This is a genomic window from Halopseudomonas aestusnigri, assembly GCF_002197985.1.
Classification (GTDB): domain Bacteria; phylum Pseudomonadota; class Gammaproteobacteria; order Pseudomonadales; family Pseudomonadaceae; genus Halopseudomonas; species Halopseudomonas aestusnigri.
On record NZ_NBYK01000006.1, the window covers coordinates 113106 to 170776 of the forward strand.

The following is a 57671-nucleotide window of genomic DNA, read 5'->3' on the forward strand; positions in this document are numbered from 1 at the left end:
ATTTATCGGGGAGTCATAAAACTCGGGGGCTCCGCCCCCTCAGACAACCTATGACTCTTTTCCCGATAAATCTGCGCTACTCGCCCGCGTAAACGGGACTAGGGTCCGTGCGGCGGCCACCTTCGTTGATCTTGCCTTCAAACCCAAAAACCCCGCAGCACCATGCGGCGCTGCGGGGCTGCTCACCGCTCATTGCATTACTGAAAACGCTTGAGCTCCGCCTTGGCGATCGCGTTGCGGTGCACTTCATCCGGACCATCGGCGGTGCGCAGGTGCCGGGCGTAGACATACAGCTGTGCCAGCGGGAAGTCGGAGGAAAAACCACCGGCGCCGTGGGCCTGAATCGCCCAGTCGATCACCTGACAAGCCATGTTCGGCGCTGCCACCTTGATCATCGCAATCTGCTTGGCGGCGACCTTATTGCCAACGGTATCCATCAGGTACGCCGCGTTCATCACCAGGAAGCGCGCCTGGTCGATCATGATCCGCGACTCGGCTATGCGCTCACGCCACACGCCCTGCTCGGCCAGCGTCTTGCCGAACGCAACGCGCTTGCTCAGACGTTCACACATCAGCGCCAGCGCCCGTTCGGCCTGACCGATCACCCGCATGCAGTGGTGAATACGACCCGGGCCAAGGCGGCCCTGAGCAATCTCGAAGCCCCGGCCTTCGCCCAGCAGCATGTTGCTGGCCGGCACGCGCACGTTCTCGAAGATGATTTCCGGGTGACCATAGGGCGGGTCCATATAGCCGTAGCAGCCCATATCACGCAGCACGGTGACGCCAGGGGTGTTCATCGGCACCAGAATCATCGACTGCTGCTGGTGGCGGTTGGGGTTCTCCGGGTCGCTCTTGCCCATCACCACCATGATCTCGCAGCGCTCGTTGGCGGCGCCGGAGATATACCACTTGCGGCCGTTGATCACGTACTCGTCGCCGTCACGCTCGATGCGGGTTTCCACATTAGTGGCATCGGAGGACGCCACCAGTGGCTCGGTCATGGCAAAGGCAGAGCGGATTTCGCCGTTCAGCAGCGGGGTCAGCCAGCGTTCCTGCTGCTCTTTGGTGCCGTAGCGGGCCAGCACTTCCATGTTGCCGGTATCCGGCGCGCCGCAGTTGAACACCTCGGACGCCCACATGCCCGGCACCCGTCCCATCAGCTCGGCCAGCGGGGCGTACTCCATGTTGCTCAGGCCCGGGCCGTGCTCGGCTTCCGGCAGAAACAGGTTCCACAGACCTTCGGCGCGGGCCTTGGCCTTGAGCTCTTCCATCAGTTTGACGGTGGTGTAGGCATTACCGGCCTTCTCGTTGGCGCGGATTTCTTCTTCGTAACGCTGTTCGTTGGGGAAAATGTGCGCGTCCATAAAATCGGAAACGCGCTTTTGCAGATCCAGTGAGCGTTCGGTCTGGTGGTACATGGCGAACTCCTGAGGTGTCGATCATGCGGTTGCGATGGCAGCCGTCCTGGACACAAAATCTCAATACACATGTGTATTGTCAATTGTGTATGGAAATAGATATGACGCAGGCTTCGTCCGACTTATAATGCTCGTCCGAGACATTCACCGGAGTCATCACATGCCGACTGCCAGCAAACCCGGGCGCCGCGGTCGCCCAACCGGCCGCGCCGTGCTGACCCCACAGGACTGGTTCAACGCCGCCACCGAGGCCATCCTTGAGGGCGGCTTCGATCAATTGCGGGTACTGCCTCTGGCCAAGCGCCTGAAGGTGACCCGTGGCAGTTTCTACTGGCACTTCGAGGACCTGCCGCAGTTCATTCAGCTGTTTCTTGATCAGTGGCAAGCCCAGCGCATGAAGGGCCTGCGCTACTGGCAACCGGGGCTGGATCCGCAGTTGAGCCCCGAGCAGGAAGTTGAACGGGTACTGCTGTTGATGTTCGAGGGGCCGGCGGTCGAGTTCAAACGTATGAAGGTCGAGTTCGCCATCCGCGACTTTGCCCAGCGCGACCTTTACGCCCGCGATATTGTTGCCGCCGTGGACGAGGCCAGGGTCGAGCAGACCGCCCGCCTGCTTGCGCCGCTGGTGCCCGCTGGTACTGCCCGTGGCATGGCAATGATTCAGTACGCGACGATCCTCGGCAGCGTGCTGTTGTTCCGCGGCCAACTGGGCGGGGAACGCGCCCTGCAGACCATACGTCAGCAGTGGCAGGCGTTACTGCAGCCCGCTCAAGCCGCGGGCTTGCCCGCCGATAACCCGAATGCTGAGTGCTGATCCGGTGCGGGCTGGGCAGCCAGCACCGACGACGCTATGATAACCCTGTGCTGTCACACGCCGGATGCGGGATGACCGCGCGCTTCCTTGCGCCCCTGGGCGCACCAGGCCTGTAAGGAGCGAGCCGTGTTGACCCATTCCTGGTTCTATCAGGCAGATCTGCACCAAGGCCAGCTGCTGCATGGCCACCACCATTACGTTCTTTTGCTGGTTTCGGTGCTTGTCGCCATCGCTGCCTCATGGCTCGGCTTGCAGGTAGCCGGCCTCGCGCGGCGAGCAACCACCACCCCCACCCGCCAGGGCGCGCTGATCAGCGGAGCCATGGTACTGGGCGGCGGCATCTGGGCCATGCACTTTATCGGCATGTTGTCGTTTACCCTGCCGTTGCCTGTCCGATACGACCAGGCGACTACGCTGCTGTCGATGCTGCCGGCAATGGCTGCGTCGCTGCTGGCCCTGCATCTGCTCGCACGACCGAATCTCAACTGGCGAATCATGCTAAGTGGTGGTGTTCTGATTGGTGCCGGAATCGGCATGATGCATTACTACGGCATGACAGCCATGCGCATGGACGCCCTGTTACGGTTCGACCCGCTGTGGTTTTTCGCATCGCTGATCATCGCCGTGGCCATGGCGGTTCTGGCGCTCTGGGTACGCTTTGGTCTGGGTCATGAGAGCCGCACCCATCTGCTGATTGCCGCCATCGTCATGGGGCTGGCAATTTCATCCATGCATTATGCCGGTATGGCGGCAGCCCGCTTTGTCGGTACTGCCCAGCCGGATTTCGTGCCGCAGCTCAACGACCAGGAAAACAACGGACTGCTGATCGCCTTCGCCGTTGTCGTGTTCGGCGGTCTGGTTGGCGTAATCAACGCGATGGTGCGCTTCAGTCAGCTGTACCAGCGGGTCCAGGCCAATACCGAACGCATCCGCAGCATCGCCGATACCGCCATTGATGCCATCATTACCTGGGATACCAGCGGCATCATCGAGGAAGCCAACCATGCCGCAGAAAGCCTGTTTTGCTGGCCGCGCGATGAACTGGTCGGACAACATATCGATATCCTGCTGCCCAAGGATTCGGCGGCACAGACACACGCCTTCCTGCAGGATTTCAGCAATGCCGGACATCCCCCCCGCACCGGGATGAATCTGGAAACCTGGTGTCGCCGGCGCAATGGCACACTGTTTCCGGTCAGGGTTGCCCTGGGCCAGGCGACGCTCAAGGGTCGGAATCATTTCGTTGGATTTATCAGCGACATAACCGAGCGTCACCTGCTGGAGAAGTCGCTGCGTGAGCGCGAGGAGCAATACCGCAGCCTCATTGCCAACATCCCCGGGGTTACCTTTCGCTGCCTGCCCAGGGAAGACTGGCGCATGCTGTTCATCAGCGACGCTGTTGAACAGATGACCGGCTGGCCGGCCGAGCGTTTCCTCAGTGGAGAGCTGAGCTTCGCAGACCTGATTCATCCGGACGACAGCGACTTCACCGTCGAGCACGTCATGGGCGCTATCAGCCGACGCGAGAAACACACGCTCGAGTACCGTATTTTCCATCGCGACGGCCAACTGCGCTGGGTATGCGAATATGCCAGCGCGATTTTCGACGAACAGGGAAATGCCGAGTGGATCGACGGCGTGATCATCGATATCACCGATGCCAAACTGCGCAATGCCGAGTTCAAGGGTATCGTTCGGGCCATCAGTCAGGCTCAGGGCATGGCGGATATCGACCTCGACGGCCGGATCATCTTCTCCAACCGCCGCTTTATCGATCTGTCCGGTTACCCGGCAGAGCAGCTGGAGGGTCGGCATCTGCAGCAACTGCTGGTAAGCGGACAATTTGATCCGCAGCAGTGGCAGAAGGTACGCGAAGGCGAGTATCTGGCAGGCGAATACACCCTGAGTCATGCCAACGGCAGCAGCATCCACACCCAGATCTACTTCAACCCCATCATCGACGCCTATGGTCGCCCGGCCAAGGTGGTCATGCTGGTGACCGATCTCAGCGAGCGTCACCGCATGGAATTGGCGCTGCTCGCCGCCAAGGAGCGCGCGGAACTGGCCGCCGAGTCCAAGGGCGCCTTCCTTGCCAATATGAGCCACGAAATTCGCACCCCGATGAACGCCATTATCGGCTTCAGCGAAGTGCTGTTGAATGAGTCGCTGAGCAGCACCCAGCGCAAGTATCTGAAAACCGTAAACCAGTCTGCACGCTCACTGCTCGGGCTGCTTAACGACATTCTTGATACTGCCAAGCTGGAGAAGGGAGCGGTCCAGCTTGAAGAAAACGCCTTCTCGCTGCGCGACCTGTGCCGACAGCTGATCAATGTATTTTCGCTGGAAGCCGGTCAGAAGGGCCTGGCGCTTGAGTTCGACTATCACGCGCAACAGGAGCATTACCGTGGTGACCCCATGCGGGTGCGGCAGGTGTTGACCAATCTGCTGGGTAACGCCATCAAGTTTACCCGTCAGGGCAGCGTGCGCCTGCAGGTCGACGCTGACAGCGATGGAGTATGCCTGCGTATCAGCGATACCGGCATCGGCATTGAGCCCGAGCGTATTCAGCAAATCTTCGAACCGTTCGCGCAGGCAGACGCCTCAATGAGCCGGCGTTTCGGCGGCACCGGCCTGGGTACCACCATTGCGCGCCAGCTGGTTGAGCTGATGGGCGGCGAGATCCGGGTCAGCAGCGTGCCGGAACAGGGCTCCACGTTTGCGGTCAGGCTGCCACTGGAGCCGCTGGACGACCTCACCGCGCAGCTGGCAAATAAAACTGCCGGCAATATCGAACTGCCGCCGCTGCGCATTCTGGTCGCCGATGACGTCGCCGAAAACGTGCAACTGATGGAAGTGATGCTGCGTGCCGAGGGCCACCGGGTGTACAGCGCCGATAATGGCCTGAGTGCCTTCGAGCGCGTTGTCGACGACCGCTTTGACCTGATCCTGATGGATATGCAGATGCCCGAGGTGGATGGCCTGGAAGCTACCCGGATCATCCGCCGCTACGAGGCCAACATGGGCTATCCGCCCACCCCCATCATCGCCCTGACAGCCAGCGTGCTGGACCGGGACCGCGAGGCGGCCCGTGCCGCCGGCATGGAAGGGTTCGCCTCCAAGCCGGTTGATCGCGAGGCACTCAAGCGCGAGATTGCCCGGGTCTTGGGTCTGCAACTTGCTGATGAGGTGTCGTTGAAGCCCGCTACCGCCAGGGGGCCGCAGCTGGTTGACTGGTACGCTGGCGAGCAGCGCTGGGGCGATCGTCAGGCGCTGATTGAGGCGATCCAGCGCTTCCTGGCCGATCTGCCGGCGCGGCTCGCAGAGCTCGAACAGGCGCTGCAGCAACCGTCAGCCGAACAGGCCCGCAGCCTGGTTCATCGCATCAACGGGAGCGCCGGCAACCTGTCGCTGCAGCAGCTGCAGCAGGCCGCCGCCGAGCTCGAGAAACGTCTCACACAAACACCGACGCCTGCGCTGGCAGACGCCCTGCACGCCCTGCTGACCGCCGCGGAGCAGACCCGGGCCGCCATGCCAGAGCCTGGCCAACGCCGGCATCACAATAGCCACAGCAATCTGTCGAGAGAGCAGCGCCAGCACTTGGTCGATAATCTGATCACGGTTCTCAACCGCGGCGAGGTCAACGAACAGGCGCTGCAGCAACTGGCCGACACGCTGGAGCAGGACAAGCGCCAGGCTCTGGAGCAGGCGCTGGACAACTTTGATTTTGCGACTGCGATCTCGCTGCTGGAAGCCGAGCGCAGCCTTGCCGCTACCGAGACCGAGGGCTGAATCCGCCAATGCCATTCAAGGACAAACGCCCGGCGCTGCTGCTGGTCGACGACGAACCCGCGAACCTGCACGTGCTGAAACACATTCTGCAGGATGACTACCGACTGCTGTTTGCCCGTGACGGCCAGCGAGCACTGGAGCTGGCCGCCGCCGAACGGCCACAGCTGATTCTGCTGGATGTCATGATGCCAGGCATGACCGGCCATGAGGTCTGCGCGCAGCTGAAAAGTGATCCACACACCAGCGATATCCCGGTGATCTTCGTCACCGCCCTGTCCAGCGTAGAGGACGAGATACGCGGCTTTGAGCTGGGCGCGGTCGATTACATCAGCAAACCGGTCAGCGCCCCGATCGTCAAGGCACGGGTACGCACCCATCTGTCTCTGGTGCGCGCCGAAGTGCTGCGCCAGACCCGTCTGAATATCGTTCAGGCGCTGGGCATGGCGGCCGAATACAAGGATAACGAGACCGGCCTGCACGTCATCCGAATGAGCCACTTCTCGCGCATCATCGCGCTGGAGGCCGGCTTCAGCCCGGACGAAGCCGAAGAACTGCTGCACGCTGCGCCCATGCACGATGTCGGCAAGATCGGCATCCCGGACGCCATTTTGCAAAAGCCGGGCAAGCTCGACGAAAACGAATGGCTGATCATGCAGAAGCACCCGGAAATCGGCGCACAGATCATCGGCGAGCACAACGCCAGCATGCTGCAGATGGCTCGGCGTATTGCTCTCGGGCATCACGAAAAATGGGACGGCAGCGGCTATCCGGCCGGACTCGCCGGCGATGACATCCCCATTGAGGCGCGCATTGTTGCCATCGCCGACGTATTTGACGCACTCACCAGCGTACGCCCCTACAAAAAGGCCTGGACAGTCGAGGATGCCGTTGCGCTGATTCGCGAACAGAGCGGCAGACACTTCGATCCGCAACTGGTCGAGTGCTTTATACGGCGTCTGGACGAAATAAATCAGATCCGCGAGCGCTGGGCCGAGTAGCCGGCGACCAGCGACTGTGGAACACTGCGCACCAACGCCGGTCTGATACCGGTCCCGCTCCTGTAATGGAAATCCCAATGCTGCTGCGCTACGCCCTTTTGACGCTTGCTATTGCCCTGCCAGTCCATGCCGCGCAACCGTTGACGGTCGACTGGCTCGACCTGCTGCCCGCCGAGGACTACCAGGCGATGCTCGACATGCCCGATATCGAACACGGCTTCGGACCCGATGCCGATGGCAACTTCGACACCAGTCTGCGACAACGCGAGGGGCTCCCCGAGGTGATGTACTCGACCCGCGTTGTCGGCGAGTACGATGGCAAGGAGCTGCGCATCGGCGGCTATCCGGTCCCGCTGGAAACCGACGATCAGGGACGCTACACCAGCCTCTTTCTGGTGCCGTATGCCGGCGCCTGCATCCATGTGCCGCCACCACCGCCCAACCAGATCATCCTGGTCGAGTATCCGGATGGCGTGGTGATCGACGACATCTACCAACCCTACTGGGTACAGGGTACCCTGCGCGTCGAGCAGACCAGCAACGCGCTGGCGGATGCAAGCTATCAGCTGCAGGCCAGTCGGGTATGGCTCTACGACGGCGAGTAGATCAGCCCGCAATCGCCCACCCGGGTGGCATCACGCCATTATCAACTGCGCTAAGCTCGTATTTTTGAAACCCGCTTTCAGGAGAAAGCCCCATGCAACTGCTGATAGGTCTGATCGGCCTGTTCGTTCTGATCGCGTTCAGCCTGCGTCGCTGGCTGCTGCGCCGCGAGTCACCGCAGGTGCAGGCAGTCGATTTCGACGGTGAACTGTATCGAATCGGACAGGCCTGCGTGGCCCGCCGCGGCCCGCAGGATGCCGAACAGACCGTTCTGGTGATGCCCGGGTTTGTGGAGAATTTTCTCTACTTCACCGAGCACTATGAGAATCCATCCCTGCAATTGATCCTGCTCACCAGTGCCGACTACCATGTGCCGGTCAACCGGCCCCGCTTCAGCGAGGCCGACTGGATCAGCCAGCCGAAGGCCCGCGCCGGCACCATTGCCTACGACGCAGAGGTACTCAACCAGGCCCTGCAGCACCTGGCGACCGGCAAACAGATACGCGTGCATGGCCACTCACGCGGCGGCGCTGTAGTACTGGAGTCGGCGCGCCAGCGCCCCGACCTGTTCACGCGGGTTGAGGTCATACTGGAGGCGCCGGTACTGCCCCAGGGCAAGCCCTATCGCGATGTACCGCGATTCTTCCGCTGGTTTCTGCCCTTCTATCTGTTTGCCTGGCAACAGCAGCCCATCTCGGCCGCCAACCGCAGCCTGTTCGGCCCACTCGACGATCCGCGCAAGCGCGAGCTGATCATGGCGCTGCCATTCAACCCGAAACGCGGCAGCACCTTCGTCCACAACATTCTGGATCTGGCCAGCTGGATGCCGACCAATACCCCGGACATCTATCAGCACGTCTGCCGCGGGGCGATTCTGGTTCCCAGCGCGGATCGTATTCTGGAGCCCCGTGCGATGCTGCACAGCGCCCGCCAGGCAGAACGCCTGCAAATCATCGAAATCGAGGGCTGCAGCCACCTGATCACCGCCGATCGCCCGGACTGCATTCCCCCGCTGACGACCTTGACCCCATGAGCTGGCAGTTTGACCCGGTAGGTATCATCCACTCCTGCTTTGCAGAAAAGTTCGCCATTCCGCGCCAGCCCCTGCTGGCGCCCGCCGCAACCGCAAGCCTGGAGTTGTTGCCGCCCTACAACCAGCCGGAAGCACTCGAAGGGCTGGAGGGCGTCAGCCATCTGTGGCTGATCTTTGTCTTTCATGCGGCCGCCAGCGGCCCGCAGCACCTGCGCGTGCGGCCGCCCAGGCTGGGCGGCAATCAGCGTATCGGCGTATTTGCCAGCCGCGCTACCCATCGTCCCAACCCGATTGGCCAATCGGTGGTAAGGCTGGAAGGCATCGAGCAAAACCGCCTGCTGCTGTCCGGCGTGGATCTGCTGGACGGCACCCCGGTGCTGGATATAAAGCCCTACGTGCCCTACGCTGACTGCATTGAAGATGCCGTCAACCCGCTTGCACCAATACCGCCGCATGCCCTGCCCGTGAGCTGGAGCGATGCAGCACTGGCACAGGCACAGGCACATCAGACACGGCTGGGGCAGCCGCTGGTCGCGCTGATCGAGCAATGCCTGAGTCAGGACCCGAAGCCGGCCTACCAGCAACCCGGGCCGGAGCGCGAGTATGGCGTGACTCTCTGGGATGTGAATGTTCGCTGGCATTATCCGCAGCCCGACAGGATTCGGGTGCTTGAGGTCAGTCAGCCGCAGCGCCCCTAGGCCGAAGACCCTCGCTCATCAGTCGTCCGACGCGGCGATCCGCCTGGCATCCTGGCGACATGACGATATACTCAGCCAACGCATAAACAGGGGACGTTCGTTTCGCCATGACCCAGCTGTACTTTTCTCCAATCCTGCTGGGTATCCTCCTGTTGGTCGCCATCGCGCTCTGCGCAACCGCGCTGTACCGCATGGCGCCCGGGGAGCCTGGCCCGGGCTTCTGGATGGCCGGTAGCTGGACCCTGATCGGTGGTGTAGCGCTGTTCATCGGCTTTATCGTGACCCGCAGCCCGCTGCTTAATGTCCTTGGCAACGCTGCCCAGCTAGCCGGCGAAGCCCTGTTCCTGATTGGCATCTTCAGGTTCATGGGCCGACCTCTGCCCTGGTGGACACTACCGGTCAGCGTGGGCGCCATGGTTATTGCCAATACCCATTACTGGCTGGTGCACGGCAACTCCGACCTGCTGATGGGCATCTACTCCAGCATCGCCGGATTGCTGCCAGTGCAGGCCATCTGGCTGCTGTTCAGAGAGCGCAGCGACCCCGATACCCGACCTGCACGGCTACTGGTAGGGGCAAGCCTGTTGGTTTATTCGATCACTACGCTGCTGCGCGGCACACTCTCCTATCTCGATTGGTGGCACGACGCGCCCTATGTTCAACCCTATGCGTCCTTTACTTACCTGCTGTCGTACAACTTCGCCATTCCGGCGCTGGTGCTGGGCTTCGTCGGCTGCAGCCTGATGACCACGCAACGGGTACTCGCACGCAGCCGGCAGATGGCAGCCCAATTGAAGGAGCAGGCTACCCGTGATCCGCTGACCGGCACCCTGAACCGGCGAGCTTTCCATCAGGAACTCGTTGACGAGGTCGGTCGCAGCCAGCGGTATGGCCGCCCGCTCTGCCTGGCCATGTTTGATCTGGACCATTTCAAGCAACTGAACGACCAACTGGGCCACCTGGCTGGTGACCAGGCGTTGCAGAATTTCTGCCGCCTGTGCGAACAACAGGCACGCCGCACGGATATCTTCGCGCGTTTCGGTGGCGAGGAGTTTGTGCTGCTGATGCCCGAAACCGACGCAAAACAGGCACAGCTGCTGCTGGAACGCATTCGCCAGACCCTCGCCGAGCAGCAGTTCCATTATCTGGACCAACGCTACCAGCTGCAGGTCAGTATCGGTGTGGCCGATCTGGACACCAGCGGCAGCCCGGACCAGTTGCTGCGTCAGGCAGACCTGGCGCTATATCAGGCCAAGGCATCGGGTCGCAACCGGGTGCAGCTGTGGTCGCCACCCGCTTCCATGGCATACTGACCGGCACCACTGCCACTCGAGCCTGTCCACGTGTTTACCCTTGCTCACGCTACCCTGCTGATTGCCGGCACCTTTCTCGCCTGGTGGCTTTGGCAGGTGCTGGGCCAGCGCGATCACGCCCTTGCCCTGGTTCGCCGCCACTGCGAGCGCAACGCACTGCAACTACTCGATGACAGCGTCGCGCTCAGCGGCGTGCGGCTGTCCCGCCTGCATCGAGGCCGGTACGGGCTGGTCCGGCGTTACGCTTTCGAATTTACCGTTACCGGCGAGCACCGCTACAGTGGCTATATCGATCTGCATGGGACCCGTCAGTTGCACATCGAGCTGGCACCTCACCCGTTCCCGCATGGCAAGGACGATGAGCCAGTAACAGAAACCGCGCGCGAAAGCGCTAAAATACACAAAATCTATTAAATATAAGACGTTAAATAGTTTTTATATTTTGTTCCACGTGGAACCGGCCTTACCATGCTAAGCCAGATACCCACTCATCTGATCGCAGGTCCGCTGGGGGCTGGCAAGACCAGTCTTCTGCGGGCATTGCTGGCGCAACGTCCCGCTCAAGAGCGCTGGGCGATCCTGATCAATGAGTTTGGCCAGATCGGACTGGACCAGGCGCTGTTGAGCGCCAATGCTGATGACGGTGTCAGCCTGAGCGAAATACCCGGAGGCTGCCTGTGCTGCGTTAACGGCGTGCCGTTCCAGGTCGGACTGACGCGCCTGCTGCGCAAGGCCAGGCCTGACCGGTTATGGATTGAGTGTTCGGGCCTGGGACATCCCGTCAGCTTGCTGCAACAGCTCGCTGATGCACCCTGGCGGGGAGTGCTCGACCTGCAACCGCTGATCATGGTGTGTGAAGCATCCCAGCTGCTGGACCTGGATAGCCTGCCGCCAGTGCAGCGACAGGCACTGCCACTGACCGGGCTACTGATCGCCAACAAGATCGATGAGCTGGGTGCACAACAACAGCAGATACTCCGGACCCAATGGCCCGATGCCATGCCCTGCAGCCACGGCAAAATCGAACGCCAGCTGTTGCTCGGTGCCACAACGCCGGGGCAGCAGCCGGTACTGGCAGCGCTGCCGGCTGCTGCCGACGCGGGTATCAGCGGTCGACTCTGGCACGCGGATGATCCCTGGCAGTGCGAGAGCCAGCTCAACCAGGCACCGTACAGCGTTGGCTGGCGCATCGCGCCGCAGCAGCAATTCGAACAAGCCGCACTCAGGCGCTGGCTGGCCGAACAGAGGGTATTGCGCGCCAAGGGAGTTATCCATACCGACGCAGGGTGGTGCTCGTTCAATCAGCTTGGGCAACCTGATACAAACTGGCAGCCAAGCCCATGGCGTCGTGACAATCGGCTGGAACTGCTGTTTGCCCACAAACCTGACAACAGAGCACTGGAGCAGGGCTTGCGGGCCTGCCAGCGTAGCCAGTAAGGTGTTGGTTTTACCCGGAACCGTCATGCGCCGCGTCATCACACTGCTGCTTTGCCTGGTCAGCCCACCCTTGCTGGCCAGTGCCTGCCTGATCGAGTCGACAGACGACCAGTTGCCGGTGCGCATGTGCCAACAAAACGGGACCATTCCGCCGGCCCTGTTCGAGCAACAGTTCTGCCAACCCCGGATTCCCGGTCGCGAGTTCCGTATTCAGATGCAGGACAGTTGCCCCGGGGACGCCTACGGCGTCTGCCGTGGCGCACACACCGAGGGCGTGGCTTATCAACAGGATATCCACTATTACACTGCCCCCGATGACGCGCCGGTTTTAAAGGCCTACTGCGAGCAAATCAGCGGGGGACGCTGGGACCAGCCGTGATTCAGTTGAGCGGCGGTTCAGCAGGCAGCATCGACAGATCAAGGTTATCCCCAACCTTCAAGCCCAGGGTATCCACACTGCCGGCCGGCAGCTCGAGTACCCAGCGCAGCGGAGCCTCTGCCTGATAGATCGCACAGGGCAGATCGGCACAGGGCGGCACCCTCTCGAACAAATGCGCTATCCGGCCATCGGCAGCCACAAACACCAGATCCAGGCTGATCTGCATATTACGCATCCAGATCGCCGGACGCGTCCCGTCGGGAAAGTCGAACAGCATGCCGGTACCGGAGGGCAGGTTTTCTCGGCCCATCAGTCCCTGACGCCGGCTGTCCGGGTCGGCCACAACCTCCATCACGAAATCGGTCTCGGCCAGCCGCACCGTCAGGGCGGAACCGAGGGCTGCAAGGGGAGCCATCAGCAGGGTGCTGAAGGCCAGAGCGCAGGCAATGGGTTTCATAGGGTATCTTTCAACAGATTCTGGTAGACCATGTTGGTCAGATAGAGACGGTCCTGTTCACTGATATCGGTGAACTCGATACCGGTTGCAATCAGGCCGTCGAGCGACTCGTCAGTGCTGACCGCCCTTACCCGCGCATTCAGGGTCATATACACATCCAGCCCCGCAGGATTGATACGGAAGGACACCTTGACCGTCTCATCCTTGTTGGCCACTGCACGGGGCGAGACCAGGCGCGCACCGCCCACACTGATATCGGTCATGCGTGCCGAACCCTGGGCACCCTGCTCACGGTTGATGGCAGTCACCAGATCGACCGACACCCGGGCGGAACTGCGAATACGCATCGACTGCACGCTGTCAGGATAGGCCAGATGCAGATACGGGAAAGGAGACAGGTTCGACTTCAGCACCCGGGTCTTGTAAGCCACGGCATCCTTGCCGACAAAGCCGCGCACCAGAAGCTGCTGGCCTTCCTTGACGAACACCAGCTTGCCCTGACTGGTGGGCGCAGTAACCAGCAAGCTGACCGGTGCATGGAAGCCGATCATGCGAACCTGATAGCGCTCTGCGTTGGTAGCACTCATCGTCTGCAGCTGGACCAGATCACCCGGGGCGAGCTGAATCTGCTCCAGCCTGGATACCACCTTCTCCGGCGCAGGCCCGGCACTGTTGTCACTGTTCTGCTGTGCGTTACGGAACAGCCCGAGCTTGAGCAGTTGCTGAAGCAGCGGTTTGTTATCGACTACCTTCGAGTGCGGAAACAGCACCTTGCCATAGGAGTCGACAATGTTCCACGGCAGGGGCTTGCCAAGGGGTATTTCTTCTTCCGTCAATGGAATCAGCGACACGCACATACTCCGTAAACGCAAATCAAACGTGCCGAACAATGTAGCAGCCCCGACGTGTGGCCGCTATCTCTGACTGTCTCCAGCACCCCGACCCTGCAAATAAATGTCGTCACGCGTCAGCGGCAGGTGATGACCGCCACCAGGCAGCGGCTTGACCGCCAGAATCTGGTGAATGTTCATCCAGTTGCGTGAAAATCCGTAGGCACAGCCAGCCAGGTAAACACGCCAGATGCGCAACGCGCGCTCATCCACCAGCGCCGCTGCCGCGTCCCTGTTTGCCTCGAGATTCCGGCTCCAGTGCTCCAAGGTAAGCGCATAATGCATGCGCAGGCTCTCAACATCGACCACCTCAAGCCCCTGATCACTCATCGCTTTAACAGCGGTGGCAAGGTGCGGCAGTTCACCATGGGGAAACACATAGCGGGCTATAAAGGCACCCGCACCATGGCCAACCGGCCGGCCATCGGTATGCCGCGCGGTGATGCCGTGGTTCATGACCAGGCCACCCGGTTTGACCTGTTGGTGCAGTATCTGAAAGTACGCCGGCAGATTGGCATGCCCCACATGCTCGAACATGCCGACACTGACGACCTTGTCGTAGTTCTCCTTGCCCGTCAGATCGCGATAGTCGCGCAGCTCCAATTGAATACGGTCGCCCAGCCCCTGGGCTGCTACCCGCTCGCGGGCGAGTTTCAGTTGCTGCCTGCTGAGGGTAATGCCGTGTACCTGAACCCCGTATTCTTTCGCCGCGTGACGGGCCAGCCCTCCCCAACCGCAGCCAACATCCAGCAGCCGTTGGCCGCTGCGCAGGCGGAGCTTGCGACAGAGATGGTCCAGCTTCTGCACCTGAGCCTTGGCCAGGGTATCGTCCGGATGGCGAAAGTAGCCGCAGGAATAGACCATCTCGGGGTCCAGCCAGAGCGCGTAAAAGTCATTCGACAGGTCGTAGTGATAGGCGATAGCCTCGGCATCGGTCTGCCGGTCGTGGGGATCGTGCGGCGGTGGGCCCTCATCCTCATCCCGCACCAGCGCCTGGCTCAGCCTGTCAGCAACACCGATGGCATCCAGAACGCTGCCACGAATATCCATGCGCTGCTGAATGAAGGCTTCACCGAGTCGGTCCAGACTCGGTGTCTGCAACTCTTCCAGCAAGGCGGGATCGTGAATCTGCAGTTCGACCCGGGGCGAGGGCCCCAGATCCACACTGCCGCCGCCGGGCAGGGTGAGGCGCAGCGGAAGCTTGAGTGCACCCAACGATGCGGCCAGTTGCGCGAGCATACGGACATCTCCCGAGGTAAAGCAAAACTCCCTTCACTATAGAACACCGGAGGAAGCATGCTTCGCGCTGCGGATAACCGCCCGAAAGCAATTGCCAACCGCGTCTCACTGTTTTGACGGTCGCTTCCAGCCTTCGATGTTGCGCTGACGTGCACGACTGACGCCCAGACTGTCGGCCGGAACATCCGCAGTAATGGTTGACCCTGCAGCGGTGGTTGCCCGAGCGCCGACGGTGACCGGGGCAACCAGCGCCGTATTGGTACCGATAAAGGCGCCCTCTTCAATCGTGGTCAGATGCTTGTTGACGCCATCGTAATTGCAGGTGATGGTGCCAGCGCCGATGTTCACTCCAGGGCCGACCTCCGCATCGCCGATATACGACAGGTGATTGACCTTGGAGCCTGCACCGATGTTGGCTTTCTTGGTTTCCACAAAGTTGCCGATCCTGGCGCCGCGCTGCAGGTTGGTGCCGGGACGCAGCCGAGCGTACGGGCCCACATCACAGTCTGCCGCCAGCACAGCGTCTTCGATATGGCTGAACGCCTTGATATGGCTTCCTGCGCCAATCCGGCAGTTGCGCAGCACGCAGTTGGCGTCAATGATGACGTCGTCCTCAATGACAACGGTCCCTTCCAATACCACATTGACGTCGATGCTGATGTCTCGGCCAACGGTTACCTCACCCCGCACATCGATGCGCAACGGATCGGCCAGCGTTACGCCTTCTGTCATCAGTCGCTCAGCCTGGCGGCGGCGGTACTCGGCTTCCAGCACCGCCAACTGCACGCGGTTGTTGGCGCCCAGCACTTCCGGTTCATCTTCCGGTTGGGCCACTTCAACCTGCACCTGCTCTGCCACCGCCATGGCGACAACGTCAGTCAGGTAGTACTCGCCCTGTGCATTCTGGTTGGACAGGCTGTTTAGCCAGCGGGCCGCCTGGCTGCCGGGTAGCGCCATGATGCCGGTGTTGCCTTCGGTGATCAGCAACTGCTCGGCCGAGGCGTCCTTCTGCTCGACGATGGCCTGCACCTGACCCGATGCATCACGGACGATACGACCATACCCCGTTGGATCGACCATATTGACCGTCAGCATGCCCAGCGCCTGTGTACCCGCCTGTTTGCTCAGCTTCTGCAGCGTCTCGGCGCGCAGCAACGGCACATCTCCATACAGCACCAGAATCTGGTCTGCATCTACAATGGCCGGCAGCGCCTGGGCAACGGCGTGGCCGGTACCCAACTGCTCGGACTGCAGCACCCAGTTCAGGTCATCAGCATCCAGGCGTTCACGCACCAGTTCGGCACCGTGCCCGATAACAACATGAATCTTCGTCGGCTTCAGGGTTCTCGCGCAGTCAATCACATGCCCCAGCATGGGTTTTCCGGCGACCGGATGCAGCACCTTCGGCAGTTTGGAACGCATGCGGGTGCCCTGACCGGCGGCGAGAATAACGACGTGAAGATTCATCTGGGAAACATCCTGTGAAAAATGGCAGTGCGCGCATTCTAGCAAAGCCGAGCGGCGCAAGCCGCACGCTGCAAAGGGTCATCGCGCCAGCCTGCAACTAATCCCCTGATAGCCGTTGCAGCTGTCGAGACGCAAAAAAAAACCGCCCGGCTTGGCGCCGTGCGGTCTTTTCTGCAGCTTGCGGCTTGAAGCTTGCCGCCAGCCTTACCGGTTGTTGAGCGCCGGTCCGCCGTACTTCTTGCGAAGTTCCTGCACTGTCCGCAATTGGGCCGCGGCCTCGGCAAGACGGGCAGAAGCCGAACCGTAGTCGAATTCTGCGCCTTTCTCGCTGAGGGCGAGTTCTGCGGCTTTCTTTGCTTCCAGAGCGGCTGCCTCGTCGATGTCACCAGCACGGATTGCCGTGTCAGCGAGCACCTTGACCACTTTCGGCTGAACTTCCAGGAAACCACCGGAGATGTAAAACACCTCTTCTGTGCCATCCTGCTTGATCACCCGAATGGGGCCCGGCTTGAGGTCGGTCAGCAGCGGTGCGTGGCCGGGCATGATGCCCAGGTCACCCAGGTTACCGTGTGCAATGACACTCTCTACCAGGCCCGAGAACAGCTCTTCTTCCGCGCTTACGATATCGCAGTGCACTGTCATAGCCATTGTATCGCCTCGGTCTTGCGCCCCCTTTCGGGGGCACACCCATTACAGTTTCTTCGCTTTCTCGATCGCTTCGTCGATGGTACCAACCATGTAGAAGGCCTGCTCGGGCAGGTGATCGAATTCGCCTTTGAGGATGCCACCGAATGCACGGATCGTCTCTTTCAGCGGAACGTACTTGCCGGGCGCACCGGTAAATACTTCAGCAACGAAGAACGGCTGGGACAGGAAGCGCTGGATCTTACGAGCGCGCGCTACCAGTTGCTTGTCTTCTTCAGACAGCTCGTCCATGCCGAGAATCGCGATGATGTCCTTCAGCTCCTTGTAGCGCTGCAGAACATACTGAACGCCACGAGCAACGTCGTAGTGTTCCTGACCGATTACCAGCGGATCCAGCTGACGGGAGGTGGAATCCAGCGGGTCAACGGCCGGGTAGATACCCAGAGACGCGATGTCACGGGACAGTACGACGGTCGCGTCAAGGTGCGCGAAGGTCGTTGCCGGAGACGGGTCAGTCAGGTCGTCCGCGGGAACGTATACGGCCTGAATGGAGGTAATGGAACCGGTCTTGGTGGAGGTAATACGCTCCTGCAGAACGCCCATCTCTTCAGCCAGAGTCGGCTGGTAACCTACCGCGGACGGCATACGACCCAGCAGAGCGGATACTTCGGTACCGGCCAGGGTGTAACGGTAGATGTTGTCGATGAACAGCAGAACGTCACGACCCTCATCACGGAACTTCTCGGCCATGGTCAGACCGGTCAGTGCAACGCGCAGACGGTTACCCGGCGGCTCGTTCATCTGGCCGTATACCAGGGCTACCTTGTCCAGTACGTTGGAGTCCTTCATCTCGTGATAGAAGTCGTTACCTTCACGAGTACGCTCACCCACACCGGCGAATACAGAGTAACCGCTGTGCTCGATCGCGATGTTACGGATCAGCTCCATCATGTTTACGGTCTTGCCGACACCGGCGCCACCGAACAGACCAACCTTACCGCCCTTGGCAAACGGGCAAACCAGGTCGATAACCTTGATGCCGGTTTCCAGCAGCTCGTTGGAGCCAGCTTGCTCGTCGTAGCTGGGAGCAGCGCGGTGAATACCCCAACGCTCTTCTTCACCGATCGGACCAGCTTCGTCGATCGGGTTGCCCAGTACGTCCATGATGCGGCCCAGGGTCTTGACCCCGACCGGTACGGAGATGTTGGCACCGGTGTTGGCAACGGTCAGACCGCGCTTGACACCTTCAGTGGTACCCATGGCGATGGTACGTACAATGCCATCACCCAGCTGCTGCTGAACTTCAAGGGTCAGGCCCTTGTCGGTTACTTGCAGCGCGTCATACACCTTCGGCACGTCTTCGCGCGGGAATTCCACGTCGATGACGGCGCCGATGATTTGAACGATACGTCCGCTACTCATTTGTTGGTTCCTCTAAATGGTTGAAACCGTTACCGTTAAACCGCGGCGGCGCCGCCGACGATTTCCGAAATTTCCTGAGTGATCGCTGCCTGACGAGCCTTGTTGTAGATAAGCTGCAGGTTGCTGATAAGGTCACCAGCGTTGTCAGTCGCGTTCTTCATCGCGATCATCCGTGCAGCCTGCTCACAGGCATTGTTCTCGACCACCGCCTGATAGACCTGGGACTCGATGTAACGAACCAGCAGTCCATCCAGCAGCTGCCGTGCGTCGGGCTCGTACAGGTAGTCCCAGCTGCCTTTCTGCGCGCCTTCCTCTTCGGAAGCGACCAGCGGGATCATCTGATCCACCTTGGGCTGCTGAACCATCGTGTTGACGAAGCCGTTGCTGACCAGGTACAGACGGTCGATGCGACCTTCGTTGTAGCCATCCAGCATCACCTTGACGCTACCGATCAGATCGTTCAACGCAGGCTGTTCGCCCAGGTTGCTGATCGCTGCGACAACGTTTCCGCCGTAGCTGCGAAAGAAGGAAGCGCCCTTGCTACCGATCACACAGAGCTCGGTTTCAACGTTGCGGTCACGCCACTCTTTCATGCTGTTGACCAGGGCCTTGAACAGGTTAGTGTTCAGACCACCGCAGAGACCACGATCCGAGCTGACCACGATGTAACCCACCCGCTTGACTTCACGCTCTTGCATGAACGGATGGCGATACTCGGGGTTGGCGTTGGCCAGATGACCAATCACCTGCTGGATACGCTCAGCGTAGGGACGGCTTGCAGCCATGCGCTGTTGTGCTCTGCGCATCTTGCTGACCGCCACCTTTTCCATGGCGCTGGTGATCTTCTGCGTACTTTTAATACTCGCGATCTTACCGCGAATCTCTTTTGCGCCTGCCATGTCACACCCTTTCAGGTTTGCCCTTGGCCGGGTCGCACGATGCGGGGCTCAGCTCATGCTGCGCCCCGCTGTCGGCTTACCAGCTCTGGGTTGCCTTGAACTTCTCGATGCCGGCCTTGATGGCAGCTTCGATCTCGTCGTTGTAATCGCCCTTCTCGTTGATCTTGGCAAGCAGGTCTGCGTGCTCGGACTTGAAGTAGGCGATCATGGCTTTCTCGAAAGCACCGACCTTGTTCTGCTCGACATCGGTCAGGAAGCCTTTCTCGGCAGCAAACAGGCTGACACCCATCTCGGCGACGGACATCGGAGCATACTGGTCCTGCTTCATCAGCTCGGTAACGCGCTGACCATGCTCCAGCTGCTTGCGGGTGGCTTCGTCCAGGTCAGATGCAAACTGGGCGAATGCTGCCAGTTCACGATACTGAGCCAGAGCGGTACGGATACCACCAGAGAGTTTCTTGATGATCTTGGTCTGAGCCGCGCCACCTACACGGGATACCGATACACCGGCGTTAACGGCCGGACGGATACCCGAGTTGAACAGGTTGGATTCCAGGAAGATCTGACCGTCGGTGATGGAGATCACGTTGGTCGGTACGAACGCAGAAACGTCACCAGCCTGGGTTTCGATGATCGGCAGAGCGGTCAGCGAGCCAGTCTTGCCAGTTACGGCACCGTTGGTGAACTTCTCGACGTACTCTTCGGAAACACGGGAAGCGCGCTCCAGCAGACGGCTGTGGAGATAGAACACGTCGCCAGGATAGGCTTCACGTCCCGGAGGACGACGCAGCAGCAGGGAGATCTGACGGTAGGCAACAGCTTGCTTGGACAGGTCATCATAGATGATCAGAGCGTCTTCGCCGCGGTCGCGGAAGTATTCACCCATGGTGCAGCCGGCGTAGGGCGCCAGGAACTGCAGGGCAGCCGGGTCGGAAGCGGAAGCGGCGACGATGACGGTGTGAGCCATTGCATCGTGCTCTTCCAGCTTGCGTACCACGTTGGCGATGGTCGACTGCTTCTGACCTACTGCCACGTAGATACACTTAACGCCAGAACCTTTCTGGTTGATGATCGCATCGATCGCCATAGCGGTCTTACCGGTCTGACGGTCACCGATGATCAGCTCACGCTGACCGCGACCTACCGGAACCATCGCGTCGACGGCCTTGTAGCCAGTCTGGATGGGCTGGTCGACCGACTTACGCCAGATAACGCCAGGAGCAACCTTTTCAACCGCGTCGGTGTGCTTGGCGTTGATGTCGCCCTTGCCATCGATCGGGTGGCCCAGTGCGTTGACTACGCGACCCAGCAGTTCCGGACCAACCGGTACTTCCAGGATGCGGCCGGTGCACTTGACGGTCATGCCTTCGGCCAGACCCAGGTAGTCACCCAGAATTACAGCACCAACGGAGTCCTGCTCCAGGTTGAGTGCCATACCAAATACGCCTTCGGGAAACTCGAGCATTTCCCCGTACATTACATCGGCGAGACCGTGAATCCGCACAATACCGTCAGATACGGAAAGAATCGTACCTTCGTTACGTGCCTGAGAAGCGATATCGAGCTGCTCGATCCGCTTCTTGATGATGTCACTGATCTCTGATGGATTCAGTTGTTGCATGCCTTTATCCTCAAAACCTTATGCTGAAATCAGGAGCCCAACGACTCGGCCAGTTTGGTCAGTTTTCCGCGCACGGAGGCGTCGATGACCAAGTCGCCGGTGCGAACAACCAGTCCACCAATCAGTGACTTGTCCACAGCCGCTTCGATCTGCACATTGCGATCGAGCTTGCGGGACAGCGCCTCGGACAGCTTCTGCTGCTGCTCTGCAGTCAGCTCGAAAGCCGAGCAGACATTGATGTCGATGGTACGCTCAAGATCAGCTCGGAAGCTGTTAAATAGCGTCGCGATCTCGGGAAGCAGGGCAAGCCTGCGATTATCGGCGAGGATCGTCAGAAAGTTGCGTTGCTCTTCGCTCACCGATTTCCCGGTGCAGTCGAGGATGACGTCGGCTTTCTTCTGTTCCGCCAGACCCGGATCGGTCAGCAGCTGGCGAGTTGCCTCGTCTGCGGCCACCTGGCCAGCAGCGTTCAGCATCTCGGCCCATTCGGCCAGGGCCTGTTGGGCTTTTGCCCGCTCAAATGCCGCTTTGGCGTAGGGGCGGGCCAGCGTAATCAGTTCTGCCATGATGACCTCGCTTAGAGTTCGGCTACCAGCTTGTTCAGCATGTCACCGTGCTTGTCAGCGTCGACAGAAGTTTCCAGAATCTTCTCGGCGCCGGCGACTGCGATGGCAGCAATCTCGGCACGCAGAGCGTCTCTGGCCTTGATGCGCTGCTGTTCGATTTCCGCCTGGGCCTGAGCCAGGATCTTCTCACCTTCCTTGCGAGCATCCTCTTTGGAGGCTTCAACAATCTGGTTGGCGCGCTTGTTAGCTTGCTCAATCAGAGCTGCTGCCTGCTCTTTGGCCTGACGCAGTTCCTGGGCCGACTTTTCTTGAGTCAGTTCCAGGTCCTTGGCGGCGCGATCAGAGGCTGCAAGGCCGTCTGCGATCTTCTTCTGGCGCTCCTGCAGAGCAGCAATGACCGGAGGCCATACATACTTCATGCAGAACACCACGAAGATGAAGAACGCGATCGCTTGACCGGCTATCGTCAAATTGATGTTCACGTCTTCACCTCTTGCCTGTCGTATTCATTACCTTCAAGTTGAAGTCGCCGTTGCCGGCGACTGCATTACGCAACTTGGGCAAGGAAGGGGTTGGCAAAGGTGAAGAACAGAGCGATACCAACACCGATCATGGTTACGGCGTCGAGCAGACCGGCGACGATGAACATTTTAACCTGCAGAGCGGGGATCATTTCCGGCTGACGCGCAGCGCCTTCCAGGAATTTGCCACCCAGGATACCAAAGCCGATAGCGGTACCCAGTGCGCCCAGGCCAATCAGCAGTGCTACGGCAATCGCGGTCATTCCAACTACAGTTTCCATTTAAAGCTCCCAGTTTTCAGTTAATTGCAAGTTATGGGTTTTCGGGTAGAACTAAATCGTTATCGCCTGAATCAGTGACTGTCTTCGTGCGCCATGCTGAGGTACACGATGGTCAGCATCATGAAGATGAATGCCTGCAGCGTGATGATCAGAATGTGGAAGATAGCCCACGGCACGGACAGAGCCCACTGAGCCCAGAAGGGCAGCAGAGCGATCAGGATGAAGATCAGCTCGCCGGCGTACAGGTTACCGAACAGACGCAGGGCGAGAGAGACCGGCTTGGCCAGCAGGCTGACGCCTTCGAGCAGCAGGTTGACCGGAATCAGCAGGATCTTCAGGAAGATGTTGCTGGAGGAGAAGGGATGCAGGGTCAGCTCACCGAGGAAGCCACCAACACCCTTGACCTTGACACTGTAGAAGATGATCAGCGCGAATACCGACAGGGACATGCCCAGGGTAGCGTTGACGTCGGTGGTCGGGACGACCTTCATGTATTCGACGCCGGCCATGTGGAACAGTTGCGGCAGGAAGTCGACGGGGATCAGGTCCATGAAGTTCATCAGGAAGACCCAGCAGAAGATGGTCAGCGCCAGCGGTGCAATGACCTTGTTGCGGCCGTGGAAGGTTTCCTTGACGCTCTGATCAACGAACTCGACCATCAGCTCAACGAAGTTCTGCAGGCCACCGGGGACGCCGGACGTGGCCTTCTTGGCCGCCATGCGGAACAGGAACAGGAACAGCGCACCGAGGAAAATGGACCAGCCCATGGTATCAACGTGAATAGCCATGAAGCCCATGTCGGACGCTTCCTGAGCGCCATGAGCCATGGTCCAGGTGTCCTGGGTCAGAACGGTACCATCGGTACGTTCGTAACCGGCCGGGAGTTTCCCGTAGGTCAGGTTCTGAAGGTGGTGCTTGATGTAATCTGATGCGGTAGCGCCTGCCATAACGTTCTCTCAGGTCCTTTAGCTATGCTGCGTTTTTCCACCCATTACTGCAGGTGTTAGCCAGTTCGTGACCAGCATGATCGCAAATGTAAGAAACAGTGCCGATTCGTCTATCGGCTTAATACTTTTGAACGCTATCGCAAAGAGGACAGCGCAAAGGATGAGCTTGCCGGCCTCACCCTTGTAAAAAGAACCCATGATCTGCTTCGCAGCCCGCGCACCGGTGTAACGGAACGCCTTGATCGCGAAATACACATTGGGCAGGAGGAAGATGAAGCCTCCTGCCAGGGCGGAATACGCCGCCACAGGGCTTTTAATCCAGAAAAGCGCCCCCATCAAAAACACGACGACAGCCTGGAACGCGAACCACTTGATCAGCGGGGGACGACGAATGGCATTGGTCTTCACAGTCGTCATCAGTACTCGGTACCCCTGCGGGTGGTGCATGCGTGAATAAATTGCCGGGCTGCCCTCAAAGCGCCGTGATTATATGTGTTCGACCCCGCAGAGGCAACCAAACCGGTCCCGTACTACACGCCGCTAAGGCGCATGCTGCCTGATCTGCGCGGCACTGCCGGCGCGTTTGGTTATGCGCCGGAGCCAGGCACTACATGTTGTGGTTTGAATCGATTCAGCGACGCGCTGCAGTCATCTTTTGTAATAATTGACGACCGCCGCAACGCCAGCAATGACGCTGGCTTTGCGCTCAAAAGAGCTTAGCGGATGTGTTCGAGAATGCCATCGAGCTCGTCAAGCGAGCTGTAGCTGATCACCAGACGTCCCTTGCCACGGGCACCATGCTGCAGCTTCACATCTGCCCCCAAGCGCTCGCCGAGGTCCTGCTGCAGACGCTCGATATCCGGGTTGGTGCGCTGTTGTGTCGCATCCCGGCGCGGGCTGAGCCACTGGCGAACCAGCGCTTCGGTCTGACGAACGGTCAACCCCTTGGCCACCACCTGACGGGCAGCCACCGTTTGCTGCTCGGCCGGCAGACCAAGCAAGGCACGGGCATGGCCCATTTCCAGGTCGCCGCGCTCAAGCATCAGCTTGACGTCTTCGGGCAGGCTCATCAGGCGCAACAGGTTGGTAATACTCACCCGCGATTTGCCAACCGCGTCAGCGACCTGCTGCTGGGTCAGTTCGAATTCCTGCTGCAGGCGCTGCAGGGCGATGGCTTCCTCGATCGGGTTGAGGTCTTCGCGCTGGATGTTCTCGATCAGCGCCATGGCGATGGCGGCTTCATCCGGTACTTCGCGGATCACCGCCGGGATGCTGTCCAGGCCGGCCAGTTGACTCGCGCGCCAGCGACGTTCGCCGGCGATGATCTCGTACCGCCCCTCGCCGATAGGCCGAACGACAATCGGCTGCATCACGCCCTGGGCGCGAATGGATCCGGCAAGCTCTTCGAGTGCCTGCGGGTCCATGTCACGGCGTGGCTGATACTTGCCACGCTGCACCAGGTCGACCGGCAGCTCCTTGAGAATCTGATCCTGGCTTTCGCCGTCCGCTGTCGGCGCAACACTGGCACCCAGCAATGCGTCCAGTCCCCGTCCCAAGCCGCGTTTCTTGCCCGCCATGCCTGATGTCCTTGTAGTCAATCGTTCAAATCGGTAACGGCAGCCGCCTTGGCTGCCTGCTTGCTGCGGCGTACCACCTCGCCGGCCAGTGCCAGATAGGCGACGGCGCCACGGGACTGCTTGTCGTAGGCCAGTGCCGGCATGCCGAAACTGGGCGCTTCGGCCAGTCGCACGTTACGCGGAATCACAGTCTGATACAGCTTGTCGCCAAAATGCGCACTGAGCTGGGCCGACACATCCAGCGTCAGGCTGTTGCGCGGATCGTACATGGTCCGCAACAGGCCCTCGATCTGCAGGTTCGGGTTAAGCACCGAGCTGATCCGGCTGATGGTATTGACCAGCGCCGACAATCCTTCCAGCGCGTAGTATTCGCACTGCATCGGAATGACCACGCCATCGGCGGCAACCAGTCCGTTGACGGTCAGCATGTTCAGCGATGGCGGGCAGTCGATCAGGATGAAGTCGTAGTGATCGCGGGCGTTGACCAGCGCATAACGCAGCCGGCTTTCCTTCATCTTGGTGTTGATCAGCTCGACTTCGGCAGCAGTCAGGTCGCCGTTGGCCGGCAGCAGGTCATAGCCACCGTGCTCCGAACGACAAACCGCATCGGCAAACTCGCATTGACCGGTCAGCAATTCGTAGACCGAGTTATCCAGATTGGCCTTGTCGACACCGCTGCCCATGGTCGCATTGCCCTGAGGATCAAGATCGATCAGCAGCACCTTGCGTTTGGTCGCAGCCAGCGAGGCGGCGAGATTGATCGTGGTGGTGGTCTTTCCCACACCGCCCTTCTGGTTGGCAATTGCCAGCACCTTGCCCACGTTCAGCCCCCTTGATATCAGCCCTGATCCATCCGTCGCAGTATCAACAGATGGCGGCTGCCAACGCAACCGGGAACCTGTAATTGTGCACTGCTCTCAAGCTTAAAGTCGACCGGCAACGCAGCCAGCTCTTCGTCGGGGTAAACGCCCTTCATCGCCAGCCAGCGGGTTTGTTCAGTACCCAGGTGACGGGTCAGCTGGGTAAAGTCGGCCAGCGAGGCAAACGCGCGCGAGGTAATACCATCAAACGGCTGGCCTGGCTCGAACGCCTCGACCCGGCTGTTGACCACCTGCAGGTTGCCTAGCCCCAGCTCGTTTTTTACCTGAGTGAGAAACCGGGTCTTCTTGCCATTGCTGTCGAGCAGGGTGAACTCACGCTCGGGAAACATGATGGCCAGCATCACCCCGGGCATACCGCCACCACTGCCAACATCCAGCCAGCGCTGACCCTCGATGAACGGCACGATGCTCAGGCTGTCGAGCAAATGGCGGCTGACCATTTCGTTCGGATCACGCACGGCGGTCAGGTTGTACGCCTTGTTCCACTTGTTCAGCAGGGCCATGTAGCCCAGCAGGCTTTGCTGTTGCTGCTCGCTCAGGGCGACACCCAACTGCCTGGCGCCCTGCGCCAGTTCTACTGCATGTTGACTCATTGCGCTTACGCCTCCCGGGCCAGCGAGCTATCGCCGAGGGCGTTGCGTTTTTTCAGATGGATCAGCAGCAGACTGACCGCGGCCGGCGTTACGCCGGGGATACGTGAGGCCTGCCCCAGGGTCTGCGGGCGCACATCGGCCAGCTTGGCGCGAATTTCATTCGACAGCCCGTTCAGGCTGGCGTAATCCAGGTCTTGCGGCAGGCGAGTCTGCTCATGCTGACGCAGGCGCTCGATTTCTTCCTGCTGACGCTCGATATACCCGGCGTACTTGGCCTGAATCTCGACCTGCTCGGCGGCATCGACCGGAATATCAGTGGCACCGGTCAGTTCGACCAGTGCGGTGTAATCCACTTCCGGGCGGCGCAGCAGATCCAGCAGGCTGTATTCGTGGGTCAGCGGCGTACCGTACTGCGCACTATAGGCCTTGCCCTGCTCGCTGTTCGGCTGCATCCAGGTGCTGCGCAGACGCTGGGTTTCCTGTTCGATGGCTTCACGCTTGGCGTTGAAGACCGCCCAGCGCTCATCATCGACCAGACCCAGCTCGCGGCCCTTTTCGGTCAGGCGCAGGTCGGCGTTATCTTCACGCAGTACCAGACGGTACTCGGCACGGGAAGTAAACATGCGGTACGGCTCGCGGGTGCCCATGGTGATCAGGTCATCGACCAGCACGCCGATGTAAGCCTCGTCACGGCGCGGGCACCAGGCGTCGCGCTCCTGTGCACGCAGTGCGGCGTTGAGACCTGCCAGCAAACCCTGAGCACCGGCTTCTTCGTAACCGGTGGTGCCGTTGATCTGACCGGCGAAGAACAGACCGTCGATGACCTTGGTTTCCAGCGAGTACTTCAGGTCCTGCGGATTGAAGTAATCGTACTCGATGGCGTAACCGGGGCGCAGGATGTGCGCGTTCTCCATACCCTTGATCGAACGGACAATCTGCAGCTGCACATCAAACGGCAACGAGGTCGAGATGCCGTTCGGATACAGCTCGTGGGTAGTCAGGCCTTCCGGCTCGATGAATACCTGGTGCTGATCCTTGTCGGCAAAGCGATGGATCTTGTCTTCGATCGACGGGCAGTAACGCGGGCCAATGCCTTCGATGACCCCGGTGTACATCGGCGAGCGATCCAGGTTCTCGCGGATGATGTCGTGGGTGCGCTCGTTGGTATGGGTAATCCAGCAGTTGACCTGCTCCGGATGCATTGCTGCATTGCCCATGAACGACATGACCGGAATCGGCGTATCACCTGGCTGTGGCGTCATCTGGCTGAAATCGACACTGCGACCGTCGATGCGCGGCGGGGTGCCGGTTTTCAGCCGATCCACCCGCAGCGGCAGTTCACGCAGGCGCTGCGCGAGTGCGATGGCGGGCGGATCGCCCGCGCGACCGCCGGAGTAGTTGTCCAGACCGATGTGAATCAGGCCACCGAGGAAGGTGCCGGTGGTCAGCACCACGTTGTCAGCCAGAAAACGCAGACCCATCTGGGTAACCACGCCACGAACCTGCTGGTTTTCGACAATAAGGTCATCGCAGGCCTGCTGGAAGATCCACAGGTTTTCCTGATTCTCCAGGGTATGACGGATGGCTGCCTTGTACAGCACTCGGTCAGCCTGGGCACGGGTGGCACGCACGGCTGGGCCTTTGCGGCTGTTCAGAACACGAAACTGGATACCGGCCTTGTCGGTAGCCAGTGCCATCGCACCACCCAGCGCATCGATCTCCTTGACCAGATGGCTCTTGCCGATCCCGCCAATCGCCGGGTTGCAGCTCATCTGACCGAGGGTTTCGACGTTATGGCTGAGCAGCAGGGTTTTCACCCCCATACGGGCAGCAGCGAGTGCAGCTTCGGTACCGGCATGGCCACCGCCTACCACTATGACGTCAAAACGGCTGGGGAAATCCACCTGTCACCTCGATTGTCAGGCCTGTGCCTGACGCGGAAAAAAGGGGCTGATTATAGGCCCAAGGGGAAAAAATTGCAGCTTTGGCTGAACACTTTTTGTACAACGGGCCGAGTGTGGAAAAACGTCCAGATAGATATAGATAAGAAAAGAAAGATTTATATAAACCTTGAATTAGTTAATGTATATACGTAGCCACTTTTCTGTGAATAACTCATATAAATCCTTATAGATCAGAATCTTGCACAACTCAAAAGGTTGTGTGAAAGCGGTCGTTGGATGGGGGTGCAAGCGGTGCGTTGCCTGTGGGTAACTGAGGTGTTTATCCACAGGGGGATTTCACCTCAGGCTGTCCCCAGGGTTATCGACCGGGTTGGGGCCGGGTTTTCCACAGACCTTATACGCCGTTTTTTCACTTTTACCGCGCTGTTCGGGTGCATGCTTATCGCTATGCTGTGCAGATTGCACATGCATTTGCGCATCGATGCTCGCTCTTCACCGGGAAATCCATGGACTGGCACAGCGGTTGCTAAATCACCGGTGATGTACGTCTGCATGCACGCAGACGTCCTTTTTCAGCAAAGCGGAGATACCAGGATGAACCAGTCAGAGCGCACCACGGACCCCGATTACCCGTTGAGTCCGGTACCGGAAACCGCCCGCAAGAGCATGTGGTCGATGAGTTTTGTGCTGCTGGGCTTTACCTTCTTCAGTGCCACCATGTGGGCAGGTGGCAGTGTTGGCGCTGCCTTTGATTTTTCTACGACTCTGTGGGTTCTGTTAATTGGCAACCTGCTGCTCGGCGCCTATGCAGCCATTCTGGGCTATATTGCCGCGCGCTCGGGGCTGAATACGGCGTTGATGAGCCGCTACGCCTTCGGTGAGATCGGCAGCAAGCTGTCCGACTTCATTCTCGGCTTTACCCAGATCGGCTGGTACGCCTGGGGTACGGCAACCATGGCGCTGTTGTTGGTGAAAATGACCGGCCTGCCCGATAGCCTGACGCTGCCGCTGATGGTGGTGTTCGGGTTCGGTTTTTGTATCAGTGCCTTCGTTGGCTACCGAGGTCTGGATCTGCTGTCACGCTTTGCCGTACCTGCGATGCTGATTCTGATCGCGGTGAGCCTCGGGATCGCCACCAAAGACGCCGGTGGCCTGTCCGGTCTGAGCGCCATCGCACCCAGTGCGGAGCTCAGTGTGGCTGCAGCCATCACCATGGTGTTCGGGACCTTTGTCAGTGGCGGTACCCAGGCCACCAACTGGACCCGTTTTGCCAAGTCCGGCAAGGCAGCCGTCATCGCGACCCTGGCGGCGTTCTTTATCGGTAACGGGCTGATGACGCTGGTGGGCGCCTTCGGCGCGCTGGTCTATCAACAGGCCGACATCGTCGACATTCTGGTGGCACAAGGGCTGGCGACGCTGGGCGTGCTGATGCTGTTCCTCAATCTCTGGACCACCCAGGACAACACCGTCTACAACTTTGCCGTGGCCGGCTGCAACCTGCTGCGCACCGAGCGTCGCCGGACCATCACCGTGATCGGCGCGGCAATTGGCACGCTGCTGGCGGTACTGGGTATGTATGAGTGGCTGATCCCGTTCCTGATTCTGCTCGGCACCTTTATCCCGCCGGTCGGTGGCGTGATCATGGCCAACTATTTTGTGACCTGGCGCGGCCGCTACGCTGATCTGGGTTCCACTGCCCTGCCCGCGTTCAATGTGATCGGTCTGATAGCCTACGCACTGGGTTCGCTGGTGGCCTATACCTCCAACTGGATTGCGCCGGTGGTTGGCGTACTGGTCGCTGCCGCGTCCTACGCCTTGTTGGCCCTGCTGGTCAGTGCGGTCAAGGAGCGCCGCGCGGCGCTGATGAGCAACCTGTGAGTCCATTGCTGCGCACCGAGGATGTCCCGTTGTTACCCGGGCTTGGGGCTATTCGTCTGCGTGCCGGTCACGCCGGTGCGCAGCGTGTTGTCCGCTGGCCGTATGTCGCGGAAAACCGTTCCTTTACGCCGTGGATCAAGGGTGGAGAGCTGGTGTTCATCACCGGCATTGGTCGCCACCACAGCGTCGATAACCTGTTTGAGCTGCTTTACGAGGGGGTGGCGGCCAAGGTTGCCGGCCTGGTGATTCTGACCGGTGATGCCTACATCGGTCGCTTGCCTGCGGCCCTTCTGAAGTTGGCAGATCAGCAGCAGTTGCCATTGCTTGAGCAGCCGTATTCGCTGCCGATGGTGACGGTGACCGAGGTCATCGGACGGGCCATTGTGCAACGTGAACAGCTGGCCTGGCGGGATGCTGAAAGCCGAGCGGGCAGTTTGCTGGAGAAGCTGCAGCTACGCATTGGCGATGCGGGCGCGCGCGCCGACTTCGTCGCCCCCTGGTTTGCCGAACATCAGACCTTGCTACAGCACCTGGCGCCGACTATCGATGCCTGGCTGCGACATGGCGGCAATATCAGCGCGGCGGCCGCTGCACTGGGCAGCCATCGCAACTCGGTGCGCAACCGCCTCGATCGTCTGTTCCGTGAGACCGGGCTGGACCCGGCCAAGCCGACAGACATCTACAACCTGATTCTGGCTCATCTGCTGATGCACGAGCCCACTATGACACCCGAATGTGGAGATACCCCATGACCCAGACCCTGTCTGCCATCGTTAATGCTCGCCTGCCTGGTGAAACCGGCCTGTATCGGGTCGAGATCAGCGCAGGGCGGTTCAGCCGGATCGAGCCCCAGAGCGCGGATGTGGTCGCTGCCGCCGATGAACTCGATGCCGGCGGCAACCTGCTGCTGCCGCCCTTTGTCGAGCCGCACATTCACCTGGATGCTGCGCTCACCGCCGGCCAGCCGCGCTGGAACCAGAGCGGTACCCTGTTCGAAGGTATCGAGTGCTGGGGCGAGCGCAAGGCGATGCTCAGCCGCGACGACGTCATCAGCCGTGCCGAGCAGACGCTGAAGCTGTTTGCCGCCCACGGCATTCAGTACGTGCGTACCCACGTTGATGTCACCGATCCGCAGCTGACCGCGCTGCGGGCGATGGTTGAAGTACGTGACCGAGTGCGGGAACTTGTTGATCTGCAGATTGTTGCCTTCCCGCAGGAGGGCATTCTGTCCTTCCCGGGCGGTAAGGAGCTAATGAGTGACGCGGTGACGGTGGGTGCCGATGTGATTGGCGGTATCCCGCATTTTGAGTTCACTCGCGATTACGGCGTGGAGTCGGTCAAGCTGCTGATGGATCTGGCCGAAGCCAATGATTGCCTGGTGGACGTGCACTGCGACGAGATTGACGATCCGCAGTCGCGCTTCCTCGAAGTGCTCGCCGCCGAGGCCCTGAGTCGCGATTACGGCAGCCGGGTTACCGCCAGCCACACCTGTGCCATGCACTCCTACGAAGACGCCTACTGCAGCCGGCTGTTCCGCCTGCTCGGCAAGTCGGGCCTGCGCTTTGTCGCGCTGCCGACCGAGAACCTGCACCTGCAGGGCCGATTTGATGGGTATCCAAAACGCCGTGGCATCACCCGGGTGCCCGAATTGCTGGATGCCGGTCTCAAGGTCTGTTTTGGTCAGGATTCGATCCGTGACCCCTGGTATCCGATGGGCAACGGTAATCTGCTGCGCACGCTGGATGTCGGCCTGCATGCCTGCCACATGCTGGGTATGGAGCGGATAGAAACCGCGCTGGAAATCGTTACCGATAACGGCGCTGCGGCGCTCAATCTTGCCGAGTACGGCATCGCGGTCGGCAACCCCGCACGCTGCATGGTGCTCAACGGCACAACGCCGTATGAGGTACTGCTGAATCAGAGCCCGGTTCTTGCATCGGTGCGCGATGGTCGCTGCCTGGTGCAGCGTGCCGCTCCGGTCCACGAGGTGGCTGGCTGGAGCTGATAACGCACGCCTCTATGCTAAGGTGACCGGCTGGTTCTGCTCTATCGAGGCGAGTTGTGTCACCTGCCAGCAACGACGGATTACCCATGCCCGCACGACTCGGCGCGATCATTGCGATTGCGCTGGGCGTGACCATGGCCGTGCTGGACGGCATGATTGCCAATGTCGCATTGCCCACCATCGCCAATGATCTGGGCACCAGTGCGGCCAACTCGATCTGGGTGGTCAACGCCTACCAGCTGGTGATAGCGGTCAGCTTGCTGCCTCTGGCTTCGCTTGGCGACCTGTGGAGCTACCGGCGTATCTATCTGATCGGGCTGGCGGTGTTTTCTGCCATGTCGATAGTCTGCGCCCTGAGTGATTCATTGTTGCAGCTGACCCTTGCGCGCATGCTGCAGGGGCTGGGCGCTGCAGCGGTGATGAGCGTCAACGGCGCCCTGACCCGACTGATTTATCCCCGCGCACGCCTGGCCCGCGGTGTGGCGCTCAATACCCTGATCGTCTCGGTGGCCGCCGCTGCCGGCCCCAGCGTGGCAGCAGTCATTTTGTCGCTCGCCAGTTGGCCCTGGCTGTTTGCGGTCAGCGCCCCCGTCGGCCTGCTGGCCCTGCTGATGGGCTGGAAGTTTCTGCCCGCCAATGAAGGTGTACCTAGCCTGCGCTTTGATCTGCCAAGCGCAGTGCTTAATGTACTTACGCTGGGTTGCTTCTTTATGGCTGTCACCGGTGTAGCCCAGGGCCACGCCGGCTGGTGGCTGCTCGGGCCATTGTTGATTGGCGGCCCGCTGGGTTGGCTGTTCGTGCGCCGACAGCTGAGCCGTAGCATGCCGTTGCTGCCGGTGGATCTGCTGCGCATTCCCATTTTTGCCCTGTCGATCGGCAGTTCGATCACCGCGTTCGCCGGGCAGATGCTGGCGATGGTCTCCATCCCCTTCTACTTCCAGCAGCAGCTTGGACTCAATGCCATGCAAACCGGTTTGCTGATGACGCCCTGGCCGCTGGCGACCATGGTTAGCGCGCCCCTGGCCGGGCGGCTGCTGGAGCGCTTTCACGCGGGCTTGCTGGGTGGTATTGGCATGCTGCTGTTCGCCGGAGGTCTTTGGGGCTTGGCAGCATTGCCGGACAAGCCGGGAACTGGCGCAATACTCGGCTGGATGGTGCTGTGCGGCGCCGGGTTCGGGCTGTTCCAGTCGCCCAACAATCACACCATCATTACCGCTGCCCCCTTGCACCGCAGTGGCGGCGCCAGTGGCATGCTGAGCACCGCCAGGCTGGTTGGCCAGACCAGCGGTGCGGCGCTGGTGGCGTTGATGTTCAACCTGTTCGTCGACAATGGCACCCATGCCGCGTTGATCGCCGCCGGTTGCTTTGCCTGCCTTGCAGCGGCTGTCAGTACCTTGCGGCTAAGCCAGCCGCGCTCGGGATAAAGGTTACTTGCCGATGCAGAAGCTGGAGAAAATCCGCCCCAGCAGATCATCGGCGGAGAACTCGCCGGTGATCTTGCCGAGCGCCTGCTGCGCCATGCGCAGGTCTTCGGCCAGCAATTCGCCGGCCCCCATCAGGGTCAGTTGATCAAAGCCGTGCTGAAGATACGTGGCGGCTTCTTCCAGCGCCTCCAGGTGACGGCGGCGGGCACTGAACAGGCTCTCGCCGGTCTGCTCAAAGCCCATGCAGGCCTTCAGGTGCTCGCGTAGCAGGTCGATACCATCACCCTGACGGGCCGACAGGTGCAAGACCACCGAGCCATCATCCGCCGTTTCGACTGCTACCGCATCGCCGGTGACGTCTACCTTGTTGTAAATCAGCGTGACCTTGGCCGGATCAGGGTGTTGTTCGAGAAACTCGGGCCACAGCAACTCCGGGTTCTTCGCTTCCGGCTGACTGGCATCGACCATCAGCAGAATCCGGTCAGCGTCGCTGATTGCTGCCATCGCTCTTTGCACGCCGATGCGCTCAACCTGATCCTCTGTGTCGCGCAGGCCGGCGGTGTCGATGATGTGCAACGGCATGCCATCGATGTGGATATGTTCGCGCAGGATATCCCGCGTGGTGCCGGCAATATCGGTGACGATGGCGCTCTCGCGCCCGGCCAGAGCATTGAGCAGACTGGACTTGCCGGCGTTGGGTCGACCGGCGATCACCACCGTCATGCCGTCGCGCAGCAGTGCGCCCTGCCCGGCCTGACGCTGGACCTGCTGCAGGTCTGCCTGCACCTGCTGCAGCTGATTGAGCACGTGACCGTCGGCGAGAAAGTCGATCTCTTCCTCGGGAAAATCGATGGCCGCTTCGACATAGATACGCAACGCAATCAGCGACTCGGTCAGGCTGTGCACGCGCTGGGAGAATGCGCCCTGCAGCGAATTCAGCGCGTTGCGCGCGGCCTGCTCGGAGCTGGCCTCAATCAGGTCGGCAATGGCCTCGGCCTGGGCCAGATCCAGTTTGTCGTTGAGGAAGGCGCGTTCGCTGAATTCACCGGGACGCGCCTGACGAGCACCAGCGGCCAGACAGGCCTTGAGCAGCAGATCCATCACCACCGGGCCGCCGTGGCCCTGCAGCTCCAGCACGTCTTCACCGGTAAAGGAATGCGGGCCGGGGAAGAACAGCGCGATACCTTCGTCCAGTGTCTGCTCACCTGACCAGAACGGGCCATAGTGGGCATAGCGCGGTTGCAGCTCGCGGCGGGCGATGCGCTGGGCAATGTCTCGGGCTCCGGGACCGGAGACCCGGATGATACCGACGCCGCCTTGGCCGGGGGCAGTCGCCAGCGCGGCAATGGTATCGGCGTGATAAGGCTTGCTCATGGCGGCTCCGGTGTTTTCAGTGGATAGCAAAACGCCCCGAAAACGGGGCGTTTGACTGGCGGTGTGCCGAACCTTAGTCCTTGCTCGCAGCGCCCTTTTCGATCTGGCGGGTAATGTACCACTGTTGTGCGATCGACAGACAGTTGTTGACTACCCAGTACAGCACCAGACCTGCCGGGAACCACAGGAAGAAGAAGGTGAAGACAATCGGCAGCATCTTCATTACCTTGGCCTGCATCGGATCCGGCGGCGTCGGGTTCAGCTGCTGTTGCAGGAACATGGTCGCGCCCATGATGATCGGCAGGATGAAGTATGGGTCTTTCAGCGACAGGTCGGTGATCCAGCCCAGCCATTCGGCCTGACGGATCTCGACGCTTTCCATCAGTACCCAGTACAGGGCGATGAAGACCGGCATCTGCACCAGAATCGGCAGACAGCCACCCAGCGGGTTGATCTTCTCCTTCTTGTACAGCTCCATCATACCCTGGGACATTTTCTGACGGTCATCGCCATACTGCTCACGCAGCGCCTGCAGCTTGGGTGCAACGCGGCGCATGTTGGCCATGGAGCGATAGCTGGTTGCAGACAGCGGGAAGAAGATCAGCTTGATCAGGCAGGTCAGCAGGATGATGCTCCAGCCCCAGTTGCCGACGAAGCCGTGGATCAGGCTCAGAACCCAGAACAGCGGCTGGGCGATCCACCAGAGGAAGCCGTAGTCGACCGTCAATTCCAGACCGGGAGAAATGGCTTTCAGGTCGTCCTGAATTTTCGGGCCGGCGTAGAAGCTGGCAGAAATGGTCTGCTGTTCACCAGCTGCAACCTGAACCGACGGGCTGGTGAAGCCGACGATGTAGTTGCCACCGCGGTCCTTCAGGGTGCGGTAGGTGTGCTTGGTTTCGGCATTCGGAACCCAGGCGCTGACAAAGTAGTGTTGCAGCCAGGCAACCCAGCCACCGGACACGCTCTCGCTCAGCTGCTTGTCGTCCAGGTCGGACAGACTCAACTTGGTGTAGGAGTTATCGGCACTCCAGTAGGCGGCACCGAGGAAGGTGGCCATACCGGTTGCGGTAGAGCTGGACGGATCACCACTGCCATCGCGCTTGATCTGACCAAACAGGCTGCCGCTCCAGGGCTGCGCGCTCTGGTTGTCGATCAGGTAGCTGACGTCGACCAGATAGCTGCCACGGGTGAAGGTGAAGCGCTTGGTGAAATCCACGCCGTCGCTGCTGGATTTCAGGTCAACAACCAGCTGCTCCTGGCCGTCTGCCAGGGTGTAGCTGTTCTGCTCGACACTGTAGCGTGCACGGCCGGTGGACTTGTCCGGGCCCTGTTGCCCTGTCAGACCACTTTGAGCAATGTAGGTACGGTTACCCGATTGTTCCAGCAGCTGGAACGGCAGATCCGGACGATCCTTGCGGGTCGGATACTGAGGCAGGGTGAGTGAAACGATGTCACCACCAACCGGGTTGATGCTCAGTTCCAGGGTGTCGGTTTTCACCTGAACCAGCTGACCGTCAGCGGAAGGAGTCGTCACCTGGGCCGGCGTCAGTGCCTCACCGTCGGCACTGATCGCCGCGGGAACGTCGCTGTTCAGCGGATCGGCAACGGCGCCAGGATCGCCGGGCAGGTCACTGCTGTCCTGGGGGGTTACTTGCGTCTGGGCTGCGGGCGCAAGATCCTGCTGGACAAAATCCTTGTTCCACTGCACCACCATCAGATAGGTGATAACCAGCAGTGCACCAATGAGGATATTTCGTTGGAGGTTCATGGTTTGTTGGCCATTCGGTTCGGTCGGTTGGCAGAAGCTGGGGGTACCGGATCATACCCACCGGGATTCCATGGGTGGCAACGTCCGAGGCGGCGCGCACTGAGCAAGCCTCCCTTGAGAAGACCATGCTGTTCGATGGCTTCCTGGGCGTAGCAGGAACAGGAGGGATAGAAACGGCAGTGACTGGCCATCAGGGGACTGATAGCGTAGCGGTAAACCTTGATCAGCCCTAACGCGATGCTACGCATTGGATGACGAGGGTCCAGGGTCACGTGAGCGGTTTTTGGCAGCAGATTTGATCAGCCTGCGCCACATGCCCTGATACAGAGCATGTAACGCAGCATTGTCCAGGTCGCCTACTCCCTTGCGGGCGAGTACGACAATGTCCAGATTGCCCAGTTCAGCGCGATGCTGTCTGAACGATTCACGAGCAATGCGTTTGACCTTGTTGCGGTCTACCGCATGCCGGACATTTTTCTTGGCAATGACCAGACCCAGTCGCGCGTGGCTCAGAGAGTTTTCTCTGGCCAGCAGCAGCAGACTGGGTCCTGAGGCCTTGCAGGTGGCTCCATCGAATACGGTTTTGAACTGGCCAGGTTTTAGTAACCTGTATTCAGGGCCGAATCCGAGATCCACCTGGAAACCGGGTCTTAGGCTGACAGGCGTGCACGGCCTTTGGCACGACGGCGAGCCAGAACAGCGCGGCCGTTCTTGGTAGCCATACGAGCACGGAAACCGTGGTTGCGCTTGCGCTTCAGTACGCTGGGTTGGAACGTTCTTTTCATCTTCAGATACCTGAGTAAGTTACATCAGAGCAAAGTGCCCCTCCGAGGGACCGGTGATTCTAGAGAAAAAGTGTGCCGTGGTCAATTTCCTTTCAACGTCCCGTGAATAGATAAAAATATAAGAAATGAGATTGTTTAAGAGATTAAAGATATAGCTATGTATAGGCGACCACATTTCTGTGGGTAACCTGAATTTTCCCATATAGCTCAATGGGTTGCCGTAAGCATAAGGCTGTTGACATCCGGTTGCCCGGACTATCTGACTCCTGTGCTCCACCTGTGGATAACCGGGCGGGATATCCACAGGTGGAGTTATCCCCATTGATCGTGCTCTGTTGCCAACAATGTTGAGGCTGCCTTGTCCACAGCTTCTACGGCGCCCTGATTTCGCGGGTGTTACCGTTTTTTCATCGTTTCTGCTGCACGTCGAGGGTCGGCGTTGGCGATACTTTTTTAGCCCGGCTTCGGTCACGCGTGTGGATAAGTAGGGGGGGAGCAGATAGAATAGAGCGCTCTGTCAGTACCGCTTTTCAGTGCGGTCTGAAGTCTCTTTTTTGTACTCAATAACAGCCGCTGGCATCAGTGGTCCCGGGGGAATTCAGTGTCTGTTGCACTTTGGCAGCAATGCATCGATTTTTTGCGTGATGAGCTACCATCCCAACAGTTCAATACCTGGATTCGCCCGTTGCAGGTCGATGGCGACCAGGCGGAGATCCGTCTGTATGCACCCAACCGGTTCGTGCTGGACTGGGTCAATGACAAGTACCTCAATCGCATCCAGGAGTTGATGGACGATTTGTCTCAGGGGCAGGCGCCGATGGTGTCGCTGCTGATTGGCAGTCGTCGTACTGCTGCCGCGCCGGTCTCCGCGCCTGCGCCGCGACCGCTGCAGTCAGCGACAGCTGCCCCTGCACCGATTCCGGTAGCTGCTCCGGTTACGCCGGTGGTGGTCGAGTCTCAGCCGCAACCGCTGGTTGATCACAGCGGTACTGCCGAGGCAGCCGCTGAACTGGCCGGTAATTCTGCAGATCAGCCGCAGGCGCCGCCGACCTTGATCAAGCACACCAGTCTGCTTAACCGCAGTTTTACCTTCGAGAACTTCGTCGAGGGCAAGTCTAACCAGCTTGCCCGCGCTGCAGCCTGGCAGGTTGCGGACAATCCCAAGCATGGCTATAACCCGCTGTTCCTTTATGGGGGCGTTGGCCTGGGCAAGACCCACTTGATGCACGCGGTTGGTAACCATCTGCTGAAGAAGAATCCGGCTGCCCGGATCGTGTATCTGCATTCCGAGCGTTTCGTCGCCGATATGGTCAAGGCGCTGCAAATGAACGCCATCAACGACTTCAAGCGTTATTACCGTTCGGTCGATGCGCTGTTGATTGACGATATTCAGTTCTTTGCCAAGAAAGAGCGCTCGCAGGAAGAGTTCTTCCACACCTTCAACGCGCTGCTTGAAGGCGGGCAGCAGGTCATTCTCACCAGTGACCGGTACCCCAAGGAAATTGACGGCTTGGAAGAGCGGCTCAAGTCTCGTTTTGGTTGGGGCCTGACCGTCGCTGTCGAGCCGCCCGAGCTGGAAACCCGCGTTGCCATTCTGATGAAGAAGGCCGAGCAGTCCCGGGTTGATCTGCCTCACGATGCGGCTTTCTTTATTGCCCAGCGTATTCGCTCCAACGTCCGCGAACTGGAAGGTGCACTCAAGCGGGTCATCGCCAGTGCGCATTTTATGGGACGCGACATCACCATTGAGCTGATTCGTGAGTCGCTCAAGGACCTGCTCGCCTTGCAGGACAAGTTGGTGAGTATCGATAATATTCAGCGCACCGTCGCCGAGTACTACAAGATCAAGGTAGCCGACGTCCTGTCCAAACGTCGCTCCCGCTCCGTTGCACGGCCCCGTCAGGTTGCCATGGCCCTGGCCAAGGAGTTGACCAACCACAGCCTTCCCGAGATTGGCGATGCGTTTGGTGGACGGGATCACACAACGGTATTGCATGCCACGCGCAAGATTGCCGAGTTGCGCGAGACTGATGCGGATATCCGCGAGGACTACAAGAATCTGTTGAGGACGCTGACGACCTGAGCCCGTCAGCCCACATCACTGCCAACCAGCACGAGGTCGAAGGAAGACAATGCAATTCACCATTCAGCGAGAAGCTCTGTTGAAGCCCCTGCAACTGGTTGCCGGCGTTGTGGAACGTCGCCAGACCCTGCCGGTTCTGTCCAACGTCCTGCTCGTGGTCGACGGCAACACCCTGTCACTGACCGGTACCGACCTGGAAGTCGAGCTGGTTGGCCGTATCGCGTTGGATGAAGCCTGCGAGGACGGCGAGATAACCGTTCCTGCCCGCAAGCTGATGGATATCTGTAAATCGTTGCCGGACGATGCCACGCTGAACTTCAAGGTCGAAGACGGCAAGGCACTGATCAAGGCCGGGCGCAGTCGGTTTACCCTGGCGACCCTGCCGGCAAACGATTTCCCCAATGTTGAAGACGGCCCGGGTGCGATGAGTTTCGCCGTCAGTCAGGGTAAGCTGCGTCGCCTGATTGAGCGCACCAGCTTTGCCATGGCGCAGCAGGACGTACGCTATTATCTGAACGGTCTGCTGCTGGAGATCAATCAGGGTCAGCTGCGGGCGGTCGCGACCGACGGCCACCGCATGGCGATGTGCACCGTTGATGCGAACATCGATTACCAGGAACGCTACCAGTTGATTGTGCCGCGCAAGGGCGTTCTTGAATTGGCGCGTCTGCTTGGCGAGGCCGATGACCTGGTTAACGTCGTACTGGGTACGCACCACATTCGCGCTACCACCGGTGACTTTACCTTTACCTCCAAACTGGTGGATGGCAAGTTCCCGGACTACGAGCGCGTGTTGCCGCGCGGCGGCGACAAGATTGTTGTGGCTGATCGCCATAGCCTGCGTGACGCGTTTAGCCGGACGGCGATTCTGTCCAATGAAAAGTATCGCGGTATCCGTCTGACACTGGAATCGGGTCAACTGAAGATTCAGGCCAACAACCCCGAGCAGGAAGAAGCCGAAGAAGAAGTCGTGGTGGATTACAGCGGTGCACCGCTTGAGATCGGCTTCAACGTCAGCTACCTGCTGGATGTGATGAACGTACTGGGTCACGAGCAGGCCAAGCTGGTGTTGTCTGATGCCAACAGCAGTGCACTGATCCAGGAAGCCGAATCTGACGAAAGCCTTTACGTCGTCATGCCGATGCGTCTCTGACGCGCAATGCCGCTATCTCGTTTGACGGTCACCGCGGTGCGTAATCTGAACCCGGTGACCCTTCTCCCCTCTCCTCGTATCAACCTCGTTTCCGGTCCGAACGGCAGTGGCAAGACCAGCTTGCTTGAGGCCATTCATATTCTTGGCCTCGCCCGATCCTTCCGCAGTACCCGATTGCAGCCCGTTATTCAGTACCAGCAGGATAGCTGTACTGTCTTTGGCGAGGTTTTTTTGTCGGGTGGCAACTCCAGCAAGATTGGTATTACTCGCAGTCGGCAGGCCGACTACGACATTCGTATCAATGGCCAGAACGCACGTAGTACCGCCGAGCTCGCCGAAGTCCTGCCATTGCAGTTGATCAACCCGGACAGTTTTCGCTTGCTTGAGGGCGCTCCCAAACAACGTCGGCAGTATCTGGATTGGGGTGTGTTCCACGTGGAACATCGTTTTCTCCCGGCGTGGCAACGACTGCAAAAGAGCCTCAAACAACGGAATTCGCTGCTGCGACGTGGTAGAATCGAACGTTCGCTGCTAGCCCCCTGGGAGGCCGAGCTGGTCGCTTCTGGCGAGCAGATTGACGGCTTCCGACAGGCGTATCTGCAACAGCTGAAGCCGGTGTTCGAAGGCGTACTCGCGGAGCTGCTGCAGATAGATGGGCTAACGCTAAGCTATTTTCGCGGTTGGGATCGCGAGCGCGGTCTGGCTGAGGTGCTGGAGTCGCAGTTCGATCGTGATATAGCACTCGGGCATACCCAGGCTGGCCCACAGCGCGCTGACCTGCGACTGCGGGTCAACGGGATGAACGCCGCCGAAGTGTTGTCCAGAGGTCAGCAAAAGCTGGTCGTCTGTGCGATGAAGATCGCGCAAGGGCGGCTGCTAGGTCTGATGGAAAGGCAGCGAGATTGTGTATTCCTGGTCGACGACCTCCCCTCTGAGCTGGATCGTCACCATCGGCAAGCGCTGTGCCGCTTGCTCGAGTCGCTCGATTGTCAGGTGTTTATCAGCTGCGTCGATGCGGATTCGTTGAGTGAATGCTGGCAAGCAGACACACCCTTATCCATGTTCCACGTGGAACATGGGCACATTGTGCAGACCGAATGAAGTCTGGAGTGACTTAAGATGACCGATAACAAAGCCTATGATTCATCGAGTATTAAGGTTCTGAAGGGCCTTGATGCGGTGCGTAAGCGTCCCGGTATGTACATCGGTGACACCGATGACGGCACCGGCCTTCACCACATGGTCTTTGAAGTCGTCGATAACTCGATCGATGAAGCCCTGGCTGGCTACTGCAGTGATATCGACATCACCATCCATACCGACGAGTCGATCAGTGTCCGTGACAACGGCCGCGGTATCCCGGTCGATGCACACGAGGAAGGGGTGTCCGCTGCAGAGGTCATCATGACTGTTCTGCACGCCGGCGGTAAGTTCGACGATAACAGCTACAAGGTCTCCGGCGGTCTGCACGGTGTGGGTGTATCGGTGGTAAACGCCCTCTCGGAGAAGCTGGTGTTGACCATTCGCCGCGAAGGCAAGGTCTGGGAGCAGACCTACGTCCATGGTGTGCCGCAAGCCCCTCTGGCGGCAGTTGGTGACACCGATAGCACGGGTACCCAGATTCATTTCAAACCCTCGGCCGAGACCTTCAGCAGCATCTCATTCAGCTGGGATATCCTCGCCAAACGCCTGCGCGAACTGTCTTTCCTGAACTCCGGGGTGGGTATCAACCTGCGAGACGAGCGCACTGGCAAGCACGAACTGTTCCGCTACGAAGGCGGCCTGCGCGCATTCGTCGAGTACCTGAACCAGAACAAGAGCACCATCAACTCGGTGTTCCACTTCAATCTTCAGCGTGAAGACGGCATCGGCGTTGAAGTGGCGATGCAGTGGAATGACAGCTTTAACGAGAGCATTCTCTGCTTCACCAACAACATTCCCCAGCGCGATGGCGGTACGCACCTCGCCGGCTTCCGCAGCGCTCTCACCCGCAGCCTGAACAGCTATATCGAACAGGAAGGCTTGCTGAAAAAGCTTAAGGTCAATACCTCTGGTGACGATGCCCGTGAAGGTTTGACGGCCATCATTTCGGTCAAGGTGCCGGATCCCAAGTTCTCGTCCCAGACCAAGGACAAGCTGGTGTCATCCGAAGTGAAGACCGCCGTCGAGCAGGAAATGAACAAATTCTTTGCCGACTACCTGCTGGAGAAGCCCGGTGAGGCCAAGGCCGTAGTGGGCAAGATGATTGATGCCGCCCGGGCACGCGAAGCCGCCCGCAAGGCCCGTGAAATGACCCGCCGCAAAGGCGCACTGGATATCGCCGGCCTGCCGGGCAAACTGGCAGATTGCCAGGAGAAGGATCCGGCACTGTCTGAACTCTACATTGTGGAAGGTGACTCCGCGGGCGGCTCTGCCAAGCAGGGCCGTAACCGCCGGACCCAGGCCATCCTGCCGCTGAAGGGTAAGATCCTCAACGTCGAGAAGGCACGCTTTGACAAGATGCTCTCCTCTGCCGAGGTGGGCACGCTGATTACCGCATTGGGTTGTGGTATTGGCCGCGAAGAGTTCAACATCCAAAAGCTGCGTTACCACAACATCATCATCATGACCGATGCTGACGTCGACGGCTCGCACATTCGTACTCTGCTGCTGACGTTCTTCTTCCGTCAAATGCCAGAGCTGATCGAAAACGGCTACATCTACATTGCCCAGCCGCCGCTCTACAAGATCAAGAAGGGCAAGCAGGAACAGTACCTGAAGGACGATGAGGCACTCGAAGAGTACCTGACACAGTCAGCCCTTGAAGATTCCTATCTGTACGTTACCGAAGGCGCGCTGGGGATCACCGGTCAGGCACTGGAGCGTCTGGTACAGGAATTCCGCAGCGTGATGAAAACGCTCAAGCGCCTGGCTCGCCTGTATCCGCAGGAGTTGATGGAGCACTTCATCTATCTGCCCCGCCTGAGTGTGGAGAACCTGGCCGATAAGGCCTTTATGGAGACCTGGATTAAAGGGTTTGCAGAGCGCGTCGCACCCACGGAGCGATCCGGTCAGGAGTTCCGTGTCAGCCTTCGGGAAGACCCGGAACGGCATCTCTGGCTACCGGAGGTCGAGTCCATTACCCACGGTTTGTCGAACTATGTCACCTTCAACCGTGACCTGTTCGCCAGCAATGACTATCGCACCATGGCCGAGCTGGGTGAGAAGCTGCAGACCCTGCTGGAGCCCGGCGCCTATATGCAGCGCGGCGAGCGCAAGAAGCCGATCAGCAACTTCAAGGAAGCCCTTGAATGGATGATGAACGAAACCGCACGCCGTCATACTATCCAGCGTTACAAGGGGCTGGGCGAGATGAATCCGGAGCAGCTGTGGGAAACCACCATGGATCCGGAAAGTCGCCGTATGCTGCGGGTGAATATTGAAGACGCTATCGCTGCGGACCAGATCTTCAACACGCTGATGGGTGACCACGTGGAACCGCGCCGCGAATTTATCGAGTCCAATGCTCTGGCGGTGTCCAACCTGGACGTCTGATCAGGCGATAAAAAACCCCTTTGATCGTAGGGTCAAAGGGGTTTTTAGTGTCTGGCGATCAACGAAAGTCGTCGGTCAGATCGGAATCGGAAAACTCGTTACCCGGCGTTGCCGGCTTGAATGAAAGTTCCGGTTCTGGTTCAGGTTGCTGTGGCATGCCCAATGGCGATTCGCTGCGGGTATCGCTGAACTTGGACTTCAGCTTCAGATCCGTTGGCGAGTCAGCGTAGCGCAGCGCCATCTCCATGGTGATCTTGCCGTCGGTCAGCAGGTCGTACAGGTGCTGATCAAAGCTTTGCAGGCCGGGCTCCTGGCCGCGGTTCATCGAGTCCTTGATCTCGGACAGTTCGTCGCGGGCAATCAGGTTACGGATGTAGGGCGTGCGCAGCAGTACCTCGACGGCGGCCACGCGCTTCTGATGCACCGCAGGTACCAGCCGCTGGGCAATAATGCCTGCCAGATTCATCGAGATATCACTGAGCGTCTGTTTGCGCTCGCCTTCCGGGAACAGGTTGACCATGCGCTCGATGGCCTGGACGCTGTTGGTGGCGTGCAGGGTGGCAACCACCAGGTGACCGGTCTCGCTGTAGTGCAGCGCGTGCTGCATGGTCGCCTTGTCGCGTATCTCGCCGATCATGATGACGTCAGGCGATTCGCGCAGAACATTGCGCAGCGCATGTTCGAAGCTCTGGGTATCCAGGCCGACTTCCCGCTGATCGATGATCGATTTCTTGTGCCTGTGCAGAAACTCGATCGGGTCTTCAATGCAGACAATGTGTCCCGCCCGATTGGTATTGCGGTAATCCAGCATGGAGGCGAGGGTTGTCGACTTGCCTGAACCGGTGGCGCCGACCACCAGCACCAGGCCGCGATCCTTGAGTGCCAGTCGTTCCAGCTGCTGCGGCAGGCCAAGGTCAGCGAAGGGAGGAATCTTGTTGCTGATATGGCGCACGACCATACCTACTTCACTGCGCTGGTAGAACACGTTGATGCGGAAGCGGCCCAGGTTGGGTAGGCCAACCGCCAGGTTCATCTCCTGCTCGCGTTCGAACTCCTCAATCTGCTTTTCGTTCATCACCTGCCAGGCCAGTTCCCTGACGGCACCGGCTGCCAGCGGCTGATTGCCGAAGGCGAAGAAGTCACCCTCACGCTTGAGGGTCACGGGCGCACCGACACTGAAAAACAGGTCGGAGCCGCCCTTTTCGGCCAGGGCGCGGAGGTAGCGGTTAATATCCATATCAAGACACCGGTCGAGCAGTTGATGAAATCGCGGTACGCCGCGTCAGAACACCCATTATGGACCAGTCGGGCTTAGGCGTCTTTCAGGCCCTGCAACTGCTGGTTGATCCAGCTTTCAGCCTGTTTGTTGGCGGCGACGATCGAGCGCGGATCGGCACCGGCCGGATAGATCGCGGGGCCGATCATCACCTTGACGGTGCCGGGCTTCTTGGCCCAGCCCTGACGCGGCCAGAACTCCCCGGCATTGTGCGCAACGGGAATAATGGGGGCGTTATTGGCACAGGCTAGCGCAGCGCCACCACGGGAGAATTTGACCGTCTCTCCGGGGGCGATGCGGGTACCTTCCGGGAAGACCAGGATCCACATGCCGTCCTTCAGGCGTTCACCGCCAGTGCGTGTCAGCTGCTGCAGCGAGTCGCGCGCCTTGCTGCGGTCAATCGCAATCGGTTTGGCCAGCGCAAAGGCCCAGCCAAAGAAGGGGACATACAGCAGCTCGCGCTTGATCAACTGGGTTTGCGGACGGAATACACGTGGCAGAAAGAAGGTTTCCCAGGTGCTCTGGTGGTTGGCGAGGATCACCCCTGGCTGATCCGGAATGTTCTCCAGACCGGATATCTCGTAGCGGATGCCGACGATGTTCTTCGCCAGCCACACAGCGATAGCGGACCACCACTCGATGATGACCTTGATCCGCCAGCGAACGCTCAGAAACAGCGCGAGCGGGGTGACCAGAATGCACCAGACGGCAGCGCTGGCCGACAGCAACAGGTAGAACAAAACGACGCGAAGGCGCATCAGCAGAGACATGGTTCAAGCTTCCAGGAGGTGGTCGACAACAGCTGCCAGATCATCGAATACCCGCGTACCGGCGGGCAGTGTCTTGTGCTCGGCATTCGCACCCTTGCCGGTACGTACCAGATAGGGCGTACAACCGACGGCGCAGCCGGCCTCGAGGTCACGCAGGCTATCGCCCACGGTGGGAACGCCATCGAGCGGCTGGCCAAGGTCATCGGCAATCTGCCTGAACAGCCCTGGCAGCGGCTTGCGGCAATCGCAACCGGCATCAGGAGCGTGCGGACAGTAACGTATCAGATCCACCTTGCCGCCCTGCTCTGCTACCAGCTGGCGCAGCCGGTCATGCATGGCCTGCAGCGTGGCCTCGTCATAGTAGCCCCGGCCAATACCAGATTGGTTGGTGGCCACTGCGACAGTCCAGCCGGCCTTGCTCAGGCGCGCAATGGCGTCGATGGAGCCGGGTAAGGGAATCCACTCGTCGAGGGATTTGATATAGGCGTCGGAGTCCTGATTGATGACCCCGTCGCGGTCGAGAATGATTAACTTCATAGCGACAAGCTCCAAGCGGCAAGCTACAAGTCAGCACGGGCGGCTTGCCGCTTGCAGCTTGTAGCTTGCAGCGGCGTCAGCCGAGCAGCGAAATATCCGCAACGCCGAGGAACAGGCCGCGCAGACGTGCCAGCAACGCGTAGCGGTTGGTCTTGACGGCGTCATCCTCGGCGTTGACCAGTACCTGTTCGAAGAAGGCGTCCACCGGCGCGCGCAGGGCGGCCAGTTGCTCCAGCGTCGCGTTGTACTGCCGTTGGGATGCCAGCGGCGCTACCGCCTGCTCTGCAGCGGCGATGGCGTTCGCCAGTGCCTGCTCGGCGGCTTCCTGCAGCAGCGCAGTATTGATCTGCTCGCTGACGCTGCCGTCAGCCTTGGACAGGATGTTGGACACCCGCTTGTTGGCAGCAGCCAGGGCCTCGGCCTCGGGCAGTCGGCGGAAGGCCTGGACGGCCTGTACACGCTGATCGAAGTCCAGCGGCGAGGTGGGGCTGACGGCGCGTACCGACTGGTACACCGCAACGTCGATACCTTCATCCTCGTAGCGGGCGCGCAGGCGATCGAAGATGAAGTCCTGCACCTGGGCAACCAGCGCCTCACCTTTCAGTCCGGCGGTAGTCGCCTGGGCAAAGCCCAGTTCCTGGTTGGTCTCCACGGCGTGTTCCAGCGCAGTGGCCAGATCCAGGTCCAGCTGCTTCTCGATCAGGATACGCAGGACGCCGAGGGCGGCACGGCGCAGGGCATACGGGTCCTTGGAGCCGGTCGGCAGCATGCCGATACCGAAGATGCAGACCAGGGTGTCGATCTTGTCTGCCAGCGCCACTGCAGCGCCGGTGAGGGTGCTTGGCAGTTCGGCCCCGGCACCGCGCGGCATGTACTGCTCGTTCAGTGCCAGCGCCACGTCGTCGGCTTCGCCGTCGTGCTTGGCGTAGTAGTAGCCGGCAATACCCTGCAGTTCCGGAAACTCGCCGACCATCTCGGTTGCAAGGTCGCACTTGGACAGCAGGCCCGCACGGGCAGCACGGCCGGCGTCGCCGCCGATGTGCTCGGCAATAAAGCCGGCCAGCTCGGACACGCGTTTGGCCTTGTCGAATACGCTGCCCAGCTCGGCCTGGAATACCACGTTCGCCAGACGCTGGTTGCGGGTTTCCAGCGGCTGTTTCTGGTCCTGCTTGAAGAAGAACTCGGCGTCGGTCAGGCGCGGGCGCACTACCTTCTCGTTACCGGCGATGATCTGTGCCGGGTCCTTGCTCTCCAGGTTGGAGATGGTGATAAAGCGCGGCAGCAGCTTGCCGTTGGCATCCAGCAGGCAGAAGTACTTCTGGTTATCCTGCATGGTGGAAATCAGCGCTTCCTGCGGCACCTCAAGGAAGCGCTCCTCGAAGCTGCAGACCAGCGGTACCGGCCATTCGACCAGCGCGGTGACTTCGTCGAGCAGATCGGCCGGCACGATGGCCGTGCCCTGCTGCTCGGCGGCCAGGGTGTCGACGCGGCTCTTGATGATCTCGCGGCGTTCGGCGAAATCGGCGATCACGTGGGCGCTGCGCAGGGTCTCGGCGTAGGCAGCCGGACTGGCGATGGTGACCTGATCCGGGTGGTGGAAGCGGTGGCCGCGGGACAGGTTACCGGCACGCTGTGAGAGAATCTCGCAGGGCACGACCTGATCACCCAGCAGCATGACCAGCCACTGGGTCGGGCGAACGAATTCGGTCTTGCGGGCACCCCAGCGCATGCGCTTGGGAATCGGCAGCGCTGCCAGTGCGGCGTCAACGATGCCGGGCAGCAGATCGGTGGCCGGCTGGCCCGGGATGTTCTGCACGAAGCGCAGCTTCGGGCCCCTCTGGTCGATCTCAGCCAGATTGACGCCACACTTGCGGGCAAAGCCCTCGGCGGCCTTGGTCGGGTTGCCGTCGGCGTCGAATGCAGCCTGCAACGGCGGGCCATCAAGCTGGGTGGTGCGGTCTGGCTGCTGGGTTGCCAGCGCCTCGACCAGCACGGCCAGGCGGCGCGGCGCGGCGTAGTAGCGGGCCTTGGCGTAGCCCAGACCGGTGTCCTTCAGGCCGCCTTCAACCCCGGCCAGAAAGGCTTCGGCCAGCTTCTTCAGGGCCTTGGGAGGCAGCTCTTCGGTGCCCAGTTCAACGAGAAAATCCTGCGCCTGCATTATTCGGCCTCCTTCAGCTTGGCCAGTACTTCGTCACGCAATTCGGGGGTGGCCATCGGGAAGCCGAGGCGGGCGCGGGCCAGCAGGTAGCTCTGGGCAATCGCGCGGGACAGGGTGCGAACACGGAGAATGTAGCGCTGACGCTCGGTTACCGAGATGGCGCGACGGGCGTCCAGCAGGTTGAAGGTGTGCGATGCCTTGATGACCATCTCGTAGGCCGGCAGCGGCAGCTCCAGTTCCATCAAGCGGTTGGCTTCACTTTCATAGAAATCGAACAGCCCGAACAGCTTGTCGACGTTGGCGTGCTCGAAGTTGTAGGTCGACTGCTCCACTTCGTTCTGGTGGAACACGTCGCCGTAGCTGACCTTGCCGAACGGGCCGTCGGAGTAGACCAGGTCGTAGACCGAGTCGACGCCCTGCAGGTACATCGCCAGACGCTCCAGACCGTAGGTGATCTCACCGGTGACCGGATAGCACTCGACGCCGCCGACCTGCTGGAAGTAGGTGAACTGGGTCACTTCCATGCCGTTCAGCCAGACTTCCCAGCCCAGACCCCAGGCGCCGAGGGTCGGCGATTCCCAGTTGTCTTCAACGAAGCGGATGTCGTGTACCAGCGGGTCGACGCCGATATGACGCAGCGAATCCAGGTACAGCTCCTGGATGTTGTCCGGGTTCGGCTTGAGCACCACCTGGAACTGGTAGTAATGCTGCAGGCGGTTCGGGTTTTCACCGTAGCGGCCGTCAGCCGGGCGGCGGCTGGGCTGCACGTAGGCGGCGTTCCAGGTTTCCGGGCCGATGGCGCGCAGGAAGGTGGCTGTATGGAAGGTGCCGGCACCCATTTCCATGTCGTAGGGCTGCAGTACCACACAACCCCGCTCTGCCCAGTAGCTTTGCAGGGCAAGGATCAGTCCTTGAAAGGTGTGGACGGCTGGATTGGTCTGAGTCACGTGTTTCACCAGGTCGGGCTGTGAAATTGAGAAAGGCCGAAGTATACATTCAGAACGCCTCCGACATACAGGAAAGCGGCGTATTTACTGGTCTGCGCGATCTTAGTCTGCGTGCTCTGCCAATCCCTTTGGGCGCTCACGGTGTTGCTGCCGCCGAGCGCTCGATCACCTGCCCCAGGCGGTCGAAATCGATGTTGGCACCGGAGTTGATGGCGATCAGGGTCTGCTCGCGGATACCTTCGCGTCGCACGTATTCGCGCAAGCCAGCCACTGCCAGCGCGCCAGAGGGCTCGGTGATCGAGCGGGTGTCGTCATAGATCCTGCGCACGGCGCTGCAGATGGCGTCGTTACTGACGGTGATGACCTCATCCACGTAGCGTCGGCAGAAGGCGAAATTGAGTTTGCCGATCTGCGCGACCGCGACGCCATCGGCAAAGCGCCCGACCGCTGGCAAGACCACACGGGCATCGGCCGCCAGTGCTGCCTGCAGGCAGGCGGATTCCTCCGACTCGACGCCGATCACCCGCACCTCGGGGCGCAGATACTTGATATACGCCGCTACCCCGGCGATCAGCCCGCCGCCACCGACCGGTACAAATACCGCGTGGAGTGCACCCTGGTGCTGACGCAGCAGCTCCACCGCGACGGTTCCCTGGCCGGCGATCACATCCGGGTCGTCAAACGGCGGGATGAAGATGTAGCCGTACTTGTCTGCCAGCTGCAGTGCGTGTGCCAGTGCTTCCGGGAAGCCGTCGCCGTGCAGCAGCGCAGTGGCGCCCCGGGCACAGACCCCCTCGACCTTCAGTCGCGGTGTGGTAGTGGGCATGACGATCAGCGCGCGCACGCCGAGTCGCTGGGCAGCAAGTGCCAGTCCCTGGGCATGGTTACCGGCTGACGCGGTGATGACGCCGCGTGCCCGCTCGCTTGGGCTCAGTCGAGCGACGCGGGTGTAGGCACCGCGGATCTTGAACGAGAACACCGGTTGCAGGTCCTCGCGCTTGAGCAGAACCTGATTGCCCAGGTCCGAGGACAGGCGCGGGGCGAATTGCAGCGGGGTCTCGGTCGCGACGTCATAGACCGGTGCCGACAGGATGCTGCCGACCAGAGTGCGTAATTGTGCCGGGGCGTCGTCGTCGCCGGGGTCGGTTTCGGTGTCGGTTGAAGAAAGGGATAGAGCAGTTGTCATACGGTCTCCTGATGCTTGTTTGCCCCGGAGACAGAATGAAAAAACCCGCCTCAGAGGCGGGTTTGGGTGCGCACGATGCTAGCCCGCCGTTATGGGAATGGCGGTAATAATCATTCGGCTGGTCAGTGCGCGTGTGCAGGTCATGGCTCGAATCTAGCGGCTGTGCCGGTTATGGTCAACCGCTTATTCCTTTGGCGCCCCGGGGTCGAGCAGATCTTCACTGCCGCGGCTACGCTGGTCGGCAGCGATCTGCTCCTCGAGATCGGCCTGCACGCGGGTATCCACCGCAGCGAGTGTCCGGGTTTGCGCCGATGTTGCCGATGGCGTGGCGCCCGGGCTGGAGGCTGCCCCGCGCTCGCTCAGCTGTACCCGGTAGATCGGCTCTGGCATATCCATCCCGGCGGCTTCCAGTGCCAGCTTGACCAGGCGAATACCCTCGCTCTTTACGCTGGCAAAATCATGGCTGCGCTGGTCTACCCAGGCCTGATAGCGGATCTGGACGTTGGAGTCGCCCAGCGCGGTGATATAGGTGCGAGGCGGGGGCGCGTCCATCACACCCTCCAGCGTGCTCAGCACGTCAATGCCAATCTGCTGGGCGCGCACCAGATCCTCGTTGACACCAATGCCGACATCAAAGCCAAAGCGACGACTGGGGTTGCGGGTGTAGTTGAGCATCACACTGCTGAATACCAGGGCGTTGGGCAGGCGCAGGTGATTGCCGTCCAGCGTCATGAGGATGGTCGCCCGTGAGGTCAGGGCAACCACAATGCCTTCGTTGCCATCAATGACGACATGATCCTTCGGTGAAAACGGCTGCCGCAGACTCATGAGGATGCCGGCAAGGTAGTTTTCCATGGTGCTCTTGAAGGCGAAGCCGAGCGCCACCCCCATGACCCCGGCGGTACCCAGCACGGCGCCGACCAGGGCGGTGGCGTCCATGATCTCCAGTGCAATCAGCACGCCGATCAGGCTGATGACCCAGCGCACGGTGGTGCGGGTCAGTTCGCGCAGGAACGGGTTGCGCCGGGCAACCCGGTCCAGCATCTGTCGGCGTGCCAGCCAGCTTCCCAGCAGCCAGAATACGGCGACCACAATCAGCGCAAGCAGGAACAGCGGCAGTGCTGCCAGCAGGCTGTAGCACTCCTCCAGCAGGCGTTGCAGGACGGCGTCCATGTTGAATGTCAGGGTCTCTGCCATACTCGCTTCCTGTGTCGTGCCATGCCGCGGGTGGTTCGGCGAGGCGGTGGTCAGTCGTCGCGGGTGAGCACTTCCAGCAGCTCGATCTCGAACCGCAGGTTGCTGCCTGGTTTGATATGCTCGCCAACGCTGCGCTCGCCGTAGGCCAGTTCGGCAGGTACGAACAGCTGACGGCGACCACCGACCCGCATGCCCATCAGGCCCTGGTCCCAGCCCTTGATGACCCGACCGGTGCCAATGACGCACTGGAAGGGCCGACCGCGCTGGTGGGACGAATCGAATACGGTGCCGTCCTCGAGGGTGCCGGTGTAGTGGGTGGTGATCAGCGCGCCCTTGACGCACTCCTTGCCCTCGCCCAGGGTCAGGTCGATGATTTGCAACTGGTCGCTCATGTGGTTCTCCGTGGGCGAATACAAGATGGGTTTTGGCGAGTATAACCCCCGAATTGGAGCAAGGCATGAACCCGACGGACCCGGTACGCTGTGGATGGTGCAGCGATGACCCTGTGTATCAGCGTTATCACGACGAAGAATGGGGCGTGCCCTGCCGGGATGCCGGCAGCCTGTTTGAGATGCTCATGCTGGAGGGGTTTCAGGCCGGGTTGTCGTGGATCACGGTGCTGCGCAAGCGTGAGCACTATCGGCAGGTCTATCGCGACTTCGATATCGCCTTTATGGCCAACCAGAGCGATGACGAGCTGCATGCATTGCTGCAGGATCCTGGGATCATTCGCAACCGGCTCAAGGTGTACGGTGCCCGGCGCAACGCCCGTGCCTGGCAGCGGTTGTGCGCCGACCATGATCCGGTCGACTGGCTCTGGCAGTTCGTCGGCGGCCAGCCGCTGATCCGTCATGCGGCTACCCTGAGCGAGATTCCAGCACAGACCGCCGAGGCGAAGGCGATGAGCAAGGCGTTGCAGAAGGCCGACTTTACCTTCGTCGGGCCGACCATCTGCTATGCCTTTATGCAGGCGACCGGGATGGTCATGGATCACACTGCCGATTGCCACTGCTACCCGGCCCTGGCTGCAGGCTGACCCGGGTTCTCGCCCTGCCCGCCCGTGCGGCTTACAATGGCCGCTGATTCATTGTTCGGAGCATTGCCGTGGAGCGGTTGAAAGGCGCCCTCATCGTTGGATTTCTCAGGCTGTTTGCCCGGTTGCCCTTTGGCGTCGCGCAGCGTCTTGGCGCGTTCGCGGGCTGGCTGATGTGGAAGCTGCCGAACCGCTCGCGTGACGTCACCCGGATCAACCTCAGTCACTGCATGCCGGAATTGGGCGAGGCCGAGCTGAATGATCTGGTCCGCCGAACGCTGCTTGATACCGGCCGCAGTTTTGCCGAGAGTGCTTGCGCCTGGATGTGGTCACCGCACAAGACGGTCGGGCTGATCAGGGAAGTCGAAGGGGAGCATTTGCTCACCGAAGCACTGGCAGCCGGCAAGGGCGTGGTCGCGATTACCAGCCACCTGGGTAACTGGGAAGTGCTCAACCACTGGTACTGCCTGCGCGCCAAGCCCATCATCTTCTACCGCCCGCCCAAGCAGAAGGCGGTTGATGACCTGCTCAAGCGCCAGCGCACCCAGCTGGGCAACAAGGTCGCTGCCTCGACCCGTGAGGGCATCATCAGTGTCATGCGCGAAGTGCGTCGCGGTGGCGCGGTGGGTATTCCGGCCGATCCGGAGCCGGCGCTCAAGAGCGGTGTGTTTGTTCCGTTCTTTGCAACCCAGGCACTGACCAGCAAGTTTGTCCCCAACCTGCTCAAGGGAAGCGAAGCGCAGGCGCTGTTTTTCCATTGTGTACGGCTGCCCGACAACAGCGGTTTCAAGGTGATTCTGGAGGCGGCGCCAGAGGCGCTTTACAGTCAGGACGAGTACGAGGCCGTGGCCTGCATGAGCGCCGTGATTGAGCGCTATGTGCGCAGTTGGCCCAGCCAGTACATGTGGAGTATGAAGCGGTTCAAAAAACGGCCTGCCGGGGAAAAACGCTGGTATTAAAGTGATCACCAGCCTGTGCTAGGGTGCACAGGTTGCTGCGTTACAGGCCTGGCCTGGTGCAGATGGGTGCAATATGACTGATGTGGGGGAAGGGATGGCCAACCAACGACAACACCCGCGAACACAGATGAAGGCGCAGATCCGTATCTGGCACCAGTCCTTTGGCGATATTCTGGCGTACACCCGTGACCTGTCCGACGGCGGTGTCTTCGTCGAACACCCGCTGATGGGAGAGCTGAGCAACGGCGACGAGGTCACCGGGCAGGTTCAGGGTATGCCCTTTGAGGCACCTGTTCTGCGCATGCAGGTGCAGCGAGCGGTGCCCGGTGAAGGTGCCGGCATGGCCTTTCTCGGCGAGGCTGACGAGGTCAGCGACGCCAGAACATCGGCGACAGCAGCACCAGCAGAGTGAAGACCTCCAGGCGGCCCAGCAGCATGGCGAAACTCAGTACCCATTTCACCCCGCTTTCCAGGTTGCCGTAGTGCACCGCCACCTCGCCCAGCCCCGGGCCGAGGTTGTTGATGCACGCCGTCAGCGCCGAGAACGCGGTGACAAAGTCCAGACCGGTCCCGAGCAGGATCAGGAACAGCATCGCGAAGGCAAAGACGTACACCGCACAGAACCCCCACACTGCTTCCACTACCCGGTCAGGTACCGGGCTGTCGCCCAGCTTGACTGGGAATACTCCGTGCGGGTGCAGCAGTCGCTTGATTTCCCGCGATCCCTGCTTGTACAGCAGCAGCACACGAATCACCTTCATACCGCCACCGGTCGAGCCGGCACAGGCGCCGATAAAGCTGGCGTACAGCAGCAGGTAGGGCAACAGGGTCGGCCAGCTTGAGAAGTCGGTTACACCGAAGCCGGTGGTGGTAGCAATCGAAACGGTTTCGAATGCGGCAAAGCGTACCGAGGTCCAGACATCATGGTGCTGGTAATGCACCAGCACGGCGAAACAGATGATGAACAGTGCCAGCAGGATCAGCACGTAGGCGCGGCACTCCGGGTCCTGCCAGTAGTTCTTCAGCGAGCGGTAGCGCCAGGCGAGAAAGTGCAGGGCGAAGTTGATGCCGGAAATCAGCATGAACAGGATGCAGATCGACTCGATCAGTGGGCTGTTGTAGTAGCCGATGCTGGCGTCGTGGGTCGAGAACCCGCCGATGGCGACGGTGGAGAAGCTGTGACCGATGGCGTTGAACAGGTCCATGCCGGCGGCCCAGTAGGCCAGTGCACAGGCGACGGTCAGGCCGGCATAGATAAACCAGAGCACCTTGGCCGTCTCGGCGATGCGTGGGGTCAGCTTGTTTTCCTTCAGCGGCCCCGGCATCTCGGCGCGGTACAGCTGCATTCCACCAACACCCAGCATCGGCAGGATCGCCACCGCCAGCACGATGATCCCCATACCGCCAAACCATTGCAGCTGCTGGCGGTAATACAGCAGCGCCCGTGGCAGGGTATCGAGCCCGGTGATCACGGTGGCGCCGGTGGTAGTCAGGCCGGAGAAGGACTCGAACACCGCATCGGCCACGGTCAGGTCAGGTGTTTCCAGCAACCACAGTGGCACCGCACCGAACAGGCCGAGAACCAGCCAGAACAGAACGGTAATCAGGTAGCCATCGCGGGTGCGCAGCTCGTTGCGTCGGCCACGCACTGGCAACCAGATCAGGGTGCCGGCAATCAGGGTAATGACGAAGCCGCTGAGGAAGGCGTTCATCGCCTCCTCGTGGTAGTACCAGCCAACCCCTGCCGCCGGCAGCATGCTGGTGGAAAAGAGCATCAGCAAAATGCCGATGATGCGCTGTATCTGTGGATACTGCATGCTGCGAGGCGCCTCAGAAGAAGGTCAGGCCGACCTGGAACAGACGCTCCACATCGCGGATATATTTCTTGTCGATCACGAACAGGATGACATGGTCATCGGATTCGATCACGGTCGAGTCGTGGGCAATCAGCACCTCGTCGTCGCGGACGATGGCGCCGATAGTGGTACCCGGCGGCAGATCAATCTGACCGATCGACTTGCCGACCACCTTGGAAGAGCGTGCGTCGCCGTGGGCAACTGCCTCGATGGCTTCTGCCGCGCCGCGGCGCAGCGAGTAGACGTTGACGATGTCACCCCGGCGCACGTGCGTCAGCAGGGTGCCGATGGTTGCCTGCGAGGGTGAGATGGCAATATCGATCTCGCCGCCCTGCACCAGGTCGACGTAGGCCGGGTTGTTGATCAGCGTCATGACCTTGCGTGCGCCGAGACGCTTGGCCAGCATCGACGACATGATGTTGGCTTCGTCGTCGTTGGTAATGGCGCAGAAGATGTCGACGTCTTCGATATTCTCTTCGATCAGCAGCTCGCGGTCCGACGCGCTGCCGTGCAGTACCACGGTGCGGTCCAGGGTCTGTGACAGATAGTCTGCTCGGGTCTTGCTGGCTTCGATGATCTTCACCTGATAGCGGCTCTCGATGGCCTCGGCCAGCCGCTCGCCGATATTGCCGCCACCGGCAATGACCACGCGTTTGTGGGTCTTCTCGACCCGTCGCAGCTCGCTCATCACCGCCCGGATATCGCGGGTGGCAGCGATGAAGAACACCTCGTCGTCGGCCTCGATGATGGTATCGCCCTTGGGAATGATCGGGCGGTCCTTGCGGAAAATCGCCGCTACCCGCGTATCGACACCGGGCATGTGCTGGCGCAGAAAGCGCAGTTCCTGACCCACCAGCGGGCCGCCGTAGTAGGCGCGCACGGCGACCAGCTGAGCCTTGCCCTCGGCAAAATCGAGCACCTGCAGCGCACCGGGGGTCTCGATCAGCCGTTTGACGTAATTGGTAACCACCTGCTCCGGGCTGATCAACACGTCGATCGGCACCGCCTCGTTATGGAACAGACCGCCGCGGGTCAGGTAGGCGGATTCCCGTACGCGGGCGATCTTGGTCGGAGTCCGGAACAGGGTGTAGGCCACCTGGCAGGCGATCATGTTGGTCTCGTCACTGCTGGTAACCGCAATCAGCATGTCGGCATCATCGGCGCCGGCCTGACGCAGCACGGTCGGGAAGGAGCCCTTGCCCTGTACCGTGCGGATATCCAGCCGGTCACCCAGCTCGCGCAGGCGCGCGGTGTCGGTGTCGATCACGGTGATGTCGTTGGCTTCGCTGGCCAGCTGCGCTGCCAGGCTGCCGCCGACCTGGCCGGCACCGAGAATGATGATCTTCATGCCGCAGA

Annotated in this window: 54 protein-coding genes and 1 pseudogene (1 of these 55 only partly in view); 21 read left to right on the forward strand and 34 right to left on the reverse strand. The window is 60.4% G+C overall.

Translation table 11 applies throughout. The features are described 5' to 3' along the window. Positions 1 to 197: 197 nt before the first annotated feature. Positions 198 to 1418 (reverse strand): acyl-CoA dehydrogenase family protein, encoded by a 1221-nt coding sequence (locus B7O88_RS10675; RefSeq protein WP_088275860.1) that lies wholly within the window; start codon positions 1416 to 1418, stop codon positions 198 to 200. A gap of 160 nt (positions 1419 to 1578) precedes the next feature. On the opposite strand from B7O88_RS10675, the gene B7O88_RS10680 reads away from it, so the two are divergent. The 10 genes from B7O88_RS10680 to B7O88_RS10725 all read left to right on the forward strand — a co-directional run bounded on the left by B7O88_RS10680 (position 1579) and on the right by B7O88_RS10725 (position 12482). Beyond that, positions 1579 to 2232 (forward strand): TetR/AcrR family transcriptional regulator, encoded by a 654-nt coding sequence (locus B7O88_RS10680; protein WP_160003175.1) that lies wholly within the window; start codon positions 1579 to 1581, stop codon positions 2230 to 2232. Positions 2233 to 2358: 126 nt separating this feature from the next. Then, positions 2359 to 6021 (forward strand): PAS domain S-box protein, encoded by a 3663-nt coding sequence (locus B7O88_RS10685; RefSeq protein ID WP_088275862.1) that lies wholly within the window; start codon positions 2359 to 2361, stop codon positions 6019 to 6021. Positions 6022 to 6029: 8 nt separating this feature from the next. Next, on the forward strand, positions 6030 to 7019 hold the full coding sequence (locus tag B7O88_RS10690; protein WP_088275863.1) for a response regulator: 990 nt from the start codon (positions 6030 to 6032) through the stop codon (positions 7017 to 7019). Between the two features lie 80 nt (positions 7020 to 7099). After that, positions 7100 to 7624 carry a DUF3299 domain-containing protein gene (locus B7O88_RS10695; protein ID WP_373315121.1) on the forward strand — a complete coding sequence of 175 codons (525 nt, stop codon included), beginning with the start codon at positions 7100 to 7102 and terminating at the stop codon, positions 7622 to 7624. Positions 7625 to 7716: 92 nt separating this feature from the next. After that, on the forward strand, positions 7717 to 8655 hold the full coding sequence (locus B7O88_RS10700; RefSeq protein WP_088275865.1) for an alpha/beta hydrolase: 939 nt from the start codon (positions 7717 to 7719) through the stop codon (positions 8653 to 8655). Beyond that, on the forward strand, positions 8652 to 9353 hold the full coding sequence (gene tsaA / locus B7O88_RS10705; protein WP_088275867.1) for a tRNA (N6-threonylcarbamoyladenosine(37)-N6)-methyltransferase TrmO: 702 nt from the start codon (positions 8652 to 8654) through the stop codon (positions 9351 to 9353). The genes B7O88_RS10700 and tsaA overlap by 4 nt, the downstream gene beginning before the upstream one ends. Positions 9354 to 9460: 107 nt before the next feature. Beyond that, on the forward strand, positions 9461 to 10666 hold the full coding sequence (locus B7O88_RS10710; RefSeq protein ID WP_088275868.1) for a diguanylate cyclase: 1206 nt from the start codon (positions 9461 to 9463) through the stop codon (positions 10664 to 10666). A gap of 30 nt (positions 10667 to 10696) precedes the next feature. After that, complete coding sequence (locus B7O88_RS10715) at positions 10697 to 11080, forward strand: DUF3301 domain-containing protein (RefSeq protein ID WP_160003174.1); 384 nt, start codon at positions 10697 to 10699, stop codon at positions 11078 to 11080. A 54-nt stretch (positions 11081 to 11134) separates the two neighbouring features. Next, positions 11135 to 12103, forward strand: a complete 969-nt coding sequence (locus B7O88_RS10720; RefSeq protein ID WP_088275870.1) for a CobW family GTP-binding protein — start codon at positions 11135 to 11137, stop codon at positions 12101 to 12103. A gap of 25 nt (positions 12104 to 12128) precedes the next feature. Continuing rightward, the gene (locus tag B7O88_RS10725) at positions 12129 to 12482 is read left to right on the forward strand and encodes an NADH:ubiquinone oxidoreductase (protein ID WP_088275871.1); all 354 of its coding nucleotides are present in this window, start codon (positions 12129 to 12131) and stop codon (positions 12480 to 12482) included. Between the two features lies 1 nt (position 12483). Here B7O88_RS10725 and B7O88_RS10730 read toward each other — a convergent pair whose 3' ends face one another. From B7O88_RS10730 to mnmG, 17 genes are all read right to left on the reverse strand, one after another. Beyond that, a complete protein-coding gene (locus B7O88_RS10730) occupies positions 12484 to 12939 on the reverse strand; it encodes a DUF192 domain-containing protein (RefSeq protein ID WP_088275872.1) in 456 nt (151 codons plus the stop codon). Then, entirely contained in the window at positions 12936 to 13790 is an 855-nt protein-coding gene (locus B7O88_RS10735; protein WP_160003173.1) for a flagellar brake protein, read from the reverse strand. The genes B7O88_RS10730 and B7O88_RS10735 overlap by 4 nt, the downstream gene beginning before the upstream one ends. A 63-nt stretch (positions 13791 to 13853) precedes the next feature. Then, positions 13854 to 15068, reverse strand: a complete 1215-nt coding sequence (gene cfaB / locus B7O88_RS10740; RefSeq protein ID WP_088275875.1) for a C17 cyclopropane fatty acid synthase CfaB — start codon at positions 15066 to 15068, stop codon at positions 13854 to 13856. A gap of 105 nt (positions 15069 to 15173) precedes the next feature. Next, positions 15174 to 16535: a bifunctional UDP-N-acetylglucosamine diphosphorylase/glucosamine-1-phosphate N-acetyltransferase GlmU gene (gene glmU / locus B7O88_RS10745; RefSeq protein WP_088275876.1), complete on the reverse strand. Its 1362-nt coding sequence runs from the start codon at positions 16533 to 16535 to the stop codon at positions 15174 to 15176. A 204-nt stretch (positions 16536 to 16739) separates the two neighbouring features. Then, complete coding sequence (locus B7O88_RS10750) at positions 16740 to 17183, reverse strand: F0F1 ATP synthase subunit epsilon (RefSeq protein WP_088275877.1); 444 nt, start codon at positions 17181 to 17183, stop codon at positions 16740 to 16742. Positions 17184 to 17225: 42 nt separating this feature from the next. Continuing rightward, on the reverse strand, positions 17226 to 18602 hold the full coding sequence (atpD, locus tag B7O88_RS10755) for a F0F1 ATP synthase subunit beta (protein ID WP_088275878.1): 1377 nt from the start codon (positions 18600 to 18602) through the stop codon (positions 17226 to 17228). A gap of 35 nt (positions 18603 to 18637) precedes the next feature. Beyond that, a complete protein-coding gene (atpG, locus tag B7O88_RS10760) occupies positions 18638 to 19501 on the reverse strand; it encodes a F0F1 ATP synthase subunit gamma (protein ID WP_088275879.1) in 864 nt (287 codons plus the stop codon). 76 nt (positions 19502 to 19577) lie between these two features. Then, positions 19578 to 21122 carry a F0F1 ATP synthase subunit alpha gene (gene atpA, locus B7O88_RS10765; protein WP_088275880.1) on the reverse strand — a complete coding sequence of 515 codons (1545 nt, stop codon included), beginning with the start codon at positions 21120 to 21122 and terminating at the stop codon, positions 19578 to 19580. A gap of 29 nt (positions 21123 to 21151) precedes the next feature. After that, a complete protein-coding gene (locus B7O88_RS10770) occupies positions 21152 to 21688 on the reverse strand; it encodes a F0F1 ATP synthase subunit delta (protein ID WP_088275882.1) in 537 nt (178 codons plus the stop codon). Between the two features lie 11 nt (positions 21689 to 21699). Next, a complete protein-coding gene (locus B7O88_RS10775; RefSeq protein WP_088275883.1) occupies positions 21700 to 22170 on the reverse strand; it encodes a F0F1 ATP synthase subunit B in 471 nt (156 codons plus the stop codon). A gap of 65 nt (positions 22171 to 22235) precedes the next feature. Next, positions 22236 to 22490, reverse strand: a complete 255-nt coding sequence (atpE, locus tag B7O88_RS10780) for a F0F1 ATP synthase subunit C (protein WP_088275884.1) — start codon at positions 22488 to 22490, stop codon at positions 22236 to 22238. A gap of 71 nt (positions 22491 to 22561) precedes the next feature. Beyond that, the gene (gene atpB, locus B7O88_RS10785; protein WP_088275885.1) at positions 22562 to 23437 is read right to left on the reverse strand and encodes a F0F1 ATP synthase subunit A; all 876 of its coding nucleotides are present in this window, start codon (positions 23435 to 23437) and stop codon (positions 22562 to 22564) included. Between the two features lie 18 nt (positions 23438 to 23455). Next, positions 23456 to 23854, reverse strand: coding sequence for a F0F1 ATP synthase subunit I (locus tag B7O88_RS10790; RefSeq protein ID WP_088275955.1), 399 nt, complete (start codon positions 23852 to 23854; stop codon positions 23456 to 23458). Between the two features lie 299 nt (positions 23855 to 24153). Then, positions 24154 to 25014, reverse strand: a complete 861-nt coding sequence (locus tag B7O88_RS10795; protein ID WP_088275886.1) for a ParB/RepB/Spo0J family partition protein — start codon at positions 25012 to 25014, stop codon at positions 24154 to 24156. A 17-nt stretch (positions 25015 to 25031) separates the two neighbouring features. Beyond that, on the reverse strand, positions 25032 to 25835 hold the full coding sequence (locus B7O88_RS10800; RefSeq protein WP_088275887.1) for a ParA family protein: 804 nt from the start codon (positions 25833 to 25835) through the stop codon (positions 25032 to 25034). Positions 25836 to 25852: 17 nt separating this feature from the next. After that, positions 25853 to 26488: a 16S rRNA (guanine(527)-N(7))-methyltransferase RsmG gene (gene rsmG, locus B7O88_RS10805; RefSeq protein WP_088275888.1), complete on the reverse strand. Its 636-nt coding sequence runs from the start codon at positions 26486 to 26488 to the stop codon at positions 25853 to 25855. A 5-nt stretch (positions 26489 to 26493) separates the two neighbouring features. Then, positions 26494 to 28392, reverse strand: a complete 1899-nt coding sequence (mnmG, locus tag B7O88_RS10810; RefSeq protein WP_088275890.1) for a tRNA uridine-5-carboxymethylaminomethyl(34) synthesis enzyme MnmG — start codon at positions 28390 to 28392, stop codon at positions 26494 to 26496. Between the two features lie 594 nt (positions 28393 to 28986). Between mnmG and codB the strand changes: the two genes are divergently transcribed. The 4 genes from codB to B7O88_RS10830 all read left to right on the forward strand — a co-directional run bounded on the left by codB (position 28987) and on the right by B7O88_RS10830 (position 33699). Next, the gene (gene codB, locus B7O88_RS10815) at positions 28987 to 30270 is read left to right on the forward strand and encodes a cytosine permease (protein WP_088275891.1); all 1284 of its coding nucleotides are present in this window, start codon (positions 28987 to 28989) and stop codon (positions 30268 to 30270) included. Then, positions 30267 to 31022, forward strand: a complete 756-nt coding sequence (locus B7O88_RS10820) for a PucR family transcriptional regulator (RefSeq protein ID WP_216359007.1) — start codon at positions 30267 to 30269, stop codon at positions 31020 to 31022. Before codB ends, B7O88_RS10820 begins: the two co-directional genes overlap by 4 nt. After that, positions 31019 to 32275 carry a cytosine deaminase gene (gene codA, locus B7O88_RS10825; protein WP_088275892.1) on the forward strand — a complete coding sequence of 419 codons (1257 nt, stop codon included), beginning with the start codon at positions 31019 to 31021 and terminating at the stop codon, positions 32273 to 32275. The genes B7O88_RS10820 and codA overlap by 4 nt, the downstream gene beginning before the upstream one ends. 86 nt (positions 32276 to 32361) lie before the next feature. Next, positions 32362 to 33699 carry an MFS transporter gene (locus tag B7O88_RS10830; protein ID WP_200818446.1) on the forward strand — a complete coding sequence of 446 codons (1338 nt, stop codon included), beginning with the start codon at positions 32362 to 32364 and terminating at the stop codon, positions 33697 to 33699. A 3-nt stretch (positions 33700 to 33702) separates the two neighbouring features. On the opposite strand, the gene mnmE is transcribed toward B7O88_RS10830, so the two are convergent. The 5 genes from mnmE to rpmH all read right to left on the reverse strand — a co-directional run bounded on the left by mnmE (position 33703) and on the right by rpmH (position 37626). Beyond that, entirely contained in the window at positions 33703 to 35073 is a 1371-nt protein-coding gene (mnmE, locus tag B7O88_RS10835) for a tRNA uridine-5-carboxymethylaminomethyl(34) synthesis GTPase MnmE (protein WP_088275894.1), read from the reverse strand. 73 nt (positions 35074 to 35146) lie between these two features. Continuing rightward, positions 35147 to 36841 carry a membrane protein insertase YidC gene (yidC, locus tag B7O88_RS10840; RefSeq protein WP_088275895.1) on the reverse strand — a complete coding sequence of 565 codons (1695 nt, stop codon included), beginning with the start codon at positions 36839 to 36841 and terminating at the stop codon, positions 35147 to 35149. Continuing rightward, a complete protein-coding gene (yidD, locus tag B7O88_RS10845) occupies positions 36838 to 37089 on the reverse strand; it encodes a membrane protein insertion efficiency factor YidD (protein WP_088275896.1) in 252 nt (83 codons plus the stop codon). The genes yidC and yidD overlap by 4 nt, the downstream gene beginning before the upstream one ends. Beyond that, positions 37082 to 37477, reverse strand: coding sequence for a ribonuclease P protein component (gene rnpA / locus B7O88_RS10850; RefSeq protein ID WP_088275898.1), 396 nt, complete (start codon positions 37475 to 37477; stop codon positions 37082 to 37084). Before rnpA ends, yidD begins: the two co-directional genes overlap by 8 nt. Before the next feature lie 14 nt (positions 37478 to 37491). After that, positions 37492 to 37626 (reverse strand): 50S ribosomal protein L34, encoded by a 135-nt coding sequence (gene rpmH, locus B7O88_RS10855; protein WP_074496262.1) that lies wholly within the window; start codon positions 37624 to 37626, stop codon positions 37492 to 37494. A 601-nt stretch (positions 37627 to 38227) separates the two neighbouring features. Here rpmH and dnaA point away from each other — a divergent pair. From dnaA to gyrB, 4 genes are read left to right on the forward strand one after another with little or no spacing between them, the layout of a single operon-like run. Beyond that, complete coding sequence (dnaA, locus tag B7O88_RS10860; RefSeq protein ID WP_088275899.1) at positions 38228 to 39709, forward strand: chromosomal replication initiator protein DnaA; 1482 nt, start codon at positions 38228 to 38230, stop codon at positions 39707 to 39709. Positions 39710 to 39758: 49 nt separating this feature from the next. Continuing rightward, complete coding sequence (gene dnaN, locus B7O88_RS10865) at positions 39759 to 40862, forward strand: DNA polymerase III subunit beta (protein WP_088275900.1); 1104 nt, start codon at positions 39759 to 39761, stop codon at positions 40860 to 40862. Positions 40863 to 40868: 6 nt separating this feature from the next. Then, a complete protein-coding gene (gene recF / locus B7O88_RS10870) occupies positions 40869 to 41963 on the forward strand; it encodes a DNA replication/repair protein RecF (protein ID WP_088275901.1) in 1095 nt (364 codons plus the stop codon). An 18-nt stretch (positions 41964 to 41981) separates the two neighbouring features. Beyond that, positions 41982 to 44396: a DNA topoisomerase (ATP-hydrolyzing) subunit B gene (gyrB, locus tag B7O88_RS10875; protein WP_088275902.1), complete on the forward strand. Its 2415-nt coding sequence runs from the start codon at positions 41982 to 41984 to the stop codon at positions 44394 to 44396. Positions 44397 to 44454: 58 nt separating this feature from the next. On the opposite strand, the gene B7O88_RS10880 is transcribed toward gyrB, so the two are convergent. From B7O88_RS10880 to B7O88_RS10915, 8 genes and pseudogenes are all read right to left on the reverse strand, one after another. Continuing rightward, a complete protein-coding gene (locus B7O88_RS10880) occupies positions 44455 to 45633 on the reverse strand; it encodes a PilT/PilU family type 4a pilus ATPase (protein ID WP_088275903.1) in 1179 nt (392 codons plus the stop codon). 74 nt (positions 45634 to 45707) lie between these two features. Then, the gene (locus B7O88_RS10885) at positions 45708 to 46442 is read right to left on the reverse strand and encodes a lysophospholipid acyltransferase family protein (RefSeq protein ID WP_088275904.1); all 735 of its coding nucleotides are present in this window, start codon (positions 46440 to 46442) and stop codon (positions 45708 to 45710) included. Positions 46443 to 46445: 3 nt separating this feature from the next. Beyond that, a complete protein-coding gene (gene gmhB, locus B7O88_RS10890) occupies positions 46446 to 46979 on the reverse strand; it encodes a D-glycero-beta-D-manno-heptose 1,7-bisphosphate 7-phosphatase (protein ID WP_088275906.1) in 534 nt (177 codons plus the stop codon). A 76-nt stretch (positions 46980 to 47055) separates the two neighbouring features. Further along, positions 47056 to 49137 carry a glycine--tRNA ligase subunit beta gene (glyS, locus tag B7O88_RS10895; RefSeq protein WP_088275907.1) on the reverse strand — a complete coding sequence of 694 codons (2082 nt, stop codon included), beginning with the start codon at positions 49135 to 49137 and terminating at the stop codon, positions 47056 to 47058. Then, positions 49137 to 50084, reverse strand: coding sequence for a glycine--tRNA ligase subunit alpha (gene glyQ / locus B7O88_RS10900; RefSeq protein ID WP_088275908.1), 948 nt, complete (start codon positions 50082 to 50084; stop codon positions 49137 to 49139). Before glyQ ends, glyS begins: the two co-directional genes overlap by 1 nt. Positions 50085 to 50238: 154 nt before the next feature. Beyond that, positions 50239 to 51189, reverse strand: a pseudogene (gene ilvA / locus B7O88_RS10905) (threonine ammonia-lyase, biosynthetic); the annotation flags it as partial. A gap of 264 nt (positions 51190 to 51453) precedes the next feature. Beyond that, positions 51454 to 52467: a mechanosensitive ion channel family protein gene (locus B7O88_RS10910; RefSeq protein ID WP_088275910.1), complete on the reverse strand. Its 1014-nt coding sequence runs from the start codon at positions 52465 to 52467 to the stop codon at positions 51454 to 51456. A gap of 50 nt (positions 52468 to 52517) precedes the next feature. Further along, on the reverse strand, positions 52518 to 52859 hold the full coding sequence (locus B7O88_RS10915) for an FKBP-type peptidyl-prolyl cis-trans isomerase (RefSeq protein ID WP_088275911.1): 342 nt from the start codon (positions 52857 to 52859) through the stop codon (positions 52518 to 52520). A 65-nt stretch (positions 52860 to 52924) separates the two neighbouring features. Here B7O88_RS10915 and B7O88_RS10920 point away from each other — a divergent pair, with 65 nt between their 5' ends. The 3 genes from B7O88_RS10920 (at position 52925) to B7O88_RS10930 (ending at position 54871) form a co-directional block, all read left to right on the forward strand. Then, a complete protein-coding gene (locus B7O88_RS10920) occupies positions 52925 to 53503 on the forward strand; it encodes a DNA-3-methyladenine glycosylase I (protein WP_088275912.1) in 579 nt (192 codons plus the stop codon). Between the two features lie 68 nt (positions 53504 to 53571). Beyond that, the gene (locus B7O88_RS10925) at positions 53572 to 54459 is read left to right on the forward strand and encodes a lysophospholipid acyltransferase (protein ID WP_088275914.1); all 888 of its coding nucleotides are present in this window, start codon (positions 53572 to 53574) and stop codon (positions 54457 to 54459) included. A 94-nt stretch (positions 54460 to 54553) separates the two neighbouring features. After that, positions 54554 to 54871, forward strand: a complete 318-nt coding sequence (locus B7O88_RS10930) for a PilZ domain-containing protein (RefSeq protein WP_088275915.1) — start codon at positions 54554 to 54556, stop codon at positions 54869 to 54871. On the opposite strand, the gene B7O88_RS10935 is transcribed toward B7O88_RS10930, so the two are convergent. The 3 genes in view from B7O88_RS10935 to rsmB are tightly spaced (at most 13 nt apart) and all read right to left on the reverse strand, a layout consistent with a single transcriptional unit that may run on beyond the window. Continuing rightward, a complete protein-coding gene (locus tag B7O88_RS10935) occupies positions 54828 to 56276 on the reverse strand; it encodes a TrkH family potassium uptake protein (protein WP_088275916.1) in 1449 nt (482 codons plus the stop codon). The genes B7O88_RS10930 and B7O88_RS10935 overlap by 44 nt on opposite strands. Before the next feature lie 13 nt (positions 56277 to 56289). Then, positions 56290 to 57663 carry a Trk system potassium transporter TrkA gene (trkA, locus tag B7O88_RS10940; RefSeq protein ID WP_088275917.1) on the reverse strand — a complete coding sequence of 458 codons (1374 nt, stop codon included), beginning with the start codon at positions 57661 to 57663 and terminating at the stop codon, positions 56290 to 56292. After that, positions 57660 to 57671: the final stretch of a 16S rRNA (cytosine(967)-C(5))-methyltransferase RsmB gene (gene rsmB, locus B7O88_RS10945; RefSeq protein WP_088275918.1), read on the reverse strand. Its footprint extends 1323 nt past the window's final position; the window shows 12 of its 1335 coding nt (coding positions 1324-1335); its start codon lies beyond the right edge, outside the window; it ends in the stop codon at positions 57660 to 57662. Before rsmB ends, trkA begins: the two co-directional genes overlap by 4 nt.

Coding starts and splice junctions, on each gene's coding strand:
- atpE (WP_088275884.1), bottom strand. CDS start 22,490: ATGGAAACTGTAGTTGGAATGACCGCGATTGCCGTAGCACTGCTGATT.
- B7O88_RS10935 (WP_088275916.1), bottom strand. CDS start 56,276: ATGCAGTATCCACAGATACAGCGCATCATCGGCATTTTGCTGATGCTC.
- dnaN (WP_088275900.1), top strand. CDS start 39,759: ATGCAATTCACCATTCAGCGAGAAGCTCTGTTGAAGCCCCTGCAACTG.
- B7O88_RS10830 (WP_200818446.1), top strand. CDS start 32,362: ATGCCCGCACGACTCGGCGCGATCATTGCGATTGCGCTGGGCGTGACC.
- B7O88_RS10690 (WP_088275863.1), top strand. CDS start 6,030: ATGCCATTCAAGGACAAACGCCCGGCGCTGCTGCTGGTCGACGACGAA.
- gyrB (WP_088275902.1), top strand. CDS start 41,982: ATGACCGATAACAAAGCCTATGATTCATCGAGTATTAAGGTTCTGAAG.
- B7O88_RS10790 (WP_088275955.1), bottom strand. CDS start 23,854: ATGACGACTGTGAAGACCAATGCCATTCGTCGTCCCCCGCTGATCAAG.
- B7O88_RS10680 (WP_160003175.1), top strand. CDS start 1,579: ATGCCGACTGCCAGCAAACCCGGGCGCCGCGGTCGCCCAACCGGCCGC.
- B7O88_RS10730 (WP_088275872.1), bottom strand. CDS start 12,939: ATGAAACCCATTGCCTGCGCTCTGGCCTTCAGCACCCTGCTGATGGCT.
- B7O88_RS10710 (WP_088275868.1), top strand. CDS start 9,461: ATGACCCAGCTGTACTTTTCTCCAATCCTGCTGGGTATCCTCCTGTTG.
- trkA (WP_088275917.1), bottom strand. CDS start 57,663: ATGAAGATCATCATTCTCGGTGCCGGCCAGGTCGGCGGCAGCCTGGCA.
- rsmG (WP_088275888.1), bottom strand. CDS start 26,488: ATGAGTCAACATGCAGTAGAACTGGCGCAGGGCGCCAGGCAGTTGGGT.
- B7O88_RS10720 (WP_088275870.1), top strand. CDS start 11,135: ATGCTAAGCCAGATACCCACTCATCTGATCGCAGGTCCGCTGGGGGCT.
- atpD (WP_088275878.1), bottom strand. CDS start 18,602: ATGAGTAGCGGACGTATCGTTCAAATCATCGGCGCCGTCATCGACGTG.
- glyS (WP_088275907.1), bottom strand. CDS start 49,137: ATGCAGGCGCAGGATTTTCTCGTTGAACTGGGCACCGAAGAGCTGCCT.
- B7O88_RS10750 (WP_088275877.1), bottom strand. CDS start 17,183: ATGGCTATGACAGTGCACTGCGATATCGTAAGCGCGGAAGAAGAGCTG.
- tsaA (WP_088275867.1), top strand. CDS start 8,652: ATGAGCTGGCAGTTTGACCCGGTAGGTATCATCCACTCCTGCTTTGCA.
- rpmH (WP_074496262.1), bottom strand. CDS start 37,626: ATGAAAAGAACGTTCCAACCCAGCGTACTGAAGCGCAAGCGCAACCAC.
- B7O88_RS10885 (WP_088275904.1), bottom strand. CDS start 46,442: ATGTCTCTGCTGATGCGCCTTCGCGTCGTTTTGTTCTACCTGTTGCTG.
- B7O88_RS10770 (WP_088275882.1), bottom strand. CDS start 21,688: ATGGCAGAACTGATTACGCTGGCCCGCCCCTACGCCAAAGCGGCATTT.
- atpB (WP_088275885.1), bottom strand. CDS start 23,437: ATGGCAGGCGCTACCGCATCAGATTACATCAAGCACCACCTTCAGAAC.
- gmhB (WP_088275906.1), bottom strand. CDS start 46,979: ATGAAGTTAATCATTCTCGACCGCGACGGGGTCATCAATCAGGACTCC.
- B7O88_RS10915 (WP_088275911.1), bottom strand. CDS start 52,859: ATGAGCGACCAGTTGCAAATCATCGACCTGACCCTGGGCGAGGGCAAG.
- recF (WP_088275901.1), top strand. CDS start 40,869: ATGCCGCTATCTCGTTTGACGGTCACCGCGGTGCGTAATCTGAACCCG.
- atpA (WP_088275880.1), bottom strand. CDS start 21,122: ATGCAACAACTGAATCCATCAGAGATCAGTGACATCATCAAGAAGCGG.
- cfaB (WP_088275875.1), bottom strand. CDS start 15,068: ATGCTCGCGCAACTGGCCGCATCGTTGGGTGCACTCAAGCTTCCGCTG.
- mnmE (WP_088275894.1), bottom strand. CDS start 35,073: ATGAGCAAGCCTTATCACGCCGATACCATTGCCGCGCTGGCGACTGCC.
- B7O88_RS10675 (WP_088275860.1), bottom strand. CDS start 1,418: ATGTACCACCAGACCGAACGCTCACTGGATCTGCAAAAGCGCGTTTCC.
- B7O88_RS10880 (WP_088275903.1), bottom strand. CDS start 45,633: ATGGATATTAACCGCTACCTCCGCGCCCTGGCCGAAAAGGGCGGCTCC.
- B7O88_RS10725 (WP_088275871.1), top strand. CDS start 12,129: ATGCGCCGCGTCATCACACTGCTGCTTTGCCTGGTCAGCCCACCCTTG.
- codB (WP_088275891.1), top strand. CDS start 28,987: ATGAACCAGTCAGAGCGCACCACGGACCCCGATTACCCGTTGAGTCCG.
- yidC (WP_088275895.1), bottom strand. CDS start 36,841: ATGAACCTCCAACGAAATATCCTCATTGGTGCACTGCTGGTTATCACC.
- B7O88_RS10700 (WP_088275865.1), top strand. CDS start 7,717: ATGCAACTGCTGATAGGTCTGATCGGCCTGTTCGTTCTGATCGCGTTC.
- glmU (WP_088275876.1), bottom strand. CDS start 16,535: ATGAATCTTCACGTCGTTATTCTCGCCGCCGGTCAGGGCACCCGCATG.
- B7O88_RS10910 (WP_088275910.1), bottom strand. CDS start 52,467: ATGGCAGAGACCCTGACATTCAACATGGACGCCGTCCTGCAACGCCTG.
- codA (WP_088275892.1), top strand. CDS start 31,019: ATGACCCAGACCCTGTCTGCCATCGTTAATGCTCGCCTGCCTGGTGAA.
- B7O88_RS10920 (WP_088275912.1), top strand. CDS start 52,925: ATGAACCCGACGGACCCGGTACGCTGTGGATGGTGCAGCGATGACCCT.
- B7O88_RS10930 (WP_088275915.1), top strand. CDS start 54,554: ATGGCCAACCAACGACAACACCCGCGAACACAGATGAAGGCGCAGATC.
- yidD (WP_088275896.1), bottom strand. CDS start 37,089: ATGCGTAGCATCGCGTTAGGGCTGATCAAGGTTTACCGCTACGCTATC.
- B7O88_RS10795 (WP_088275886.1), bottom strand. CDS start 25,014: ATGGCGGGCAAGAAACGCGGCTTGGGACGGGGACTGGACGCATTGCTG.
- atpG (WP_088275879.1), bottom strand. CDS start 19,501: ATGGCAGGCGCAAAAGAGATTCGCGGTAAGATCGCGAGTATTAAAAGT.